Origin of the sequence: Xanthobacter albus, assembly GCF_043194895.2 — a bacterium.
In the GTDB taxonomy this organism is placed as follows: Bacteria; Pseudomonadota; Alphaproteobacteria; order Rhizobiales; family Xanthobacteraceae; genus Xanthobacter.
The window spans coordinates 3,516,453-3,574,123 of record NZ_CM195532.1 but is presented as its reverse complement, the minus strand read 5'-3'; the positions used below and the strand labels follow the sequence as shown (position 1 = coordinate 3,574,123).

Annotated in this window: 39 protein-coding genes and 3 tRNA genes (2 of these 42 cut by a window edge); 17 read left to right on the top strand and 25 right to left on the bottom strand. The window is 68.5% G+C overall.

The window, feature by feature from the left end:
• Both V5F75_RS16035 and V5F75_RS16030 read left to right on the top strand, forming a co-directional pair.
• Positions 1–316: the 3' portion of a VOC family protein gene (locus V5F75_RS16035; RefSeq protein WP_394033781.1), read on the top strand. It extends 89 nt beyond the left edge of the window; 316 of the gene's 405 nt are visible here — the last part of the coding sequence; the start codon falls outside the window, past its left edge; its stop codon occupies positions 314–316.
• The gene (locus V5F75_RS16030; RefSeq protein WP_394033780.1) at positions 313–879 is read left to right on the top strand and encodes a peroxiredoxin; all 567 of its coding nucleotides are present in this window, start codon (positions 313–315) and stop codon (positions 877–879) included. Before V5F75_RS16035 ends, V5F75_RS16030 begins: the two co-directional genes overlap by 4 nt.
• A gap of 11 nt (positions 880–890) precedes the next feature.
• On the opposite strand, the gene V5F75_RS16025 is transcribed toward V5F75_RS16030, so the two are convergent.
• Together V5F75_RS16025 and V5F75_RS16020 are read right to left on the bottom strand one after the other, a co-directional pair.
• On the bottom strand, positions 891–1,541 hold the full coding sequence (locus tag V5F75_RS16025) for a uracil-DNA glycosylase (protein WP_394033779.1): 651 nt from the start codon (positions 1,539–1,541) through the stop codon (positions 891–893).
• 42 nt (positions 1,542–1,583) lie between these two features.
• A complete protein-coding gene (locus tag V5F75_RS16020; protein WP_394033778.1) occupies positions 1,584–2,192 on the bottom strand; it encodes a LabA-like NYN domain-containing protein in 609 nt (202 codons plus the stop codon).
• 203 nt (positions 2,193–2,395) lie between these two features.
• On the opposite strand from V5F75_RS16020, the gene rpoZ reads away from it, so the two are divergent.
• Positions 2,396–2,785, top strand: a complete 390-nt coding sequence (rpoZ, locus tag V5F75_RS16015) for a DNA-directed RNA polymerase subunit omega (protein WP_394033777.1) — start codon at positions 2,396–2,398, stop codon at positions 2,783–2,785.
• A 65-nt stretch (positions 2,786–2,850) separates the two neighbouring features.
• Here the strand turns inward: rpoZ and rimO are convergent, their stop codons facing one another.
• Positions 2,851–4,194 (bottom strand): 30S ribosomal protein S12 methylthiotransferase RimO, encoded by a 1,344-nt coding sequence (gene rimO, locus V5F75_RS16010; RefSeq protein ID WP_394033776.1) that lies wholly within the window; start codon positions 4,192–4,194, stop codon positions 2,851–2,853.
• A 247-nt stretch (positions 4,195–4,441) separates the two neighbouring features.
• On the opposite strand from rimO, the gene V5F75_RS16005 reads away from it, so the two are divergent.
• The 3 genes from V5F75_RS16005 to cysG all read left to right on the top strand — a co-directional run bounded on the left by V5F75_RS16005 (position 4,442) and on the right by cysG (position 11,283).
• Positions 4,442–6,583: a sodium-translocating pyrophosphatase gene (locus V5F75_RS16005; RefSeq protein WP_394033775.1), complete on the top strand. Its 2,142-nt coding sequence runs from the start codon at positions 4,442–4,444 to the stop codon at positions 6,581–6,583.
• Positions 6,584–6,683: 100 nt separating this feature from the next.
• On the top strand, positions 6,684–9,686 hold the full coding sequence (polA, locus tag V5F75_RS16000; RefSeq protein ID WP_394033774.1) for a DNA polymerase I: 3,003 nt from the start codon (positions 6,684–6,686) through the stop codon (positions 9,684–9,686).
• A gap of 118 nt (positions 9,687–9,804) precedes the next feature.
• Positions 9,805–11,283: a siroheme synthase CysG gene (gene cysG, locus V5F75_RS15995; protein ID WP_394033773.1), complete on the top strand. Its 1,479-nt coding sequence runs from the start codon at positions 9,805–9,807 to the stop codon at positions 11,281–11,283.
• 82 nt (positions 11,284–11,365) lie between these two features.
• Here cysG and V5F75_RS15990 read toward each other — a convergent pair whose 3' ends face one another.
• From V5F75_RS15990 to V5F75_RS15940, 11 genes are all read right to left on the bottom strand, one after another.
• Positions 11,366–12,127, bottom strand: coding sequence for an SDR family NAD(P)-dependent oxidoreductase (locus V5F75_RS15990; protein WP_394033772.1), 762 nt, complete (start codon positions 12,125–12,127; stop codon positions 11,366–11,368).
• Between the two features lie 144 nt (positions 12,128–12,271).
• The gene (gene purF / locus V5F75_RS15985; protein ID WP_394034086.1) at positions 12,272–13,759 is read right to left on the bottom strand and encodes an amidophosphoribosyltransferase; all 1,488 of its coding nucleotides are present in this window, start codon (positions 13,757–13,759) and stop codon (positions 12,272–12,274) included.
• A gap of 46 nt (positions 13,760–13,805) precedes the next feature.
• Positions 13,806–14,537, bottom strand: a complete 732-nt coding sequence (locus V5F75_RS15980) for a CvpA family protein (RefSeq protein WP_394033771.1) — start codon at positions 14,535–14,537, stop codon at positions 13,806–13,808.
• 122 nt (positions 14,538–14,659) lie between these two features.
• Positions 14,660–16,123, bottom strand: a complete 1,464-nt coding sequence (gene radA / locus V5F75_RS15975; protein WP_394033770.1) for a DNA repair protein RadA — start codon at positions 16,121–16,123, stop codon at positions 14,660–14,662.
• Positions 16,124–16,213: 90 nt separating this feature from the next.
• Positions 16,214–16,477, bottom strand: coding sequence for a hypothetical protein (locus tag V5F75_RS15970; RefSeq protein ID WP_394033769.1), 264 nt, complete (start codon positions 16,475–16,477; stop codon positions 16,214–16,216).
• A 284-nt stretch (positions 16,478–16,761) separates the two neighbouring features.
• Positions 16,762–18,321: an inorganic phosphate transporter gene (locus tag V5F75_RS15965; RefSeq protein ID WP_394033768.1), complete on the bottom strand. Its 1,560-nt coding sequence runs from the start codon at positions 18,319–18,321 to the stop codon at positions 16,762–16,764.
• A 200-nt stretch (positions 18,322–18,521) separates the two neighbouring features.
• On the bottom strand, positions 18,522–19,637 hold the full coding sequence (gene alr / locus V5F75_RS15960; protein WP_394033767.1) for an alanine racemase: 1,116 nt from the start codon (positions 19,635–19,637) through the stop codon (positions 18,522–18,524).
• Entirely contained in the window at positions 19,634–21,115 is a 1,482-nt protein-coding gene (locus V5F75_RS15955) for a replicative DNA helicase (RefSeq protein WP_394033766.1), read from the bottom strand. The genes alr and V5F75_RS15955 overlap by 4 nt, the downstream gene beginning before the upstream one ends.
• A gap of 139 nt (positions 21,116–21,254) precedes the next feature.
• Positions 21,255–22,634 carry a dipeptidase gene (locus V5F75_RS15950; RefSeq protein ID WP_394033765.1) on the bottom strand — a complete coding sequence of 460 codons (1,380 nt, stop codon included), beginning with the start codon at positions 22,632–22,634 and terminating at the stop codon, positions 21,255–21,257.
• Between the two features lie 578 nt (positions 22,635–23,212).
• Entirely contained in the window at positions 23,213–23,731 is a 519-nt protein-coding gene (locus tag V5F75_RS15945; protein ID WP_509212099.1) for an ANTAR domain-containing protein, read from the bottom strand.
• A gap of 170 nt (positions 23,732–23,901) precedes the next feature.
• Positions 23,902–25,611 carry a helicase HerA-like domain-containing protein gene (locus V5F75_RS15940; RefSeq protein ID WP_394033763.1) on the bottom strand — a complete coding sequence of 570 codons (1,710 nt, stop codon included), beginning with the start codon at positions 25,609–25,611 and terminating at the stop codon, positions 23,902–23,904.
• 222 nt (positions 25,612–25,833) lie between these two features.
• On the opposite strand from V5F75_RS15940, the gene V5F75_RS15935 reads away from it, so the two are divergent.
• From V5F75_RS15935 to V5F75_RS15915, 5 genes are all read left to right on the top strand, one after another.
• Entirely contained in the window at positions 25,834–26,214 is a 381-nt protein-coding gene (locus V5F75_RS15935) for a hypothetical protein (RefSeq protein WP_394033762.1), read from the top strand.
• 113 nt (positions 26,215–26,327) lie between these two features.
• Positions 26,328–26,403: transfer RNA gene (locus tag V5F75_RS15930), tRNA-Thr, on the top strand.
• A 576-nt stretch (positions 26,404–26,979) separates the two neighbouring features.
• Positions 26,980–27,735 (top strand): class I SAM-dependent methyltransferase, encoded by a 756-nt coding sequence (locus tag V5F75_RS15925; RefSeq protein ID WP_394033761.1) that lies wholly within the window; start codon positions 26,980–26,982, stop codon positions 27,733–27,735.
• A 389-nt stretch (positions 27,736–28,124) separates the two neighbouring features.
• Positions 28,125–30,002, top strand: coding sequence for a DEAD/DEAH box helicase (locus V5F75_RS15920; protein WP_394034085.1), 1,878 nt, complete (start codon positions 28,125–28,127; stop codon positions 30,000–30,002).
• Positions 30,003–30,237: 235 nt separating this feature from the next.
• Positions 30,238–30,312: transfer RNA gene (locus tag V5F75_RS15915), tRNA-Gly, on the top strand.
• A gap of 771 nt (positions 30,313–31,083) precedes the next feature.
• Here V5F75_RS15915 and V5F75_RS15910 read toward each other — a convergent pair.
• The 4 genes from V5F75_RS15910 to V5F75_RS15895 form a co-directional block, all read right to left on the bottom strand.
• Positions 31,084–32,313, bottom strand: coding sequence for an MFS transporter (locus V5F75_RS15910; RefSeq protein WP_394033760.1), 1,230 nt, complete (start codon positions 32,311–32,313; stop codon positions 31,084–31,086).
• An 830-nt stretch (positions 32,314–33,143) separates the two neighbouring features.
• Complete coding sequence (locus tag V5F75_RS15905) at positions 33,144–33,518, bottom strand: hypothetical protein (RefSeq protein ID WP_394033758.1); 375 nt, start codon at positions 33,516–33,518, stop codon at positions 33,144–33,146.
• An 11-nt stretch (positions 33,519–33,529) separates the two neighbouring features.
• A complete protein-coding gene (locus V5F75_RS15900; protein WP_394033757.1) occupies positions 33,530–36,661 on the bottom strand; it encodes an efflux RND transporter permease subunit in 3,132 nt (1,043 codons plus the stop codon).
• A 9-nt stretch (positions 36,662–36,670) separates the two neighbouring features.
• Complete coding sequence (locus V5F75_RS15895) at positions 36,671–38,323, bottom strand: efflux RND transporter periplasmic adaptor subunit (RefSeq protein WP_394033756.1); 1,653 nt, start codon at positions 38,321–38,323, stop codon at positions 36,671–36,673.
• Between the two features lie 965 nt (positions 38,324–39,288).
• On the opposite strand from V5F75_RS15895, the gene V5F75_RS15890 reads away from it, so the two are divergent.
• From V5F75_RS15890 to V5F75_RS15875, 4 genes are all read left to right on the top strand, one after another.
• Positions 39,289–39,693 (top strand): DUF4150 domain-containing protein, encoded by a 405-nt coding sequence (locus tag V5F75_RS15890; RefSeq protein ID WP_394033755.1) that lies wholly within the window; start codon positions 39,289–39,291, stop codon positions 39,691–39,693.
• Between the two features lie 41 nt (positions 39,694–39,734).
• Complete coding sequence (locus tag V5F75_RS15885) at positions 39,735–42,287, top strand: type VI secretion system Vgr family protein (RefSeq protein ID WP_394033754.1); 2,553 nt, start codon at positions 39,735–39,737, stop codon at positions 42,285–42,287.
• Positions 42,288–42,726: 439 nt separating this feature from the next.
• Positions 42,727–44,586, top strand: a complete 1,860-nt coding sequence (locus V5F75_RS15880; protein WP_394033753.1) for a type I secretion system permease/ATPase — start codon at positions 42,727–42,729, stop codon at positions 44,584–44,586.
• A gap of 12 nt (positions 44,587–44,598) precedes the next feature.
• Positions 44,599–46,098, top strand: a complete 1,500-nt coding sequence (locus tag V5F75_RS15875) for an HlyD family type I secretion periplasmic adaptor subunit (protein WP_394034084.1) — start codon at positions 44,599–44,601, stop codon at positions 46,096–46,098.
• Between the two features lie 140 nt (positions 46,099–46,238).
• Here V5F75_RS15875 and V5F75_RS15870 read toward each other — a convergent pair whose 3' ends face one another.
• The 4 genes from V5F75_RS15870 to V5F75_RS15855 form a co-directional block, all read right to left on the bottom strand.
• On the bottom strand, positions 46,239–48,371 hold the full coding sequence (locus V5F75_RS15870) for a fibronectin type III domain-containing protein (protein WP_394033752.1): 2,133 nt from the start codon (positions 48,369–48,371) through the stop codon (positions 46,239–46,241).
• A 251-nt stretch (positions 48,372–48,622) separates the two neighbouring features.
• On the bottom strand, positions 48,623–49,495 hold the full coding sequence (locus V5F75_RS15865) for a hypothetical protein (protein ID WP_394033751.1): 873 nt from the start codon (positions 49,493–49,495) through the stop codon (positions 48,623–48,625).
• A 202-nt stretch (positions 49,496–49,697) separates the two neighbouring features.
• Entirely contained in the window at positions 49,698–50,708 is a 1,011-nt protein-coding gene (locus V5F75_RS15860; protein ID WP_394033750.1) for an NAD-dependent epimerase/dehydratase family protein, read from the bottom strand.
• Positions 50,709–51,162: 454 nt separating this feature from the next.
• On the bottom strand, positions 51,163–52,239 hold the full coding sequence (locus V5F75_RS15855; RefSeq protein ID WP_394092769.1) for a septal ring lytic transglycosylase RlpA family protein: 1,077 nt from the start codon (positions 52,237–52,239) through the stop codon (positions 51,163–51,165).
• A gap of 296 nt (positions 52,240–52,535) precedes the next feature.
• On the opposite strand from V5F75_RS15855, the gene V5F75_RS15850 reads away from it, so the two are divergent.
• Positions 52,536–52,625: transfer RNA gene (locus tag V5F75_RS15850), tRNA-Ser, on the top strand.
• Positions 52,626–53,173: 548 nt separating this feature from the next.
• On the opposite strand, the gene V5F75_RS15845 is transcribed toward V5F75_RS15850, so the two are convergent.
• The gene (locus V5F75_RS15845) at positions 53,174–53,695 is read right to left on the bottom strand and encodes a YaiI/YqxD family protein (protein WP_394033748.1); all 522 of its coding nucleotides are present in this window, start codon (positions 53,693–53,695) and stop codon (positions 53,174–53,176) included.
• 139 nt (positions 53,696–53,834) lie between these two features.
• Between V5F75_RS15845 and V5F75_RS15840 the strand changes: the two genes are divergently transcribed.
• The gene (locus tag V5F75_RS15840; RefSeq protein WP_394033747.1) at positions 53,835–54,620 is read left to right on the top strand and encodes a phosphatase PAP2 family protein; all 786 of its coding nucleotides are present in this window, start codon (positions 53,835–53,837) and stop codon (positions 54,618–54,620) included.
• 120 nt (positions 54,621–54,740) lie between these two features.
• Here V5F75_RS15840 and V5F75_RS15835 read toward each other — a convergent pair whose 3' ends face one another.
• Both V5F75_RS15835 and V5F75_RS15830 read right to left on the bottom strand, forming a co-directional pair.
• Positions 54,741–56,093, bottom strand: coding sequence for a sigma-54-dependent transcriptional regulator (locus V5F75_RS15835; protein ID WP_394033746.1), 1,353 nt, complete (start codon positions 56,091–56,093; stop codon positions 54,741–54,743).
• Positions 56,093–57,671, bottom strand: partial view of a sensor histidine kinase gene (locus V5F75_RS15830; RefSeq protein WP_394033745.1) — the 3' portion only. It continues 248 nt past the right edge of the window; the window shows 1,579 of its 1,827 coding nt (coding positions 249–1,827); its start codon lies beyond the right edge, outside the window — the gene reads right to left on this strand; its stop codon occupies positions 56,093–56,095. The genes V5F75_RS15835 and V5F75_RS15830 overlap by 1 nt, the downstream gene beginning before the upstream one ends.

The following is a 57,671-nucleotide window of genomic DNA, read 5'->3' as shown; positions in this document are numbered from 1 at the left end:
CGTGCTCGGCGCCGAGGTGCTGCCGCGCGGCGCGGGCTTCGTCTATCGCTTCGGGGACCGCCAGCTCAACCTGCATGGGCCCGGCCTCACCCCCACGCCGGTGGCGCGCGTGCCCGTCGCGCCCGGCAACAGCGACCTGTGCTTCCGCTGGGATGGCCCCATCGAGGATGCGATGGCTCACCTCGCGCGCCATGGCGTGGCGCCGGAGCTTGGGCCCGTGGAGCGGTTCGGCGCCCTGGGGGTCGGCCGCAGCGTCTATTTCCGCGACCCGGACGGGTCCCTGCTCGAATTCATCTCCTATGCGAGGGCGCCATGAGCGATTTCCAGAGCCTGCCGACGGACCTTCCCGCGCCGGAGGACGACGGCGCGGCCGCCCACCTGCCAGGGCTGGAGCTGCCCATCATCCGGCTGGCCGCCACCGACGGGCGGCGGGTGGATCTCTCCGCCCTCTCGGGCAAGGCGGTGGTCTATGTCTATCCACGCACGGGCCTGCCCGGCACCGCCCTGCCGGAGGGGTGGGACGCCATTCCCGGCGCGCGGGGCTGCACGCCGCAGTCGTGCGCCTTCCGAGACCATTTCGAGGATCTGCGCGCGGTCGGCGTCGAGCACGTGTTCGGCCTTTCCGTGCAGGACACGGCCTACCAGAGCGAGGCGGCGGCGCGCCTCGGCCTGCCGTTTCCGCTGCTCTCAGATCATCGGCGGGAACTCGCCGGGGCGCTGCGGCTGCCCACCTTCACCGTGGATGGCGAGGTGCTGCTGAAGCGCATCACCCTCATCATTGATGAGGGCGCCATCTCCCATGTCTTCTACCCGGTCTTCCCGCCCGACGAGAACGCCGCCCAGGTGCTGGCGCACCTGAAGGCCCGGCGGGCAGGATAGCCGGGCGCGCCTCAGCCGAGAAAGGCGCGGACCTGCTGGAACACGGCGCGGAACATGTCGGGCGTCAGCACCCGCGTGTTGGTGTTGTAGCGCGAGCAATGGTAGCTCGCGAACACCCTGACGCCGGCGATCTCGCCCGAGGCGCCATGGCCGAACTTGAGATGGGAGGCTTTCGCCCCCAGGGCCGCGAGGGTGGAATCGTGGGCGATCTTGCCCAGCGTCACCACCGCCTTCAGGTGCGGCATATGCGTGAAGGCCGGGGCGAGAAAGCGCCGGCAGGTGCGGATCTCTTCCGGCGTCGGCTTGTTCTGCGGCGGCACGCAGCGCACGGCGTTGACGATGCGCGCATCCTTCAGCTCCAGCCCGTCGTCCGGCCGGGCCTCGTAGCGGCCGGCGGCGAACCCGAAGTGGAGCAGGGTTTCGTAGAGCAGGTCGCCCGCATAGTCGCCGGTGAAGGGGCGCCCGGTGCGGTTGGCGCCGCGCAGGCCCGGCGCGAGCCCGACGATGAGCAGGCGCGCGGTGTCCGGACCGAAGGCGGGCACGGGCGCGTTGAACCAGGAGGGTTCGGCTTCGCGCCATTCCTCGCGGAAGGTGGCGAGGCGGGGGCAGAGCGGGCAGTCGGCCGCGGGCTCGAAGGCGCAGTCCTTCGTGGCGGCGGGCATTGCAGACAGGGCCTTTGCGGCGGCGCGCGCCATGGGGCGCGCTCAGCAGCCGTCGGTGTCGGAGCCGGCGGGGGCGCCGCGGCGTTCCAGGAAGCGCGGGGTTTCCTGCATGCGGCCCTGGCGCTCGGAGGGGTCGCGGCCGATCTTCGGCTGCAGCTCCACGAGATCGATGAACATGTCCGCCTGCCGGCGCAGGTCATCGGCGATGAGGGGCGGCTGGGTGGAGATGGTGGACACAACCGACACGCGGATGCCGCGCCGCTGCAGCGCCTCCACTAGCGAGCGGAAGTCGCCATCGCCCGAGAACAACACGATGTGATCGACGTGCTCGGCGATCTCCATGGCATCGACGGCGATCTCGATGTCCATGTTTCCACGCACACGGCGGCGGCCCTGGGCGTCGGTGAACTCGCGGGCCATCTTGGTCACGACCGAATAGCCGTTGTAGTCCAGCCAGTCGAGCAGCGGGCGGATCGAGGAATACTCCTGGTCCTCGATCAGGGTGGTATAATAGAACGCGCGCAGGAGGTATCCACGCCCCTGGAACTCTTTCAGGAGGCGCTTGTAGTCGATGTCGAAGCCGAGCGCCTTGGTCGCGGAGTAAAGATTTGCGCCGTCGATGAGAAGAGCGATCTTTTCAAGGCCCTGCATAAAATGTCCGCCGGTGGAATGGGATGGGCATAACGCTGGAACGACTGTATGCCGCGCCGTCCGCTGCCTTTCTCCGACGAAGGCCGATTCAACGCAAGCGAAAAAGGTGCCAGCCGCTTGCTACGGATGTTGAATTGTTGTATCGACCGCCTCTTCCCAGGCTATGATCCAGCCCCAAGTGCGCATGAGGGAGTGCCGAGCCCATGGCCCGCGTCACGGTTGAAGATTGCATCGACAAGGTGGACAACCGGTTTGAGCTGGTGCTGCTCGCCGCCCACCGCGCCCGCATGATCTCTTCGGGTTCCCAGATTACCATCGATCGCGACAACGACAAGAACCCGGTGGTGGCTCTGCGTGAGATCGCCGACGAGACCGTGAGCCCCGAGGATCTGAAGGAAGACCTGATCCACTCGCTCCAGAAGTACACGGAAGTGGACGAGCCCGAGCCCGAGACCGTGCCGATGATCGCCTCCAGCGAGAGCGGCTCCGGCGACGACAGCGAGGTCGTGCTCGACCGCATGACCGAGGAAGAGCTGCTCGCCGGCCTCCAGGGCCTCGTGCCGCCCGAGCATTCGGACGACGACGAGGGCTGATCGGCCTCGCATCCGTGAACGTGAAGAAAACGGCCGGGGCTCGCCCGGCCGTTTTCTTTTGTGCCTCAGAAGCCGATGGCGGTGCCCGAGAGGTCGTAGGGGCCGGCTGCGTCGATCTTCACGGTGGCGATCTCGCCCACGCGCAGCGGGCGGCGGGCGGAGACCTTCACCGTGCCGTCGATCTCCGGCGCGTCGCCCTTGGTGCGGCCGATGCCGCCGAAGGGGGTCACAGCATCGATGATGACCTGCTGGCGCGTGCCCACCTTGCGCTTCAGCCGGCGGGCGGAAACCTTCTGCTGGGTGCGCATGAAGCGGTCGTAGCGCTCGGCCTTCACCTCGTCCGGCACCGGGTTTTCCAGCGCGTTGGCGGGGGCGCCCGCCACCGGCTCGAACTTGAAGGCGCCCGCCCGGTCGATCTCGGCTTCCTCCAGGAAGTCGAGCAGCTCCTGGAACTCCTCCTCCGTCTCGCCGGGGAAGCCGACGATGAAGGTGGAGCGCAGGGTGAGGTCCGGCACCTTCTCCCGCCACGCCTCGATGCGGGCCAGGGTCTTCTCCTGGGAGGCGGGGCGCTTCATGCGCTTCAGCACCGAGGGGCTGGCGTGCTGGAAGGGGATGTCGAGATAGGGCAGCACCTTGCCGGCGGCCATCAGCTCCATCGCCGCGTCCACGTGCGGGTAGGGATAGACATAGTGCAGCCGCACCCAGGCGCCGAGGCTGCCCAGGGCCTCCGCGAGGTCGAGGAAGCGGGTCGCCACCTCCCTCTCGCCGTCGGCGCTCTTCCACAGGCTCGGGGCATAGCGCAGGTCCTGCCCATAGGCGGAGGTATCCTGCGAGATGACGAGCAATTCCTTCACGCCCGCCTTCACCAGCTTCTCCGCCTCGCGCAGCACCTCGCCCGCCGGGCGGGAGACGAGATCGCCGCGCAGTTTCGGGATGATGCAGAAGGTGCAGCGGTTGGAGCAGCCTTCCGAGATCTTGAGATAGGCATAGTGGCGGGGGGTGAGCTTGACCCCCTGGTCGGGCACGAGATCGAGGAAGGGGTCGTGCTGGGGCGGCACCGCCTCGTGCACGGCGGCGAGCACGCTTTCATATTGCTGGGGGCCGGTCACCGCCAGCACGCCGGGGTGGGCGGCGGTGATCTGCTCGGGCTCGGCGCCCATGCAGCCGGTGACCACCACCTTGCCGTTCTCCGCCAGCGCATCGCCGATGGCGGCGAGGCTCTCGGCCTTGGCGCTGTCCAGGAAGCCGCAGGTGTTCACGATGACGAGATCGGCCCCCGCATGGGTCTTGGTCAGCTCATAGCCCTCCGCGCGCAGGCGGGTGACGATGCGCTCGCTGTCCACCAGCGCCTTCGGGCAGCCGAGGGAAACGAAGGAAATGCGGGGCGACTTCTGCGCGGTCTCGGCCATGATGCGCGACGGCTTCTTCAACTGTTGGGGGCAGGGGGCACCGGTTAGGCGAGCGCGGGGCTTCCGTCAATCCCGCGCCGGGGAGGCGGGGCGTGCGGCGAACGCGCCGAAGGGGCGCATCGCCGCGTTGCGGCGTCGGCGGGGAGCTTCTCCCGAATTGCGCGGCAAGGCTCTTGTTCGCTGTCGTCATCCCTCCCACACTCGCAGGTATAATAACGAAGACTCGGAAACGCTGAGGAGTGGCTCCATGCTGGCCCTGCTGCCGATCATCGCCTGCGGCCTCCTGGCCGTCGTCTACGGGGCCTTGGCGGCCCGCCGGCTCATGGAGGCGGACCCCGGCTCCGTCCGCATGCAGGAGATCGCCGCCGCCATCGCCGAGGGCGCGGCGGCCTATCTGAGGCGCCAGTACCTCACCATCGGCGCGGTGGGCGTCGTCATCTTCATCGTGCTGGGCCTGGGGCTCGGCTGGCTGGTGGCGGCGGGCTTCGCCATCGGCGCCGTCCTTTCCGGCGCCGCCGGCTTCATCGGCATGAACGTGTCGGTGCGGGCGAATGTGCGCACCGCCCAGGCGGCCATGCGCTCCCTCGCCGCCGGGCTGGATCTCGCCTTCACCGCGGGCGCCATCACCGGCCTGCTGGTGGCGGGCCTCGCGCTGCTCGGGGTCAGCGTCTACTTCCTGGTGCTCACCGGCCCGCTCGGCTACGCGCCCTCGAGCCGCACGGTGGTGGACGCGCTGGTGGCGCTGGGCTTCGGCGCCTCGCTCATCTCCATCTTCGCCCGCCTCGGCGGCGGCATCTTCACCAAGGGCGCGGACGTGGGCGGCGACCTCGTGGGCAAGGTGGAGGCCGGCATTCCCGAGGATGATCCGCGCAACCCCGCCACCATCGCCGACAACGTGGGCGACAATGTCGGCGATTGCGCCGGCATGGCGGCGGACCTGTTCGAGACCTATGCGGTGACGGTGGTGGCCACCATGGTGCTCGCCGCCATCTTCTTCTCCGCGACGCCCAGGACCCTGCACGTGATGCAGCTTTATCCGCTGGCCATCGGCGCGGCCTGCATCCTCACTTCCATCGCCGGCACCTTCTTCGTGAAGCTGCGGCCCAATTCCACCATCATGGGCGCGCTCTACCGCGGCCTTCTGGCCACCGGCGGGCTCTCCGTGTTCGCGCTGGCGGCGGTCACCTGGCTGCTGCCGGGCTTCGGGCCGGTGGAGGGCGCGGCCTTCACGGGCACGGCGCTGCTGCTGTGCGGCGTGGTGGGGCTGCTGGTGACGGGCGCCATCGTCGTCATCACCGAATATTACACGGGCACGGGGCACCGGCCGGTGGTGTCCATCGCCCAGGCCTCGGTGACGGGGCACGGCACCAACATCATCCAGGGCCTCGCGGTGTCGCTCGAGGCGACGGCGCTGCCCACCCTCGTCATCATCTTCGGCATTCTCGCGGCCTATGCCCTCGCGGGCCTGTTCGGCATCGCCATCGCCGCCACCACCATGCTGGCGCTGGCAGGCATGATCGTGGCGCTCGATGCCTTCGGTCCGGTCACGGACAATGCCGGCGGCATCGCCGAGATGAGCGGCCTGCCCAAGGAAGTGCGCCAGTCCACCGATGCGCTCGATGCGGTGGGCAACACCACCAAGGCGGTCACCAAGGGTTATGCCATCGGCTCGGCGGGGCTCGGCGCCCTGGTGCTGTTCGCCGCCTACAGCCAGGACCTGAAGTATTTCATCGCCACGGCGGGGGAGGGCACCTATTTCGCGGGAGTCTCGCCCAATTTCTCCCTCGACAACCCCTATGTGGTGGTGGGCCTCCTGTTCGGCGGGCTCCTGCCCTTCCTGTTCGGTGCCATGGGCATGACGGCGGTGGGGCGCGCCGCCTCGGCCATCGTGGAGGAGGTGCGCCGCCAGTTCCGCGAGAAGCCGGGCATCATGGCCGGCCGCGAGAAGCCCGATTATTCCCGCGCCGTGGACCTGCTGACCCGCGCCGCCATCAAGGAGATGATCCTGCCCTCCCTGCTGCCGGTGCTCTCGCCGGTGGTGTGCTATTTCGTCGTGTATCTGGTGGCGGGCGGCGGGGTGGCCGGCAAGTCGGCGGCCTTCTCGGCGGTGGGGGCCATGCTGCTCGGCGTCATCGTGACCGGCCTGTTCGTGGCCATCTCCATGACCTCCGGCGGCGGCGCCTGGGACAATGCCAAGAAGTCCATCGAGGAGGGCTTCGTGGACCGCAACGGCGTGCGCCACGAGAAGGGATCGGAGGCCCACAAGGCGGCCGTGACCGGCGACACGGTGGGCGACCCCTACAAGGACACGGCCGGGCCGGCGGTGAACCCCATGATCAAGATCACCAACATCGTCGCGCTGCTGCTGCTGGCCGCCCTCGGCCACTGATTGGGGGCGGCGCGGCGGCGGGGTTGTTCCACCGGGCGGCGTGGGGCATCGTGCGCGGCGCTTCGCCCCGCGCCGCCCGGCGCCACGATGGATGCCTGCCATGTCCCCTTCGCCCCGCCCCATCCAGCCCGGAGACCGCGTGTTCCTGGTGGATGGCTCCTCCTTCGTGTTCCGGGCCTATTTCCAGTCCATCAACCAGGACCGGAAATACAATTTCCGCTCCGACCGGCTGCCCACGGGGGCGGTGCGCCTGTTCTGCACCAAGCTGTTCCAGTTCGTGCGCGACGGTGCGGTGGGCATCAAGCCCACCCATCTCGCCATCATCTTCGACAAGTCCGAGGACAGCTTCCGCAAGGCGCTCTACCCCGCCTACAAGGCCAACCGCTCCGATCCGCCGGATGAGCTCATTCCCCAGTTCCCGCTGATGCGGGAGGCGGTGCGCGCCTTCGGCCTCGTGCCGGTGGAGCAGGCGCGTTACGAGGCCGATGACCTCATCGCCACCTATGCGCAGCAGGCGGTGAAGGCGGGGGCGGAGGTGCTCATCGTCTCCGCCGACAAGGACCTGATGCAGCTCATCGGCCCCCATGTGGCCATGTACGATCCCGCCTCGGGCGAGAGCGGCGGGCGCGGCGCGCGGCCGGAGCGGCGCATCGGCGAGGCCGAGGTGGTGGAATATTTCGGCGTGCCACCGGAGAAGGTGGTGGACGTGCAGGCGCTGGCCGGCGATTCCACGGACAACGTGCCCGGTGTGCCCGGCATCGGCATCAAGACCGCCGCCCAGCTCATCAATGAATATGGCGACCTCGACACGCTGCTCGCCCGCGCCGGCGAGATCAAGCAGCCCAAGCGCCGCCAGTCGCTGGTCGAGAACGAGGAAGCCGCGCGCGTCTCGAAGAAGCTGGTGGAGCTGGTGCGCGACGTGGCGGTGGAGGTGCCGCTGGAAGACCTGGTGCTGGAGGAGCCCGACGCCCGCCAGCTCGTCGCCTTCCTGAAGGCCATGGAATTCACCACCATCACCCGCCGCGTGGCGGAGGCCTATGGGGTGGACCCGAGCGCCGTCGACGCGGACCCCAGGCTTGCGCCGCGGGGCCTGTTCACCCTCGGCGCGGGCGAGGAGGAGGGGGCGGAGGCTGGCAAGGCGCCCACGGCACCGGCGGGCGCGCCCGCTGGCAAGGCCGCAGACGCCGGGGCGGACGGCATCCTGAAGCCCTCCGATCTCGCCCGCGCCCGCGCCGAGGCCGCCCGCGCCACGCCGGTCGATCGCGGCGCCTACCGGACCGTCACCGCGCTTTCCGAGCTGGAGGCGTGGTGCGCCAAGGCGCGCGACCAAGGATTCGTGGCCTTCGATACGGAGACCACCTCGCTCGATCCCATGTCGGCGGATCTGGTGGGCGTGTCCCTGGCGCTCTCGCCGGGGGAGGCCTGCTATATCCCCCTCGCCCATGTGGGCGCGGGCGACGGCCTCTTCAGCGAGGGGCTGCTGGACGGGCAGATACCGCTTGAGAAGGCGATCGCAGCCTTGAAACCCATGCTGGAGGACGCCGGCACCCTCAAGATCGGGCACAACGCCAAGTACGACGTGCTGATGCTCTCGCGCTACGGCATCACGGTCGCGCCCATCGACTGCACCATGTGCATCTCCTACGCGCTGGACGCGGGCCTCAACGGCCACGGGATGGACGAGCTTTCGGAGCGCCATCTCGGGCATACGCCCATCGCCTTCACCGAGGTGGCGGGCAAGGGCAAGGCGCGCGTGACCTTCGACAAGGTGGCGCTGGAGCCCGCCACCCGGTACGCCGCCGAGGATGCGGACGTGACCCTGCGCCTGTGGCTGGCGCTGAAGCCGCGCCTCGTGGCCGAGGGCCGCACCACCGTCTACGAGACCCTGGAGCGCCCGCTCATTCCCGTGCTCACGCGCATGGAGGCGCGCGGCATCGCCATCGACAAGGCGCTCCTGGCGCGGCTTTCCTCGGAGTTCGCGCAGGGCGCGGCGCGGGTGGAGGACGAGATCTCCGAGCTGGCGGGCGAGAAGATCAACGTGGGCAGCCCCAAGCAGATCGGCGACATATTGTTCGGCAAGATGGGCCTGCCGGGCGGTTCCAAGACCCCGACCGGAGCCTGGTCCACCAAGGCCAACGTGCTGGAGGAGCTGGCGGAAACCGGCCATCCCCTGCCGCAGAAGATCCTGGAATGGCGCCAGCTCGCGAAGCTGCGCTCCACTTATACGGATGCGCTGCCCAATTTCGTGAACCGCGACACCCATCGCGTCCACACCTCCTATGCGCTGGCGGCCACCACCACCGGGCGGCTTTCGTCTTCCGATCCGAACCTGCAGAACATTCCGGTGCGCACGGAAGAGGGCCGGCGCATCCGCCGCGCATTCGTGGCGGAGGCGGGCAACAGGCTGGTCTCGGCCGATTACTCGCAGATCGAGCTGCGCCTGCTGGCCGAGATCGCGGACATCCCGGCGCTGCGGCAGGCGTTCCAGGAGGGGCTGGACATCCACGCCATGACGGCGTCCGAGATGTTCAACGTGCCGGTGAAGGACATGCCGCCGGAAGTGCGCCGCCGGGCTAAGGCCATCAACTTCGGTATCATCTACGGCATCTCCGCTTTCGGCCTCGCCAACCAGCTCGGCATTCCGCGTGAGGAGGCCGGCCAGTACATCAAGCGCTATTTCGAGCGCTTCCCCGGCATCCGCGACTACATGGAGGCCACCAAGGCCTTCTGCCGCGAGCACGGCTACGTGGAAACGTTGTTCGGCCGGCGCTGCCACTATCCGGAGATTTCGGCGAAGAACCCCTCCATCCGCGCCTTCAACGAGCGCGCGGCCATCAATGCGCGCCTCCAGGGCACGGCGGCGGATATCATCCGCCGCGCCATGATCCGCATGGAGCCGGCCCTCGATGCGGCGAAGCTCTCCGCCCGCATGCTGCTGCAGGTGCACGACGAGCTGGTGTTCGAGGTGGCCGAGGCGGAGGTGGAAAAGACCCTGCCCCTGGTGCGCCATGTGATGGAGACCGCCGCCGCCCCGGCGGTGCACCTCGCCGTGCCGCTGAATGTGGACGCGCGGGCGGCGGCGAACTGGGATGAGGCGCATTGACCGTATAAAATACGTGAAATAAAAATATCACGTATTTTCGCGTTGAAATGAATTAGGCGTGCGCATACTCTGTGAAATGTGCCGGTCGCCATCGGCGCCTTTCATGGAGTTTCGTGCCATGGCCGTTTCCGGCCTCATCCGCCGTCCCGACACGACCGCGCAGGGCCGCATGGCGCCCCTGGCACGGCTGCCTGTGTTCTTCGGCCTTTCGGGGAGGCGCGTGGTGGTGGCGGGGGAAGAGGGCGCCGGGCTCGCCTGGAAGGTGGAGGTGCTCGCCGCCGCCGACGCCCGGGTGGAGGTGTTCGCCGCCCCCTGCGCGGAGCTGGAGGCTCTGGCCGAAACGCCGCCCGCCGGCGCGGTGGTGCTGCACGCCCGTTCCTGGTGCGCGGATGATCTTTCCGGCGCGTCGCTTGGGGTGGGCGCCTTCGCGGATGATGCGCAGGCCGCGCGCTTCGCGCAGGCCGCGCGGGCGGCGGGCGTGCCCGTGAATGCGGTCGACAAGCCCGCTTTCAGCGATTTCACCTTTGGCGCCATCGTCAATCGCTCCCCTTTGGTGGTGGGCATTTCCACCGATGGCGCGGCGCCGGTGTTTGGCCAAGCCGTGCGCGCCAAGATCGAGGCGTTGCTGCCGGCGGGTTTCGCGGCCTGGGCGGCGGCGGCGCGCGCATGGCGGCGCACGCTCTCCGGCCTCGGTCTTTCCGCCCAGGCGCGGCGCGCCTTCTGGGAGCGCTTCAGCGCCAAGGCCCTGACTGAGCCGAACCGCGCACCCGTCGATGCCGACCGCGAGGCGCTGCTCGCCGCGGCCCGGCCGGTTTCCGGCGGCTCGGTGGTGCTGGTGGGAGCGGGGCCCGGCGATCCCGAGCTGCTCACGCTCCGGGCTGTCCGCGCCCTGCAATCGGCGGACGTGGTGCTCTATGACGATCTCGTTTCCGGCGCCGTTCTGGATTTCACCCGCCGCGAGGCGCGCAAGATGCTGGTGGGCAAGACCGGCTACGGCCCGTCCTGCAAGCAGGACGACATCAATGCGCTGATGGTCGCCCTCGCCCGCGAGGGGCGCCGCGTGGTGCGCCTCAAGGGCGGCGAGCCCATGATCTTCGGCCGGGCGGGGGAGGAGATCGCCGCCTGCCGCGCCGCCGGCATTCCGGTGGAGGTGGTGCCGGGCATCTCCTCCGCCCAGGGCGCGGCCAGCCGCATCGCCGCCTCCCTCACCCATCGCGACCATGCGCGGCGGCTCCAGTTCGTCACGGCTCATGCCCGCAACGGCCGGCTGCCCGAGGATCTCGATTTCAAGGCCCTCGCCGATCCGGTGGCGACCACCGTGGTCTACATGCCGCGCCATACCCTGAGGGAGCTGGTGGCGCGCCTTGTGCCGGCCGGCATCGATCCCGCGACGCCCGCGGTGGCGGTGTTCGCCGCGACGCGGCCGGAGGAAAAGGTCGTGCGTGCCTCCATCGGCACCTTGGCCGAGGCGGTGGACCGGGCGGTGGAGGACGGGGCTTCAGGCCCCTGCATCGTGCTTTACGGCCACGCCCTTGCCGCCGCCATGGCTGAAGCTGAGCCGGCTGTCGCGCCGGAGATGCACCGGGCGGCTGGGTGAAGCCGGCCGCCGTGCACGCCCGGAAAAAGCAAAAGGCCGCGCGGATACCCCGGCGGCCTTTCTCGTTTTCGCGCCCGGCGCGTCAGGCGGGCATCTGGAAGTCGAGCAGCTTCTTCTGCGGGAAGTCGTAGAGCCGGCCGGTTTCCTCGAAACTCGGCAGGCACAGGGGCAGGATGGCCGCCGCCGCCTCTTCTGGGGTCGGCAGGGTCATGGGGTCTTCGCCGGGGAAGGCCTTGGCCCGCATGAGCGTGCGGATGGGGCCGGGGTTGAACAGGTTCACCTTGAGGTTGCCGTTGATGGCTTCCGCTGCCCACGTGCGGGCCATCGCCTCCAGCCCCGCCTTGGTGATGGCGTAGGGCCCCCAATAGGCCTTCGCCTTGTGCGCCGCGCCGGAGGAGATCACCACCGCGCGGGCGGTGGTGGAGAGCCGCAGCAGGGGATCGAACGAGCGGATGCAGCGCCAGTTGGCGGTGAGGTTCACGGCGATGGTCGAGTCCCAGTCCTTCGGCAGCACATGGCCGAGGGGCGAGAGGGGGCCGAGCACGCCGGCATTCGCCACATATACGTCGAGCCGTCCATACCGCTCGTAGAGCGCGCCGCCCAGGCGGTCGATGCCTTCGCCGTCCTTCAGGTCCAGCGGCACCAGGGTGGCGGCACCGCCGACGGCGGTAATGGCGTCGTCCAGCTCCTCAAGCCCGCCCTCGCTGCGGCCCACCGCCACCACATGGGCGCCCGCGCCCGCGAGCGCGATGGCGGTGGCCGCGCCGATGCCGCGCGTGGCGCCCGTGACGAGGGCGATCTTGTCGGCGAGGGGCTTGTCGCCCGCCGGGCGGAGGTCGGTCATGGGTGCTCCGGGCGTTGTCGTTGAGGGGCGAGATGAGCCGTCATCGCGCCCAAAGTCCAGCCTTCCACCCGCGTCGCCCCCGGTCGCGACGCCGCAGGCGGAGGAGGGGCGCGCGCGGTGCGGATCGCGCCACCCGGTGCGGGCTCAGCTCGCTTCGGCGAGCAGGGAGAGCTGCTGCGCGCCCACGGCGCCGGCGCGGTCGGTGAGCGGGGTGGGGTAGTCGCCCGTGAAGCAGTGGTCCGTGAACTGCGGGCGCACCGGGTCGCGGCCCTCATAGCCCATGGCGCGGTAGACGCCATTGACCGTGAGGAAGGCCAGCGAATCCGCGCCGATATAGCGGCGCATGCCCTCAAGATCGTGGGTGGCGGCGAGCAGCTTGTCCCGGTCGGGGGTGTCGATGCCGTAATAGTCCGGGTGGGTGATGGGCGGGGAGGCGATGCGGAAGTGAACTTCCTTGGCGCCGGCATCGCGCATCATCTGCACGATCTTCACGGAGGTGGTGCCGCGCACGAGGCTGTCGTCCACCAGCACGATGCTCTTGCCTTCCACCACCGAGCGGTTGGCCGAGTGCTTCATGCGCACGCCCTGGTCGCGGATGGACTGAGTGGGCTGGATGAAGGTGCGCCCCACGTAATGGTTGCGGATGATGCCCAGCTCGTAGGGGATGCCCGAGTGCTGGGAGAAGCCGATGGCTGCCGGCACGCCGGAATCGGGCACCGGGACGATCACGTCGGCGTTGGCCGGGGCTTCTTCCGCCAGCACCCGGCCGAAGGTCTTGCGCACCTGGTAGACGGAGCGCCCGCCCACCACCGAATCCGGCCGGGCGAAGTAGATGTACTCGAAGATGCAGGGCCGGGCCGGCATCTCGGGGAAGGGCTTGTAGGACTGCAGTCCGTCCTCGTCGATGACGATGACCTCGCCGTTTTCCACGTCGCGCACGTAGCGCGCGCCGATGATGTCGAGGGCGCAGGTCTCGGAGGCGAGGATGGGCGAGCCGTCCAGCGTGCCCAGCACCAGCGGGCGGATGCCCAGGGGATCGCGCGCGCCGATGAGCTTCTTGTTGGTGAGCGCCACCAGCGAGTAGGCCCCTTCGAGGCGCTGGATCGCATCGATGAAGCGGTCGATGAAGCGCGGCTTGCCGGAGCGCGCCACGAGATGAAGGATCACCTCGGTATCGGTGGTGGACTGGGTGATGGCTCCCTCGCGCACGAGCTGCTTGCGCAGGGTGAGGCCATTGGTGAGGTTGCCGTTGTGGCCCACCGCGAAGCCGCCGGAGTCCAGCTCCGCGAACAGCGGCTGCACGTTGCGCAGCAAGGTTTCGCCGGTGGTGGAATAGCGCACGTGGCCGACCGCGGAATCACCGGGCAGGCGATCGATGACGGCGGCGTCGGAGAAGGCGTCGCCCACCAGGCCCAGGCGCCGCTCCGAATGAAAACGCCGGCCATCGAAGGAGACGATGCCGGCGGCTTCCTGTCCGCGATGCTGCAGGGCGTGCAGGCCGATGGCCGTCACCGCCGCGGCGTGGGGATGGTTGTAGATCCCGAAGACGCCGCATTCCTCGCGCAGCCGGTCGCCGTCGAGGTCGAGGTCGATCGTCGAGGAAGAGCGCGCGTATGCGCCTGCGCCGTTCATGCCGCCCGCGTCCATATTGTCCATCTTGCACCTCCGCTCGGCGGCCCTATTGGCCGGTGCCGCGCGTGCTCTCAAGCAACTGATCGAAGCCCTGCTGGTCCGTGCGCCGATAGCCCGCGGACCCCTGGCTTCCCTGACCCTGACTTCCTTGGGCTCCCTGGGCGGCGCCCGCCGCCGTGCCTTGAGCCCCGGAACCCGAGCCTGCGTTGCCGGAACGCTGGTTCCCCGCCGGGGCCGCGGGGGTTTCCCCTTCTTCAGGGGTGGGTTGCTTCTTTAGCTTGTTCAAGATGGTGTTTTCAGGGTCATCCGGCAACTGGGCCATCAGCCACTCGCCCGTGCTTTGCAGGGCGGGGCGGGTTTTTGCGTCCGCCACCCACGCCGGCTGGTTCTTGGAGGGCACCAGCCAGTTGAAGAACAGGAAGGCGACCACCATCACGAGCAGCCCGCGGGCGAGGCCGAACAGGAAGCCCAGGGTGCGGTCGAGGGCGCCGATTCGGCTGTCGAGCACCAGATCGGAGATGCGCGCCGTGATGATGGAGGCGATGAGCAGCGTGCCGAGGAAAAGTAATCCCACCGTCGCGGCGAGGGCCGCCGTGTCCTGGGAGATGTACTGTTTCACGTAAGGCAGCACGGGCTTGTAGAAGAAGAGCGTGACGCCCGCGGCGACAGCCCACGACAGGATGCTGAGCACTTCACGCAAAAGGCCGCGCACCATGGCGAGGACGCCTGAAATCAGCATCACGGAAATGACAATGATGTCCAGTAGGGTGACAGGCATTGGTGCATCGATCCGTGGTCGGTGGTGCGCGGGACAAGCGCACCCTGCCGCTCCACCTCATGCGGAGCGCGCCGCGCGGGTCATATAGCTCGCGTATCCCGCCTCGTCATCTCCCCGTTTCGTCAGTCGTCGTCCATGTCCGCCCCGCCGGCGCCGGAGGCCACGCGGGGACGCCCGCTCCCTCCGCCCTGAGCCGGGCGCATGGCTGCCTTTCGCGGTGCGCGGGCGGCGATGGCGGCCACGAGCTGCGCCAGGGAGGAGACCGCCTCCACCTCCACCGGCGCGGCCGATCCATCCTGGCCGCCGGCGGGGATGACGGCACGCGCGAAGCCGAGCTTCGCTGCCTCCTTCAGCCGCGCCGGTGCCTGGGACACCTGCCGCACCGCCCCGGTAAGGCTTGCCTCGCCAAAATAGACCGCTTCCGCCGGCAGCGGCGCCCCGGTGAGGGAGGAGACCAGCGCCGCCGCCACCGCGAGGTCTGCCGCCGGCTCGTTGATGCGGAAGCCGCCGGCGACATTGAGATAGACATCGTGCCCGCCGAGCCGCACCCCGCAGCGGGCATCCAGCACCGCCAGCACCATGGAGAGGCGGTTGGGGTCCCAGCCCAGCACCGCCCGGCGCGGCGTGCCGAGGGAGGAGGGGGCGACCAGCGCCTGGATCTCCACCAGCACCGGCCGCGTGCCCTCCATGCCCGCGAACACGGCGGTGCCGGGGGCGCCCAGGTCCCGGTTCGAGAGGAACAGCTCTGAGGGGTTGGCCACCTCGCGCAGGCCGCCGCCGGTCATCTCGAACACGCCGATCTCGTCGGTGGGGCCGAAGCGGTTCTTCTGCGCGCGCAGCACGCGGAACTGGTGCCCGCCGTCGCCCTCGAAGGAGAACACAGCGTCCACCATGTGCTCCACCACCCGCGGGCCGGCGATCTGCCCGTCCTTGGTGACATGGCCCACCAGGATCACGCAGGCACCCGTCTGCTTGGCGTAGCGCACCAGGAGCTGGGCCGAGGTGCGCACCTGGGTCACCGTGCCGGGGGCCGATTCCACGCTGTCCGACCACATGGTCTGGATGGAATCGATGACCACCACCTGCACCGGCGGGCCGCTGGAAAGGGTGGCGAGGATGTTCTCGGCGTTGGTTTCGGCGGCGAGGCCCACCTTCGCGCCGGCGAGGCCGAGGCGCTGGGCGCGCATGCGCACCTGGTCCACCGCCTCCTCGCCGGAGACATAGACCACGTTCAGCCCGCGCGCGGCGAGGGCGGCGGAGGCCTGGACCAGCAAGGTGGACTTGCCGATGCCGGGATCGCCGCCGATGAGCAGGATGGAGCCGGGCACGAAACCGCCGCCGGCCACGCGGTCGAGCTCGCCGATGCCGCAGACGAGGCGGGGGGCGGGATTGCCGGCGCCCTCCAGGCTTTCCAGCGCGAAGGCGCGGCCCTTGCGGGAGGAGCGCTGGGCGGCAGGCACGGAGGCCGCGACGGCGACCTCTTCGGAAATGGTGTTCCAGGCGCCACAGGCATCGCACTTGCCCTGCCATCGCGTGTAGACGGCGCCGCAGGACTGGCAGACGAAGGTGTGGTCGCGCTTGGCCATGGAGGGTTCCGCTCGGGCGCGGCGGCCGAATCCGTCACGCCCGGCGGGAGCTTACATCATCGCCCGCCGATTCCGGGGGTGGGCGGAGACTCAGCAGGCCTCGCGCAGGGCCGGGGCGCTGAAGGCGCCGAGGCCGGTGGAGATGAGCTGCTCGATCTCGCGGAAGGTGGCCTCCATCTCGGTGGAGATGGCGTCGTGCAGCACGCTCAGCTTCTCGGCGCGCTCGCGCTCGCGGCCTTCGAGCAGCGCCAGGGCGGCACCGATGACGGCCTGGGGCCCCTCGAAGCGGCCCGAGGCGACGAAACGGTCGATGAGACCGGTGTGTTCCGGAGAAAGATCGAGTTGATCCGACATGGGGCCTCTCCACGAAAGCGCAGACGCCAGGGTCATTCGCTGGGAGGTCGGGCAGGAGCCCGCGATGCCCGGCGCAGTCTTTCTGCGCGCCGCATCGAGAACCTGCGACCCTCAGCCAGCTTCGGGCGTGGCTTCATCATGGCCGCGACATGGTTAATTTTTGCTTAAGGAGTGGTGCGGGAAGCCTGTATCCGCAAGGGGCGGCGGCTTCATGCACCGTAAACGGATACGGCCGGAGCGGGGGTGCCGCTCCGGCCGCATCTCGTGTCGTTCCGCCTGCGCCGTCACATGATCTGGCGCAGCACCATGTAGAGGCCGCCGGAGAGCAGGATGGCCGCCGGCAGGGTGAGCACCCAGGCCATGAGCAGGTTGCGCACGGTGGACATCTGGAGGCCGGAGTTGTTGGCCGCCATGGTGCCGGCCACGCCGGAGGACAGCACATGGGTGGTGGACACCGGCAGGCCGTACATGTCCGCCGCGCCGATGGTGGCCATGGCCACCACTTCGGCGGCGCCGCCCTGGGCGTAGGTGAGGTGGGTCTTGCCGATCTTCTCGCCCACGGTGACCACGATGCGCTTCCAGCCCACCATGGTGCCGAGGCCCAGCGCGATGGCGACCGCGATCTTCACCCAGATGGGGATGAACTTCGTGGCCTGGTCGAGCTGGCGCTTGAAGGCGCTGAGGTTGTCGCGGGCGTTGGCGTCGAGCTTGGGCGCGCCGATCTTGTTCATCACCCGGATGGTCTCCGAGGCGAGGTACATGTCGTTGCGCATGTTGGAGACGGAGGCCGCCGGCACCTGGGCGAGGGTCTCGTGGGTCGCCACCATGTCGGAGATCTCGCGCGTCACCTGGGCGAGGGCCGGCACGGTCTGCGCGGTCGGCTCGTGGTCGCGCACGAAGGCGGTGAGCGCCGCGCGCGGATCGGCAGGGGCCTGCACGCCGCCGGAAGCCGCCACCAGCGAGGCTTCCGTCGCCTGGGCGATGGCGCGGAACTGGGTCACTTCCTCCACGTTCACGGCGCGGTTCAGCGCGTAGGCCGTGGGCACGATGCCGATGAGGATCAGCATGATGAGCCCCATGCCCTTCTGCCCGTCGTTGGAGCCGTGGGCGAAGGACACGCCGGTGCAGGTGAGCACCAGCAGGCCGCGAATCCACCACGGCGGCGGCTTGTGGCCCTCCGGCGCGCGATAGAGCGCGGGGTTCTTCACGGTGAGCTTCAGCGTCAGCAGCATCAGGCCGGCGGCGATGAAGCCGATGAGCGGCGAGAACAGGAGCGCATAGCCCACGTTCGCGGCCTGCCCCCAGTCCACGCCCGAGGTGCCGTCGCGGCCCTGCACGATCTGGTTGGCGATGCCGACGCCGATGATGGAGCCGATGAGGGTGTGGGACGACGACGCCGGCAGGCCGAGAGACCAGGTGCCGAGGTTCCACACGATGGCCGCGATCAGCAGCGCGAACACCATCGCCATGCCGGCGCCGGAGCCCACGTTCAGGATCAGCTCCACCGGCAGCAGCGAGACGATGCCGAACGCCACCGCGCCCGACGACACCAGCACGCCGAGGAAGTTCCAGGCGCCCGACCAGACCACCGCGAAATGGGCCGGCAGCGAATTGGTGTAGATGACGGTCGCGACCGCGTTGGCGGTATCGTGGAAGCCGTTCACGAACTCGAAGCCGAGCGCGATCAGCAGCGCGACCACGAGCAGGATGAAGGGCAGCACCGCCAGGGTGTCGGTGCCCGAATCCACAACGTCCCGCCAGATGGAGAAGCCGGTGAAGCCCAGCCCGCCGATCAGCAGGGCGAAGAACAGGAAGATTTCCAGGAGGCCATGGTCTCGATCCATGGACGCGCGGCGGGATGAAGTGTGGTGATGGCCCCCCGCCGGGGCGGCGTGGCGCGGCGTCGCGGCTTGCGACATGAACGTCTCCATTCAACCATCGGAGGACCGCCCGATCGGCGATCCTCCCTTGGTTGACAGGAGGCCGTGACACCCGAGTGACGCCCGTGGATACCGCCGGCGGGCAGCGCTGCCAGGTGGAGACCCTAGCCGCCGATGTAGCGGCGCAGGTAGCGCCCGCCGAGGGCGGTGAGCACCTCATAGCCGATGGTGCCGGCCTTCTGCGCCAGCTCGTCCACGCCGATTCCATCGCCCAGGAACACCGCCGTGTCGCCGCGGGTCACCGCCTCTCGCGGCAGGTCCGTGATGTCGAGGGTGGCGAGGTCCATGGAGATGCGCCCCACCAGCGGGCAGCGCCGGCCGCCGAGCACGGCATCGGCGCCCTTGCGGGCATCGGTGGAGCCGGCGGCGCGGAAGAAGCCGTCGGCATAGCCGATGTGGACGGTGGCGAGGCGGCTGTCGCGCTGCAGGCGCTCGGTGGCGCCGTAGCCCACCGTTTCGCCGGCGGGCGCGTGGCTCACCTGGATCACCCGCGCCTCAAGACGCACCACGGGCTTCAGCGCCGGCTCGCCCGCGATGGCGCCGCCGCCATAGAGCAGGATGCCCGGCCGCACGAGATCGAAGCGGAAGCCCTCGCCCATCAGCGTGCCCGCGGAATTGGCGAGCGAGGCCCGGACACCGGCGAAACGCCGTGCCACATCGGTGAACACCTGCTGCTGATGCGCGGTGAGGGCATGGCCCGGCGTGTCGGCGCAGGCGAGGTGGCTCATGACGAGGCTCGGCGCGAAGCCGAGCGCGGCGCGCCCTTCGGCGAGGCGCGCGGCCTGCTCCAGGGTGACACCGAGGCGATGCATGCCGGTATCCACGTGGATGGCGGCGGGCAGGTCCGCCCCCTCCACGCGGCAGTGGGCGTCCCATTCCGCGATCTCCGGCTCCGAGCCCAGCACCGGGCGGATGTCGTGCGTGGCGAACGTAACCGCAGTGCCGGGCAGCAGGCCGTTGAGCGCATAGATGGTGGCTTCGGGCAGGAGGGCGCGCAGATGCACGGCCTCCTTCAGGTGCGCGACGAAGAAGGTGCGCGCGCCGGCGCGCCACAGGGTCGGTGCCACCTGGTCGATACCGAGGCCGTAGGCATTGGCCTTCACCACCGCCGCACATTCCGCCGGAGCGGCGCGGGCGGCGAGCGTGCGCCAGTTGTCGGCGATGGCGCCGAGATCCACCGTGAGGATGGCGCCGGCCTCGGCCGTGGTGTCCGCGCTCAATGGCGCTCCGGCAGGTGATCTTCCCGCGCCAGATTCGAGAACCGGGTGAACTGCGGCTCGAAGTGCACCTTCACCGTTCCCGTCGGGCCGTGGCGCTGCTTCCCGATGATGATTTCGGCCGTGTTCTCGGCCGCCTTCATCTCGATCTCCCACTTGAACCACTCCTCTGTGCCCGGCTTGGGTTCCTTGTTCTTGAGGTAATATTCCTCGCGGAACACGAACATGACCACGTCGGCGTCCTGCTCGATGGAGCCGGATTCGCGAAGGTCCGAAAGCTGGGGCCTCTTGTCGTCGCGCGCTTCCACCTGACGCGAAAGCTGTGACAGCGCCATGATGGGCACTTGCAGCTCTTTCGCCAAGGCCTTGAGGCCGGTGGTGATCTCGGTGATCTCCTGCACGCGGCCCTGGGACGCGGACTTGCCGGAGCCGGACAGGAGCTGGAGATAGTCCACCACCATGAAATCGAGCCCGCGCTGGCGCTTCAGCCGCCGCGCCCGCGCCACCAGCTGGGCGATGGAGATGCCGCCGGTGTCGTCGATGTAGAGCGGGATCTGCTGCATGGTCTGGGCGGCGGCGGCGAGCTTGGAGAACTCGGCCTCCGAGATGTCGCCGCGGCGGATCTTGTAGGAGGCGATCTCCGCCTGCTCGGCGAGGATACGGGTGGCGAGCTGCTCGGAGGACATTTCCAGCGAGAAGAAGCCGACCACGCCGCCCGAGACCGCCTCGATGGAGCCATCCGGCTTCTGCTCGCCGCGATAGGCGGCGGCGATGTTGAACGCGATGTTGGTGGCGAGCGAGGTCTTGCCCATGGCCGGGCGCCCCGCGAGGATGACGAGGTCGGAAGGCTGCAGGCCGCCCATGTGCTGGTCGAGGTCGTCGAGGGCGGTGGCGATGCCGGAGAGGTGCCCGTCGCGCTGGAAGGCCTTGGAGGCCATGTCCACCGATTCGCGCAGCGCGTCTCCGAACTTCAGGAAGCCGCCGTCGTAGCGCCCGCTCTCGGCGATCTCGTACAGGCGCTTTTCCGCCTGCTCGATCTGCTCCTGGGGCGTGGTGTCCACCGTGGCGTCGAACGCCTCGTTGACGATCTCCTCGCCGATGCGGATGAGGTCGCGGCGCACCGAGAGGTCATAGATGGCGCGGCCGTAGTCCTCGGAATTGATGATAGTGGTGGCTTCCGCAGCCAGCCGCGCGAGATATTGCGGACCGGTGAGGCCGGCGACGTCGAGGTCCGCCGGCAGGAAGGTCTTGAGCGTCACCGGGGTGGCGATCTTGTTCGCCCGGATGAGGGCGCCGACCACCTCGAACAGCTTGCCGTGCAGCGGCTCGTAGAAATGGCGCGGCTCCAGGAAGTCGGAGACGCGGTAGAACGCCTCGTTGTTCACCAGGATGGCGCCGAGCAGCGCCTGCTCCGCCTCCAGGTTATGGGGCGCCTGACGGTAGGTGGGGACGATTTCCCCCGCGTTCGGAAGATCGAGCATGGTCACGAGTCCACGGCTTGGGGGTCTCGTTTAGCAGGCGAGGGTTCACGAGTCCCTTCCCGCCACCTTCGGGCGGGAAGAGAGATCATCCACAGCGGTGAACTCCGGGGAAAGCGGAGAAAAGCCCGCTGTTGCCCTCTCAGGCCATGGCCTCGAGGATTCGCACCCAGCTGCGCGTGCCCTTGTGGAACGAGGTGAGGTCGTACTTCTCGTTGGGCGCGTGCACGCGGTCGTCGTCGAGGCCGAAGCCGATGAGCAGCGTGTCCACCCCCAGGAGGGCCTTGAACTGGCCGACGATGGGAATGGAGCCGCCGGTGCCGATGGTGACCGGCTTCACGCCCCATTCCGCCTCCAGCGCGGCGGCGGCCTTGGCGAGGTCCGGGCTCTCCGGCGGCACGAGGAAGGCGCGCGAGCCTTCGCCCTTGCCGAGCTCGGCCTTGCAATCCGCCGGCACGCGCGCGGCGACGAAGGCCGCGAACGCGTCGCGGATCTTCGCCGGGTCCTGGTCGGCCACCAGGCGGATGGAGATCTTGGCGGTGGCCTTCGAGGGGATGATGGTCTTCGAGCCTTCGCCCGTATAGCCGCCGTAGATGCCGTTCACCTCGAAGGTGGGGCGGGACTGGATCTGCTCGATGAGCATCCGGTCGCTCTCGCCGATGGAGCGGCCGAGACCCACCGGGCCGAGGAAGCCTTCCGCCGTGAGGCCGAGCTGCGCCCAGCGCGCGCGGACCTCTGCCGGCGGCTCGCGCACATCATCGTAGAAGCCGGGGATGGTGACGCGCCCGTCCGCGTCATGCACGTCGGCGATGATCTTCGCGAGCACGTGCGCGGGGTTGGCGGCCGCGCCGCCATAGAGGCCCGAATGCAGGTCGCGGTTCGCGCCCGTGATGGTGAGCTCGGTGTGCAGGATGCCGCGCAGGGAGGTGGTGATGGACGGCGTGCGCGCATCCCACATGCCCGTGTCGCACACCAGCGCGATGTCGGCCTTCAGCGCGTCGCCATTGCCGGCAAGGAAGGCCGGCAGGCTGGGGGAGCCGCATTCCTCCTCGCCCTCCAGCATCACGGTCACGTCCACCGGCAGGCGGCCGGTGGTGGCCTTGATGGCACGCAGGGCCTCCAGGAAGGTCAGTACCTGTCCCTTGTCGTCCGCCGCCCCGCGGGCGACGATGGTGCGGCGCCCGTCCGGCGTCTCGCCGAAGCGGGGCTCGAAGGGGGGCGTCTGCCACAGGTCCAGCGGGTCCACGGGCTGCACGTCGTAGTGGCCGTAGAACAGCACCCGCCGGGCGGCGCCGGTATCGGTGCGGCCCACCACCACCGGGTGGCCCGCCGTCTCGTGCACCTGCGCGGCGAAGCCCAGTTCCGTGAGCTGCGCGGCGGCCCATTGCGCGGCGGCGCGGCAGGCGTCCTTGTGGACGGGATCGGTGGAGATGGACGGAATGCGCAGGAACTCGAACAGCCGCGCCAGGGCCGCATCGCGCCCGCCGTCCACCGCCTGCAACGCCTGATCCACTGCCACCATCTCACCCTCCGCCTTTGCGAGGCCGAGGCCCCGCCTTCCACATCCCGCCGCGCGCCCGCCCGGTGCCGCCGCATGCGGGCGGAGCCTCCAGGTTACCCCGCAGGGAGGCCGGGAGGGCATGCGGCATGCACACCTCAAGGCTGCTCCCGCCACGGGGCGGCGACCGACGCCGCGTGACTCGGGCCGGATGCTCGCGCGTGCGCGCGACCCGCGCAAGCTTTCTTCAAGCCTTGCTTTCCGGAAGGCAGTGAGCCGGAGCCGGGTGCCGTCCATGGGGCAGGCCGCACGGATGCGCCGGGCAAACGGTGGTGCTGGCCCGAACAGGCCACGTCCGGCACCCGCTGTCAGGGGGGAATCAGGGGGCGAACATGGCGGGAGACACAGGGGACCGCCCTGCCTTGCGGTGGAGCCGCAAGAAACACGCCGTGCCCCGTCAGATCCGATGTCTTGCCGCAGCACGACGGTGCGCGACAGCTTACCTACCGTTGCGCGAAAGCAGGGCCACTGCCGCCAGGGGAATGCCGCCTTCGAGGGCGAGACAGGCCGGGGAACGCCGTTTCGGCGTCCCCGCTGTCGTGTCAGCTCAGGGGAGAGAGCACAGCGGCATGGCCGCCTTCGGCCGGAACCGGTTCTGCGGTGGCCGGTAACGCCGCGGCGCCGATGCGGCCTACGCGACGCGCACGCTGCATTACGGAACCGATACGGCGGTAAAGCAGGCGCGGCGCCAGCGGCGCGCCCAGCGCGGCTTCATAGCCACCGCGCACCGCGGAGCGGACCAGCGCCTGGGCCGGCACATCGGCGATCAGGATCGCCGGGGCGCCCGCGCCATCGCGGAAAGGGTTGTCCGGAACCTGCTCGGGGTCGTTCACCTGCACGACGAGCACATCGGCCATGAGGGGGGAGGGCGCCTGGGCGACCTCTTCGAGGCTCGCGGCTTCCAGAACGCCGCCCACGCCAAATGCCGTGAGGGCTTCTCGAAGCGCCATGCGACGCTCGACCTGGGAATCAACGAGGAGAATGCGGGCGGTGGGCAACACCTTCATGAGGCGCTCCATTTGAAATCGCGTCCATCCGGCAATGACCAAGATGAGACGCATTATTCAGCGCTTTCTCCGATGGGACCCCGCAATCCCACCGGTGCACTTTCAAGATACCTGTTATGCGTGCATGAAGCAACCGCTCCCTACCTGGGTCAGGTGTCACTTTTTAGCCGCTCTTTTCTTGAGCTTGACCGCAGGCGGAAACGCCGCGGGGCGCGTTCGCTGCGTTAGCGGCTAATGCTTCCGAGTATCCCGCGCAGAATCGCGCGCCCGAGCTGCGTGCCCACCTGGGTCGCCACCGAGCGGGCCACCTGCCGCACAACCACTTCGGTTGTGGACATGCGGGTGGAGGAGCGGCTGGACGTTCCGCTCCTCGGCACGCTGGTGCCGCCGCCCTTCGCCGTGCCGGCGCGGCCGGCGGTCTTCGGGGTCGTCGTCTCGGGCTTCACCTCCGGCAGGCCGAGCACGGTGCCCAGCACCGAATCCAGGAAACCGCCGCCACCGGAGGGAGCGGGCGCGGCGGTTTCGCCCGAGGGTGCGCCAGCCGCGTCATCGGTCTTCTTCTGTAGGCGTTCGAACGCGGATTCGCGGTCCACCGCCGTGTCATAGACATGGCCCACCGGGCTTTTCGCCATGATCGCCGCCCGCTCGGCCGGCGTCAGCGGCCCGACTCGGGCCGCGGGCGGGCGCACAAGGGTGCGCTGCACGATGGAGGGCACGCCATTGCCTTCGAGCGTCGAGACCAGGGCCTCGCCCTTGCCCAGTTCCATGATGACCTGGGCGGTATCGAGCGCCGGGTTCGGGCGGAAGGTCTCGGCCGCCGCCTTCACCGCCTTCTGGTCCCGCGGGGTGAAGGCGCGCAGCGCGTGCTGCACCCGGTTGCCGAGCTGCGCCAGCACGCTTTCCGGCACATCGAGCGGGTTCTGGGTGACGAAATAGACGCCCACCCCCTTGGAGCGGATCAGGCGCACCACCTGCTCCACCTTCTCCAGGAGGATCTTGGGCGCCTCGTCAAAGAGCAGGTGGGCCTCGTCGAAGAAGAAGACGAGCTTGGGCTTGTCCGGATCGCCCACTTCGGGCAACTGCTCGAACAGCTCCGCCAGCAGCCACAGCAGGAAGCAGGCATAAAGGCGCGGCGCGCCCATCAGCTTGTCCGCCGCGAGGATGGAGATGGTGCCGTAGCCGGAGCGGTCCACACGCATGATGTCGCGGATGTCCAGCGCCGGTTCGCCGAAGAACTTGTCGGCGCCCTGGTTCTCCAGCATCAGAAGCTGGCGCTGGATGGCGCCGACGCTCTGGGTGGAGACATTGCCATACTGGGTGGTGAGCTCCGCCGCGTTCTCCGCCACGTGGGCGAGCATGGCGCGGAGGTCCTTCAGGTCCAGCAGCAGCAGGCCCTGCTCGTCGGCGATGCGGAAGACGATGTTGAGCACGCCCTCCTGGGTGTCGTTCAGGCTCATGAGGCGGGAGAGCAGCAGCGGCCCCATCTCCGACACCGTGGCCCGCACCGGATGCCCCTGATCCCCGAACATGTCCCAGAAGATCACGGGGAAGCTGTCCGGCGTGTAGGTGATGCCGACTTCGGCGGCGCGCGAGAGCAGGAAGTCCTTCGGTTCGCCCGGCACGGCGATGCCGGAGAGGTCCCCCTTGATGTCGGCCGCGAACACCGGCACTCCGGCGCGCGAGAAGCCCTCCGCCATCACCTGCAGCGTCACGGTCTTGCCGGTGCCGGTGGCGCCGGTGACCAGGCCGTGGCGGTTCGCGAGGCGCAGGGTGAGGTATTCGCCGGCCTCCACGACGCCGGCCGTGTCCGCCTTGCCCGCGCCCTTCGCGCTCCTGGCGGGCTTGGCTGCTGCTCCCTGCGCGGGGGGAAGCACCTTTCCAAGAAAGATCTTGCCGTCCACGTCAGGGCTCGATGCTGGGGCCTGGAGCGTCATGGGTACATCTCCCTGGAAACATCCCCGGCCGCTTCCTCGGGAAGGGCTGAGTCGGATGCCATGTTGTCGCGCGCTTTCCCGCACGGGGGCAAGCTTGCCGGCGGTGGCGCGGGAGGTCGCCCCTTGCGCCCCGCCACCGCCGCGGGCAAGGTGCGCCCCGCGTGAGGTCCGGCGGGCGCTTCAGGTGCGGCGGGGGCCTCGAACTCGGTTCGAGGAGCGAGCATGGACGAACTCGTCGCCCGGCTGACGGCCCGGCTGAACCTCACCCCAGCCACCGCGCGGGGGGTGGTGGGCCTCGTGCTCCATTTCCTCGACCATGAGGCGCCGGCGGAGGTCATGCAGCCGCTGCTGGACGCGCATCCCTGGATTCCGGAGCTGGTCTCGGAGATCCCCTGCGAGCCCGCGCTTCCGGCCTCCGAGCGCCACTTCGGCGGCATGGGGCGGCTGATGCAGGTGGCGGACCGGATGATGGCCCTCGGCCTCACCATGCCCCAGGTGCAGGCGGCCGTGCGCGAGACCGTGGCCTATGCCCGCGAAACCGTCGGCTGCGAGCCGGTCGATCGGCTGGTGCGCGCCGTGCCGGGGCTGCGGCAGGTGGTGTGAGGCGGGTGTGCGCCGGATTGCCGTTCCGCAGGATGTGGACGGAACGCCGACGATGCTCATTTCATGTCGCGCAGCCTTGAAAACACGGCGCGCAATCCGTATGAGGAGGGCGTGCCGCAGTAGCTCAGCTGGTAGAGCAACGCATTCGTAATGCGTGGGTCGGGGGTTCGAATCCCTTCTGCGGCACCATATCGGCTTCCAGGGCCGTCTCTGAGGCACTCAGAAGCGCAAAAAATCAAATGCCTAAGAGAGCGGTAAGAGCGGTGGGGTTCCCTGAGATCAATTTGAATCTCGCCTGCGGTGAGGTATTAGGGTCATGCCCATGCAGGAGGTGCTCGCAGATGCCGCTGACTGGCCTGGCTCTGCGCAACGCGACGCCGAGGGATAAGTCAGTCTATCCGTCGTTGGAGTCGACGTTCACATTGAGGGCATTCGGAGCGCCGGTCGTGTGCGGTGCTGGGGCGATCAAGTTAGCGGCACGCCAAGATAATTCTGATTTGACCGTTGACCGACCGCGGCCTTGGCCGCCGGCCCGCCAAAAGCAGGAGCAGGCCGAGAGGCTGTTTGTCGGCGCAGGCGACCCAAATCACCGCGCGCGAGCTGGAAGAAGCTCCCCGCCGCGATCGGCCTGTGTCCGTGCTGGCGCGGAGGGCTTCCAATCCCATACATCTGAGCGGTTTTTGTAAAATCCGATCCGTCGATCAGCGCAAGAACGCTGTTCGGATATTCCGAGTCCAGTCAAATTGAAGAGTCGTCGATAAATAAATGATGCAGAACGAAGAAATTTTACAGCAGATCAAAGATCGCATCTGGTTTTATGAATTCGATCTTCCCGATGGCACGCGAACTGCTACCAATATTCCGGAATCGATTCTGCCTATCCACACCTCTCGGCGGGATAAAATGCTGCGGGTTATCCGCGACCATGTTCCCGATGCGCATAAATTGACCGCATTCGATTTTGCGTCCCATGAAGGTTATTATTCTTTAGAACTTGCTCGGCATTTCAAGGCCGTGCGCGGCTATGAAATCCGTAAGTCCAGCCGCGATGCTGCGTGGCTCATCACGCAAGCACTCGGCATCAAGAATGTGGAATATGTCGAAGCGGATATGCAGCGCATGCTGTTCGACCCGGAACAGGTGGCTGATTTCGTTCTCCTTTATGGCTTGATTTACCATATGGAGAATCCAATTCACACCCTGCGGCTGGCCAGCCAGATGTCCAGGAAGCACATTCTGATCGAAACCCAGGTGTTTCCTTATGACATAGCTGGCCGGATCGAGGATGGGCATTATGATAGCCTTCGTCCCATCGAAGGTGTGTTTGGGTTGACGCCGGATTATGCAGCTCAGCGCGAAGGAGGGTCGACGGATTTGGCCCTGGTTCCATCATTGAACGCCCTGCTGTTTCTGATGCGTGGCTTCGGCTTTTCTGATCTGTACGTCCTGCCGAGCGACGCTGGCGATTATGAACAGTTCTCCCGGGGCGCGCGGGTCGTCGTCTACGGACGCAAGCCTTGACGATTACTGCAAGGGAATGCGCGTCAGTGCTTGTAATGTGAACTGCGTCATCGTTCGCGAGGATGGATCTGTCGAACGGAGCTTCTGAGGGCGGCAGATCCTCTCCCGGAGGCCCCGGGAGAGGCGGGCGCCTTGGCTGCCGAAGCGACATTCATCAGGCATTGAAGCCGAGTTGCCGATGAGCATCCGGCGTGATCGCGGCCGCCGGGCCGGTCACACGCGCGGGAGAGTGGTTGCCAGTGACGGAAGCTCTCCAGCCGGCGTTATGGCCCGCGCATTGCTGGCATCTCGGCTCTCATCCTATTAGGAAGGCGTTCCAGACACTTTCCGATGGCTCCCCTTCGACGCCTGACGATAATGCGAGATAGGTGGAACCAGCCGTGCCCTTCATGACGACCAACCCGGCGCTCGCCCGCGCCCTGGCCGAGCGGGATTACAACAACCCGACGCCGGTGCAACTCGCCGTGCTGGCGCCCGAGGCGGCTGAACGCGACCTTCTGGTGTCCGCCCAGACCGGCTCCGGCAAGACCGTCGCCTATGGCCTTGCCATGGCCGGGACTCTGCTGGGCACCGCCGAGCGATTTGCGCCCGCGACGGTGCCGCAGGCGCTGGTGGTGGCGCCCACCCGCGAGCTGGCGCTACAGGTCCAGCGGGAGTTCGCGTGGCTCTATGCGGGCACCGGTGCGCGCATCGTGTCCTGCGTCGGCGGCATGGACCCGCGCCAGGAGCAGCGCCAGCTGAACCAGGGCGCCCATATCGTCGTCGGCACCCCCGGACGCCTGCGCGACCATCTGGAGCGCGGCCGGCTGGACATTTCCGCGCTGCGGGTCGTGGTGCTGGACGAGGCCGACGAAATGCTCGATCTCGGCTTCCGCGAGGATCTCGAGTTCATTCTCCTCGCCACCCCGCCCGAGCGGCGCAGCCTGCTGTTCTCCGCGACCATGCCGCGGGGTATCATCACGCTGGCCAAGCGCTATCAGCGCGACGCGCTGCGCATCGAGGTGGCAAGCGCCGACGGCGGCCATGCCGATATTGAATACCGCGCCATGCGCGTTACGCCGACCGAGGTCGGGCATGCGGTTGTCAACGTGCTGCGCTATTATGATACGCCCACGGCCATCGTGTTCTGCAACACGCGTGAGGCCGTGCGGCGCCTGCACGCCATGCTCCAGGAGCGGCAATTCTCCGCGGTGGCGCTCTCCGGCGAGCTGAGCCAGAACGAGCGCAACCATGCCTTGCAGGCGCTGCGGGACGGTCGGGCACGGGTGTGTGTCGCCACTGATGTCGCTGCGCGCGGCATCGATCTGCCGAATCTCGGCCTCGTCATTCATGCGGACCTGCCGAACGATGCCGAAAGCCTGCAGCATCGCAGCGGCCGCACCGGCCGCGCGGGCCGCAAGGGCGTGAGCGTGCTGCTGGTGCCTCCCTTCCGCCGTCGCCGGACGGAAGACCTGCTGCGGGGCCTCGGCATCACGCCGGCATGGTCCGGCCCGCCGACCGCCGAGGAGATCCGCAAGCTCGACCATGAACGGATGCTGAGCGATGCCCTCATCACCGAGGAGCCGAACGAGGAGGATGCCGGCGCCGGGCTCGCGCTGCTCGCCGCGCACGCGCCCGAGCATCTGGCCGCGGCGCTCGTGCGCCTTTATCGGGCTGGCCTGCCGGCTCCCGAGGAGGTCACTGATCCCGGCGTGTCGCGTTCCGTGCGCGACCGGGCGGCCGATCGGGATTTCGGAGGCGCCTCGGGCGGCGGCAGCGTCTGGTTCCGTCTCAATGTCGGCCGCCGCAACAATGCCGATCCGAAATGGCTGCTGCCGCTGATCTGCCGGCGCGGGAACGTGACGCGCAAGGATATCGGCTTTATCCGCGTGCTGGATGAGGAGACGGCCTTCGAGGTCAGCCTCGCCGCCGCGGACCGATTCGGAAAAGCGGCGCGGAAGGCGGACGAGGACGACGTGATTATCGAGCCGTTGCCGGGTGGTCCTCCGGCAGGGCACGCGGAGCGTCCCGCGCGCGGCAAGCCCATGCGCGGCAAGCCGGCTCAGGACCGGGCGCCGCACGAGAAGCCCTTCCGGGGCAGGAAATTCCGCGAAGAACCCGCGCAGGGGAAGTCTGCGGAAGGCAAGGCCGAGCGCGGCAAGGCATCGTTCGAGAAGCCGCGGGAGGCCAAGCCTGCGGGGCAGGGCAAAGGCGAACGTCAGCCGAAGAGCCGGCGCCCGAACGCGTTCGAGGGAAAGCCAAAGGGCAAGCGGACGCGGCACACCTGAGCGCGTCACGAGGCGGCGCTCTCGTGGGGCAAGCCGTGATGTCGGGCAGGGACGGCGCGGCATCGGCGATGCCGCTGCATCCGGCTGTGCGGAGAAGCGACGGTCTTTCAGGTGGTGAAGGGACGTCGTCATCCACAGGCTGCGGTGGCCGGCAGGCATCAAGGGCATTGCATTCGGAGCCGGCTGCTGCCATATGAGCGAACCGCTGGCGCCGAGCATGGCGCCGCGGATGGATGCGGGTGTAGCTCAGGGGTAGAGCACAACCTTGCCAAGGTTGGGGTCGAGGGTTCGAATCCCTTCGCCCGCTCCAGTTTATTCATAAAAATCAGATGGTAGGTGGACGCTCTTCGGGGCGTTTCCTGTTTCCGTTCTCCTTGTGGCGGGCGGCTGGAAGCACTTGAGCGGAAGTCACAGGGGGAGCCGAGCGTAGGATTCCCCGCGCCTGCTTCCACGGCCTCGCCTCGCGAACGACTGTCCCTCGTTCGTGATGCCTTCCCACACCCATTGGTAAGCGGCCGTGCTCATCCGCCAGAAGAGTCCATCCGGGCAGGATCGAGGTGGAGTCCAGGTCCCCGACCGGGCAGGTGTCTTTCGGCGTCGGTGCCGGGCCGCCCTAACGCCCGTGACGTGACCCATCGATCGTTCGTCAAGGCTCCGCAAGTCGTCCGATTCCACCACACGTTTCCCATACGGCCAAGCATCCGCCGCGGGGGCGTCTACCATCTGTTCGCCGTCTCGGCGGCGAGCTGGCTGGCCGCTGGTGGTCAGGGGTGGAAGTCACCTCACGCCAGCCTCAGCGGGGTCTCTGACTTATCGCCTCCGAACCGTTCCGCCTTGCCGGAGCCGGTGGGGCGGCAGCGCGAGCCAAGGCCGGGGAGCGCTATGAGGCGTTTGCCGCCGCGCTGGGGCGACGGCTCGCGAAGGGGCCGAGGCTGGTGCGGGAGGTTTCTGAAAGAATTCCCATTCGAGTTTTTGAGCTCGTTTTCGCGAGATTTATTCTGAAAATCCATCATAAAATGATGCGGTATTTCAGAGACGGTCCATAAATATTTTGGTCATTCTGCCGAGTCAGCTTTGAAATCTATGATCTCGCCCCCGAGCTGGTCGATGCGATGACGAGCGCCGACGCCAGGAGCGCGAAGACCGCGCCGGCGATGAAGGTGGCCTGGGAGCCTCCGGCATCCCACAGCAGCCCGGCTGCGAGGCTCGCCGCGAGCGTGGCAAGGCCGGTGGCGAGGTTGAACAGGCCGAAGGCGGACCCGCGGAGCGCAGCCGGCGCATGTTCCGCTACGAGCTTGGCGAGCAGCCCCTGGGTGAGCGCCATGTGGCCGCCCCACAGGGCGATGCCGAGGAAGGCACCGGGCAGGCCCGGCACGAAGGCGAGAATGACATCCGCCGCGATCAGCAGCGTGAGGCCGCCGATCAGCAGCCGCTCCGGCGGCGCCCGGTCCGACCACGCTCCGGCGGGATAGGCCCCCAGCGAATAGACCACGTTCATAACCACCAGCACGAGGGGAGCGAGGGCGAGCGCCAACCCCTCGTCATGGGCCTTGAGGACGAGGAAGGCCTCGCTGAAGCGCGCGAGGGTGAAGACAACGCCAATGGCGACGACGCCCCAGAACGGGCGGCCGAGGTGCCTGAGATCCTTGAGGCGCACCGGCGGCGGGCGACTGCCCTCCGCGACGCCTGCGGCTCTGTCCTCGACGCCCGCCGCCACGCAGAGCACGGCGAGGATGCCGGGCACGAGGGCGATCCAGAACACCGTCCGCATGTCATCGGCGAACAGCGCCATGAGCGCGATGGCGAGCAGCGGCCCGACGAAGGCGCCTACCGTGTCGAGGGCCTGGCGCAGGCCGTAGGCGCGCCCCCGAATCTCAAGCGGCGTCACGTCGGCGACCAGCGCATCGCGGGGTGCTCCGCGCATGCCCTTGCCGACGCGGTCGGCAAAGCGCGCGGCAAGCACCATCCCTGGCGCGCCCGCGAGGGCGAAGAACGGCTTGGAGGCGGCGCCGAGACCATATCCAAGCAGGATCAATGGCTTGCGGCGTCCGAAGCGGTCCGACAGATAGCCGGAGAAGACCTTTGCCACCTGCGCGGTGGATTCGCCGATGCCCTCGATCAGGCCCACCATGGCGACGCTGGCTCCGAGCGTGCCGGTGAGGAAAAGCGGCAGCAGCGCGTGGATCATCTCGGACGAGATGTCCATAAACATGCTGACGAGGCCCAGGGCCCAGACAGTGCGCGGGATCGCGGGCCGATCTGCCGGCTCGCCGGCGTGGCGTTCCCGTCCGGGCGCCTGCATATCGTTCATCGCGGCTTCCCTCCTGCCGCGCCCTTTCGGGGCACGGTTTTCCCGCCTGGGCGAGGCGATGCAGGGCCGAACCCTGGGCCCTCAGCGTCCGAGATACTTGATGAGCGCGGCGATGCCGAGCACGATCAGTATCAGGATGGGCAGGCCCAAGAGCCACATCCCCCACATCCCGCCACCCATCATCTGATCGTCGTGCATGAGGGTCCCACTTCGGCGGGCTCAGGCCACTTTCGCCGCCGCCACCATGCCGATGGCCATGTGGTAGAGGCGGTGACTGTGCAGGGGCACGGGATGGCTCATCGCGGCGGGGTTTATGGAGGTCGTCTCGCCCCGCTGGCCGGGGTCTACCGCGAGTTGCCGGACCCCGCTGAGCATGATGGGGAGACCTTGCCGGCGGAAAGCCGCCCCGGGAAAGCGAGATCGAGCTGGCCCTGTGGACGGTTCGCGGTCTCGGCGATGCGCGCGACGGATGCGCCGGCCGTGGCCAGGACGAGGTCGGCGCGGTGAGGCTTCCACCTGCGCCAGCATGGGGAAGGCGCCGCCGCCGGCAGGGATATCCACGAGCAGGTCGATGCGCCGACGGAAAGGCTTCCGCCGGGGTGGCGCAGGGCGAGCCATCGACCGTGATGCCGCGGGGCTCCAGGCCCGGCGCCGAGATGGGGAAGGCGGCGGCGGTGCCGCCGTTGATGATGTGCAGCCGCACCCGGTCGCCCTTCTGCACTTGCGTGACGTCCGGATCTGCAAGGGTGCGGCGGTTGGCGAGGACGGCGTCGCAACCGACATCGCTGGCGTGGGCCATCGTGCCGCCGCCTCTCCCGCCGCCGATCTCCTCAGTATTTGGCCTGTGCGGAGGAGCCGTCGGGCGCCGTGATCTGGACGGCGCCTTTCACCCCCTTGGGGATTGCCACGGCGGCCGTGCCGGAAAGCCGGTTGCCGCCGGCAGGGGAAAGGGGGAAGCGCTGGGCCTTGCCGTCCACTAAGAGAATGGCGTTGGCCTTGAAGCCATCAGCTGTGACGGGCTTGTCGGCCCCGTCGCTGAGATAGAGCACGACGGCGGACGTGCCGTCCGCCACCAGTTCCGCGTGGTAGTGCCCGGCATCCACCCGCACCCCGCCATTGGCCCCCGTGCCGGGTTCGTGCGCGAACAGCGGCGTGGCGAGCAGGGGAAGAGAGAGGACGGCGGGAACGAGACGGCGGAAAATCATGGCAGGCTCCGTCAGAAGGCATCCGCGCGGGCGGCGGCTGGGGTGGAAGCGGCCTCGTCCGCCGCCGCCACCAGCCGTTCCAGGGGGCGGCGGCCGTAGCGCAGGACGAGGACGGGGGTGAGCACGGCATCGAGCAGCGTGGCGCTGACGAGGCCGCCGAAGATGGTGATGGCGACAGGGTGCAGGATCTCCTTGCCCGGCACTTCTGCACCGCTCATGAGCGGCAGCAGGGCGATGCCGGCGGAGGTCGCCGTCATGAGCACGGGGGTCAGGCGCTCCAGGCTGCCGCGCGTCACGAGGGCCGGGCCGAAGGGAAGGCCCTCGGCGATGGCGAGATTGATGATGTGGCTGATCTTCAGGATGCCGTTGCGTGCGGCGATGCCGGTGAGCGTCACGAAGCCGATCATGCTCGCCACGGAGAGCGGCTGCCCCGCCAGCCACAGGGCCACCACCGCGCCGATGAGCGCCAGCGGCACGCTGCCGATGATGACCAGCGCGAACAGCGCCGAGCGGTAGCGGCTGTAGAGGATGGCGAAGACCAGGAGCAGCGACACCGCGGCGAGGGCGCCGATGGTGCGCATGGACTCTTCCTGCGCCGCGAAGGTGCCCTCGAGGCTCGTGGAGGTGCCGGGCGGCAGCGCCGTCTCCCCGATAACCCGGCGCATGTCGGCGATGATGGCCGCCGTGTCCCGCGCGCCGGAGGTGTTGGCCAGCACCACGATGCGCCGGCGTCCGCCTTCACGCAGGATCTGGTTCGGCCCGTCCGTCTCCTTCACCTCCGCCACTTCGGAGAGGGGGACCCAGCCGGACGGTGTCTCGACGAGGAGGCTGGCCAGCCCTTCGGCGCTGCGCGTTGCATCGGGCAGGCGCACGATCAGGTCGAAGCGCCGGTTGCCGTCCACGAGGGTCGAGACCACGCGCCCGTTGGAGAGCCGCGCCAGCGCGTCCGTCACCTGCGCGGGTTGCAGGCCGTAGAGCGCGGCGCGGCCATAGTCCACCCGCACCGTTACCTCGGGCACGCGCACCTGCCGCTCCACCTGCAGGTCCGCGAGGCCGGGGATGGCGGCGAGGCGCTGGCGCAGGATCTCAGCCGTGGCGCGCAGGGTGTCGAGGTCGTCGCCGAACAGTTTCAGGGCGATCTCGGCCCGCACGCCGGAGAGCATGTGGTCGAGCCGGTGGGAGATGGGCTGGCCCAGGTTGAACGAAGCCGGCAGTACGGAGAGGCGGTCGCGAATGTCGGCGGTCACCTCGGCCCGGCTGCGGGCGGAGGGCTGAATGTCCACCTCGATCTCGGATGCGTGCACGCCCTCCGCGTGCTCGTCCAGCTCCGCCCGGCCGGTGCGCCGGCCCACCGCTTTCACCTCGGGCACCGCCAGGATCAGCTTCTCGGCGACGAGCCCCACGCGGTGGCTTTCGGCCAGCGAGAGGCCGGGCCGGAATGACATGGAGATGGTGAGCGAGCCTTCGTTGAACGGGGGCAGGAAGGCGCGTGGCAGGCCTGCGGCCGCGGCCAGCGCGGCAACGAACAGGAGGGCGGTCGCCCCCATCACCAGGCGCTGGTGGCGGAAGGCGGCCGAAAGCAGGGCGGCGTACCCGCCCTTCAGCATGCGCACCAGCGCGCCGTCCCGCGCCGCATGGCGGCTGAGCGCCGGCAGCAGATAGAAGGCGAGCACCGGGGTGAGCGTGACGGATGTGGCAAGGCTCGCGAGGATGGAGACGATATAGGCCTGCCCCAGGGGTGCGAACAGTCGCCCCTCGATGCCCGGCAGCGCGAACAGGGGCACGAACACCAGCACGATGATGAGGGTGGCATAGACAATGCCGGAGCGCACCTCCCGGCTCGCCGCCACCACCACGTCGAGCACCGGCCTCGGCGCCGCAGCGGTGGCGTTCTCGCGCAGGCGGCGGAAGATGTTCTCCACGTCCACCACCGCATCGTCCACCAATTCGCCGATGGCGATGGCGAGGCCGCCCAGCGTCATGGTGTTGATGGAGAGGCCGAAGGCGTGGAACACGATGGCGGTGGTGAGGATCGACACCGGAATGGCGGTGAGCGAGATGAAGGTGGTGCGCCAGTTCAGGAGGAACAGGAACAGCACCACGGCCACCACCGCCATGGCCTCCATCAGCACCTTCTCCACATTGCCGATGGAGGCGGAGATGAAGTCCGCCTGCCGGAAAACGGGCGCGGAGATGCGGATGCCGTCCGGCAGCGCGCGGTTGAGATCGGCCACCGCCTCCTCCACCGCGCGGGTGAGGGCGAGGGTGTCCGCCTCGGGCTGCTTCTCCACGGAGAGGATGACGGCCGGCTGCCCCATGTAGCCGGCATCGCCGCGCTTCAGCCGCGCGGCGTAGTCCACCTGAGCGATCTGGTGGAGGAAGACATTGCCGCCGGCGGGGCGCGGCAGGACGAGGCTCTTCAGGTCGTCGAGGCTGAGGGTGCTGGCGATGTTTCGGATCAGGAACTCCCGCCCGCCCTGGTCAGCGAAGCCACCGCCGGAATTGGTGCCGAACTGCTGGAGCGCCTTTTCCAGCGCATCGATCGTGATGCCATAGGTCCGCATGGCGGCGAGGTCCGGCGAGACGCGGAACTGCCGCACCTCCCCGCCCATGGGGATGACCTGCGCGATGCCGGGGATGGCGAGCAGCCGCGGGCGGATGATGAAGTCCGCAGCCTCGCGCACCGCCATGGGCGTGGCGGTGGCGCTCGTCACGCCGAACATGAGGATTTGCCCCATGATCGAGCTGATCGGCCCCATTTGCGGCGAGACGCTTGCCGGCAGCCGGTCCCGCACCAAAGCGAGGCGCTCGGCGATCTGCTGGCGGTCGCGGAAGATGTCGGTGCCGAAGTCGAATTCCACATAGAGGACGGAGAGGCCGACCCCCGACACCGAGCGCAGGCGGATGAGGCCCGGCAGGCCGTTCATCGCCGTCTCCAGCGGGAAGGTGACGCCCTGTTCCACCTCGGCCGGGGCGAGGCCTTCGGCCTCGGTCATGATGGTGACGGTGGGGCGGTTCAGGTCCGGCAGCACGTCCACCGGCAGGCGGGTCACCGCATAGGCGCCGTAGACCACCAGCACGAGGGCGAGCGTCAGCACCAGCAGGCGGTTGCGCAGGGATTGCGTGACGAGGAAGGTGAACATCGCCCGTCCTCAGCGGATCTGGTCGATGAGCTCGGCGCCATCGGTGACGACGCGGCGCCCGGGCGCGAGCCCCGCCAGCACCATCACGCGGGCCGCGTCGAGGGGTTCCGTCTTCACGTCGAGCGGCACGAAGCGCTCGGCGCTGACGTGCTCATAGACCACGGGCTGGCCGTTCGCCCCGCGCACCACCGCTGAGCGGGGGATCGCGATGCCCATGCGCGGAGCGCCGGCCTCGGCGAATACCGTCAGGAACTGGCCGGGGCGCAGGTCCTTGGCACCCGAGGCGACGGAGAACAGGAGGGGGAGCGCCTGGGCGCGGTCGGATGTCCCCGCGCCCAGAAAGCTGAGCCCGACGGTGCGCCCATCAGGCAGGCGGCCCGTGGCGGCGCCGGACCGGCCCGCATCGGGCGAGAAGCCGAGCGCCTCCACCCACAGTCGGCTGGGATCGATAATCCGGAACACGACCGTGTTCGGATCCGCCATCTGCCCCGCCACGGCGTCGGCGGTGGCGATGACGCCCGAGACCGGCGCCCGCAAAGCCTCCGGCTCGCGCTGCACCCGCTCCAGCTTGGCGCGGCGGGTCCGCAGGCCGTTCAGCTCGATCTCCGCTTCCTCCACCTCGCGGCGGGTGACGGCATCCGGGATGGCCGAGAGCCGCTCGTAGCGGCGCTTCACGATGGCGATCTGCTGGTCCAGCTCATAGCCCTGCTGCTCCAGATCCTTGAGATCGGAGGCGCCGATGGGCTGGTGCACATAGGCGAGGATGTCGCCGGCCTCGACCCTCGCGCCGAGCGGCTTGAAGCCGCCCTCGGGCGGCGCCAGCCGGCCGCCGACCGCGGTCTGGACGAGGCCGCTCGCATTGGCATCCGGGACCACGCGGCCGGGCAGCTCCACCGCGCCGGCGAAAGCGCCCGGGGCCGTGACAAGAGTCCGCACGCCGAGGATGCGCTGGGTCGGCTTCGGCACGATCACCGAGCCGTCCGGGAGGCGCTGGGCCGCATCGCCCGGGAGCGGCTTCGGCGCGTCCGCGGCGCGGGCGCCCTGGGGCACTCCGGCAAGCGCGAGGCCAAGCGTTCCGAGGATGAGGAGGGCCCCCGCCCGCCGCCTCGACATGGCAATCGCTCCGACCAGGAAGCCGATGAGAAGGCCGGCCACCACACCCGCGAGCGCACCGGACGGCAGCCCGCCGAGCAGCGCCAGCGCCGCCGGAGCGGGTTGCCTTGCATCGGGTGACGTCGCGGCCTGGGGAATGGTCAGGGTGCCGGCAAGCACGTCCACGGTGTCGCCGGCCGTGATGGTGAAGGCGAGGTCGTGCCCACCCGGTGTCGCAACGAACGGCGCGGGCAGGACATAGGTGCCCGGCCCGGCGGGCTTCGCGGCCTGCGAGCCCTCTGGCGTGTCCACCTCGATGGTGGCGCCTTCCACCGGCGCGTTGTCGGCGAAGCGGTCGAGATGGATGGTGAGCGCGCCGTCGCGCAGCACGGCCACCAGCTCGAAATCGGCGGAGGCCGCCTCGGCGCGGGGGGCGAGGGTCGTCACCTGGGGCGGCGGAGGCGCGCCATGGTCGTGGCCTTCGTGCGCCATGGCGCCGGTGATGACCGCCACGGTGCCGAGAAGGGCGCACAGTCCGAGGCTCAACCTTTGCAAGAAATGGCACGCCATGCCCGACCCGTCCGCTCGCGACTCCGGTACGGGAGGCAGATAGCGCGGGGCTCGTCACGCTGCGTATCGCTTCTGTATCAGTTTGTTTCAGCCTGAACCCTCGGCAGGCACACCCAGCAATGAGGCGGCCTTCGAGGGCGTTGGCGAGGGCCCTGTGTGTGCGATGGTGAGGCCGAGCCCCACGCCCCCGGTGGCGCCGCCGCGAGGGGCGTCGAGCCGCACGAACGGCTCCACCACGGCGGTGCGCTGGTCCTCCGGGATGCCGGGGGCCGTGGTCCCGCATCGTCAAAAGCGCGTCCGTCTCCTCGTCCGTGATGGCCAGATGCGCGGAGCCGCAGCATCACGCCACGGGCGGCGTGGCCGAGCAGCGCCGCAATCGTCAGTTCGGAAAAGCGGAGGTCGCCGGCGGCGCTGGCAAAAGGTGTGGCGCGACGTGTGCGGAGTGACGTCCGCCACCCAGGCCATCGCACAGAGGCGGCAGGGCACGCGCACGAAGCCAGCGAAATGCCCTTCACCCCAGCCGGTCGGAAAGAAGAAGCCTGATCCGGTCAGCGTCTGCCGTAGCGGCATGTCGACGGCAGCGCGACCGATCACCCGCGCCTGCGCCCCGCTCCTGGTATCCGGGAAACGGACCGAATGCTCTCTGCATCGAGCCTTGCAACCTCCCCCTGGCGGAGCCATGAGGCGGCACGGACGACCCGACCGGAACCGGGCCATCGCGGCGGAGCGCGCTGCCTCGCGTGTCGAGGCGCGGCGCGAGGTGTCGGGCCGGATGACCCCCGCTGCCGTTCGCACTGAACGCCGGCCGTGAGGGGCGCCGGCTGGCGGCCTCCTGCTGTCGCATGGACGTAAACAGGGGGCGCTAGGAAGACGACCTTGGGCCATGATCGCCCGCGAGGACGGCGCCATGCGGGCGCCGGGCGCCCGCGATTGCCCGGTGCGCGGGCCGCCGATGAGGGGGGATCATGTTCGTAACGTCGCAGGGGCCTTCGCCGGCCATGGACATGGCGTTTCCGGACGTGTGCAAGACCCCCGTGGGGCCCGCTGTCGTGCCGCTGCCCTACCCGAACATCGCGCTTTCCAGCACCGCCGTGCCGACCCAGACCAAGGTGATGCTGCTGGGGATGCCGGCGCACAACCTGACAACGCAGGTGCCTCTTTCCAACGGTGACAACGCCGGCGTGCTGCTAGGGGTCGCCTCGAACCTGATGATGGGGCCGAAGGCGGCGGCCATGGGCTCGGCCAACCTGTTCATCGGCGGGGCGCCGGCCATCAAGCTCACCTCGCCCAGCAAGCAGAATGGCATGAATCCGAACGTGCCGGGCCTCACCATCACGCCCTCGCAGACGAAGATGATGGCGATGCGCTGAGGCCGCCGCCGCGCCACCAGGGGATTTCAGGGAAAGTCGCCATGTCGAACGCGCTTCTGCTCCAGATCACGGTGCCCAAGCTTCAGCTCAGCGATGTCGAGTGCGAGTGGTTCCGGTTCGATGAGGAGGTGTCGCGCCCCTTCCGGCTCGAGGCGGTCTTCATCGAAAGTGCGTCCTATGTCGACAAGGCCGCCGATGTGGTGGGCAGCGCGGCGTCGTTCATGGTCCAGGCGAACGGGCAGGGCCGGAAGGTCGGCGGCATCGTCTGGGAGTTTCGGATCATCGATGTCCTGGAAGATGGCCAGTGCGTCTATGGCGTCGTGCTGCTGCCGCGGCTGGCGCTGCTGGGGCGCACCCGGCGCAACGAGATCTTCGCCACCGACACGCCGCTGACGGTGTATGACCTCGTCACCGGCCTGCTCGGCGGGACGCTTTCCAAGAATGCGGCGGGCGGAGATCGCGGCGTCACGGTCGATGTGGATGCAGCCTTTCTGGCGGGGGAGTATAAAAGCGCGAAATATCAAAGGAAAATGATAACGAAGTTCAACGAAAGTGATCTTCAGTTTTTCTCTCGTGTGTGTGAACACTACGGCATATTTTATTATTTCGATTTCTCCGATGATGGCACGCAGGTTCGAGACAAGGTGATCCTCGGCTGGAAGAATGAGAATTTCGCGCCGGCCGATGGCACGACACTCTACCGGAAAGCGACCACGACCACGGACATCGTGCCCGCCGTGACCGGCCTCAGCGGCGTGTTCACGCCGCCGCTGCGCAGCTACAGCCTGGACGATTACAATTACGAGGCGGCGACCAGCGAGCTGATGGTCAGCAGCAATGCGTCGGGCTCCGGCGGAGCGACCGGAATCGGTGTCGTCGTCGACTACGGAGACAATTACGCCAGCGTGGATGAGGGGCAGAATCTCGTCTACATCCGCGCGGCGGAAGAGGCGTGGCAATCCCGCGTGTTCGACGGCACCAGCACCCTCGCGTCGCTGCGCACGGGCATGCTGATCGATCTGGCCGAGCATCCGGTCGATAAATATTGTGGCAAGTATGTCGTTCTTTCTGCGCGCCATGAGGCCGGAAAGTGCGGGCCGGATGGCTATGTCTATAATGTCGAGAAGCAGAATTATAGGAACACCTTCGGCGCCATCCGGTCCGACACGCCGTTCCGACCGAAACGGGTGACACCCCGGCCGGTGATGACCGGCGTGTTCAATGCGGTGGTCGAGGCCGAGGACACCGGCGCCAAGCGGCCGGTGCTGGACAGTTCCGGGCGCTACCGCATCGGCCTGCAATACAATGGCGGCGACACCAGGAAGCAGCCCGGCAAGGGCAGCGCGCCCACCCGGCAGGTTCAGCCCTATGCGGGGGCGGCCGCCAACAAGGTCGTCAGCGGGCTGCATCTTCCGCTGACGCAGCAGGCGGAAGTGCTGGTGAGCTATGAAAACGGAGATCCGGACCGGCCGGTCATCCTCGGCGCCGCCTTCAACAGCCGCAATGCGGACCCCGTCACGGCCAGCAGCCAGACCCTCAATTGCCTGCGCACCGCGGGCGGGCTTCTCCTGGCGATGGAGGACGGGCAGACCGATACCGATCCGCGCTACATCCGCTTCGACGTGCCGACCAAGGTGGACGACCAGGTGCCCTCGGGCGACTATCTGCGCCTCGGCGCCTTCGTGGATGGTGATGCGAAGGTGCAGTCCGGCGTGGAATACTCGACCTCCACGGTGAGTCAGCAGGACAACGGCAATCCCTACAAGGGGCCGAACGAAAAAGCCTCCTCCTCCAAGACGTCCGAAACCAAGTCCAAGGTGAGCGCGACGAAGAAGAAGGTCTCAGGGAAGGGGTTTCTACTCTACACCGAATCCGATCTCGACGTGAACATCAAGGGCGCGGCGGTGATGAAGGTCGCGAGCGGGCAGGCGACCCAGGTGACCGACGGCGATATCACGCAGGAGGTGGACAAGGGGCAGTTCACGGTGAGCGCGCTGAACGGCGTCACCATCACAGCCGGCAAGGCGGGCGGCGCCGAGAGCATGGCTGACATCACCATCACCGCCACCAACACGGTCACCACCAAGTCCGGCGGCGATACCTATGACTGGATCTACGGCAAGTCCACCAAATACACCATGGGCGAGTCCTTCACCATGTTCCTCGGCCTGGAGCAGACCATCAAGGCGGCCCAGTCGACCACCGTTCAGCTCTCCGGCGTGCTCGGCATCACCATCGGCATCAACGCCTCGGTTCTCGCCGGCATGAGCACTTCCATGACCGTCGGTGCGAAGTGGGACATGATCATCGGCAGCTCGGCGAAGCTGGTCATGGGCTCCGGTGACATGAAAATCACCGCCAGCGATATGAAAATCACGAAATCAGACCTGAAAATGGTGGCGGGTACCGATTTTAAGATGGTTGAGGGTATGGACGGCAAGCTGGTCAATATCGCCTTTGAAAGTGTAAAGGTGAAGAAGACGATGGATAACATCACGCTCGACGAGGCGGAGATGGTGTTCAAGCAGGTCGATTTGATCGCCGAACGGGCGAGCATGAAGTCGAATTTCGTCAAGCTCCAGATGTTTCTTTGATGCCGCACGGCCGGCGCGGTGGCCCGTTCGCTCCGCCGGGAGCGCGGGCGTAAAGCCCGTGAGGCCGCATGATACCGATCGGGCGGGCGCAGAGTGAACACGCGGTTGAGCATGTCCGGAACCTCTCCTCCGGGGGCCTTCCTCCGATCACGGGACCGGGGTAGGACATGAGAGGGGGTACCAATTCCAATGGTGGGATTTTCGCGGGCGTGGCGTTTGCGGCGGGCGGAGGTATCGGCGCTGGGGCGCGCCGGGATCGCGCCATGGTGTTCGCCGCGCCGCATCTCGTGATTTGAAACCGGCCCGCAAGTGGGAAAATACCGTTTCCTACAGTCGAGGTCGCGTTTCTTCAGGGCGTTCGCGCCCTGCCACGGGCGGGAACATGCAGCCTCTCCCCTTTTCGATCCAGGGGCGCCAGGATCGACATCGAGGATGAGACATGGGCACTCCAGCCGGAGCAGGGAGGCCGCCGCAGGGTTCGTCGCAGCCCATGGGGCAGACGGCGCTCGACGTGGGTATGGGCGCCATCCGCCCGGCCCTGGTGACGGTGGTGGTCTTCAGTTTCTTCATCAACATCCTCGCCCTCAACGGGCCGCTCTACATGATGCAGGTCTATGACCGCGTCCTGGCGAGCCGGAACCTGGAGACGCTGGCGGTCCTCACCCTTATCGCCGCGTTTCTTTATGCGGTGTGGGCGGCGCTGGAGGGGCTGCGGGCGCGCCTGCTGGCGCGGGCGGGCGTGGCCTTCGACGAGGTGGTGAACGGGCCGGTGTTCGACACCGTGCTGCGCGTGGCCTCGCGGCAGCCCGGCTCGGGCCATCCCCAGCCGCTGCGCGATCTGGACACCGTGCGCGATTTCTTCGCCGGCACGGGCGTGATTTCCCTGTGCGACGTGCCGTGGGTGCCCATCTACATCGTGTGCGCCACCGCGCTCCACCCGCTCTACGGGGTGCTGGCGGTGGTGAGCTGTCTGTTCTCCGGCGTCCTCGCGGTGCTCAACAACCGGGCCACCCGCCGGTCCCTCGAGCAGGCGACGCGGGCCGGCATCACCGCCAATGCGGCGGCGACCGCCATCCTGCGCAATGCCGAGGTGCTCAAGGCCATGGGCATGGCCGGCCCGCTGCGCAAGCGCTGGCGCAAGGTGCACGACGATGCGCTGGGCTGGCAGGGCGAGGCGGGCGACCGCGGCGCGGTGCTGGTCGCGCTCACCAAGTTCAATCGCGCCCTGGTGCAGAGCGTGGTGCTGGGCCTCGGCGCTTATCTCGCCATCGAGCGCGAGATCTCTCCGGGCATGATGATCGCGGCCTCCATCCTGCTCGGCCGCTGCATCCAGCCCATCGAGCAGGCGGTGACGAACTGGAAGTCCGTGGTGCAGATGCGCTCGGCCTTCGACCGGGTGCAGACGCTCCTGCGCGCCGTGCCGCCGCCGCAGGCGCGCCTGCAGCTGCCGGACGCCAAGGGCGAGGTGAGCGCCGATGGGCTGTTCGTCCGCGCGCCGGGACGGGACGTGCCGGTGCTGCGCAATCTCACCTTCAAGCTGCCGGCCGGCGCCTCCCTGGGGGTGATCGGGCCCACCGCCGCCGGCAAGTCCTCCCTCGCGCGGGTGCTGGTGGGCGTGTGGCCGGCCATGGCCGGCTCCATCCGGCTTGATGGTTCCGAGCTTGCCCACTGGGACGAGGAGCAACTCGGCCGGCAGGTGGGCTACCTGCCGCAGGACGTTGAGCTGTTTGCCGGCTCGGTGGCCGAGAACATCGCCCGCTTCGGCGCGGCGGACGACACGGGTGTCGTGGCCGCGGCCCGCCTCGCCGGGGTGCACGAGATGATCCAGCACCTGCCGCAGGGGTATAATACGCAGATCGGCGAAGGCGGCGTCGCGCTCTCCGGCGGCCAGCGCCAGCGCATCGGGCTCGCCCGCGCGGTCTATGGCCTGCCGGCCCTGGTGGTGCTGGACGAGCCCAACGCCAGCCTCGACCCGCCGGGCGAGATGGCGCTGGCGGAAGCCATGCGCCAGCTGAAGGCGGCGCACCGCACCGTCATCATCGTCAGCCATCGCCCGGCCGGCATCGGCCAGTGCGATTTCATCCTCGCGCTCAAGGAAGGCGCGCTGCAGGCTTTCGGCCCGCGCGAGCAGACCATGGCGAAGCTCGCGGGCGGGCAGCAGCAGGCGGCGGTGCGCCAGCGCGTGCCCCTGGCGCCGAATGGCGGGACCGCGGGCACCGTGCGCGGCGCGGCCACCACGGGCTGGCCGGCGGCCAATGTCACGGTGGCGCTTCCCGCCGCCCAGCAGAAGGAGGCGTGAGCCGTGCAGATCATGGATCACGCCAAGGAGGGCGCACGCAGGGCGCGCGCCGCGCTGGCAGACGTCCGGCAGCGCATCGAGGGCAGCGCCCTGGTGTCGGACCTGAAGCGGCGCCTGAACGAGAGCACCGCCCTCGCACGCGTCCAGGCCTGGGTGCGCGAGCATGTGACCCTTTCCGCGGCGCCGGAGGAGACGGTGCCGCCGGGAGCCGGGCCGAAGCCCTCGGCCGATTACCGCGCCTTTTCGCGCGCCGGCTACGCGCTCATCGCCTTCACCTTTCTCGGTCTCGGCGGCTGGGCCTCGCTGAGCAACATCGGCAGTGCAGTCATCGCGCCGGGCGTGGTGGCGGTGGAGAGCATGCGCCAGGTGGTGCAGCACCTGGAAGGCGGCATCATCGGCCAGATCCTGGTGAGGGAAGGAGATGACGTGACGGAGGGGCAGGTGCTGTTCCGCCTCGCCGATACCATGCCGAAGGCCAATTATGACGCGGCGCTGGCCCAGCTCTGCGCCGCCCTCGCCATGGAGGCGCGCCTGCTGGCCGAGCGCGACGGGGCGAAGGAGGTGACCTTCCCGCCCGAGCTGTCCGAGCGCTCCGACCGCCCGGCGGTGCTGCGCTCCATGATCGACCAGCTCACCCAGTTCAAGGACGGCCGCGCCAATTTCGACAGCCAGATCGAGATTCTGGACGGGCGGATCGCGCAGTTCAACACGGAGATCGAGGGCCTCACCCAGGAGCGCCGCTCGGCCCAGCAGCAGCTTTCCTTCGTGGAGGATGAGCTCGGCTCGGTGCGCGAGCTGGAACGCAAGGGGCTGGTGAACAAGTCGCGCATCTCCCAGCTGGAGCGTGAGAAGGCCCGGCTCGATGGCGTGGTGGGGCGCAACATCGCCGATTCCGCGAAGGCACGCGGCTCCATCAGCGAGATCAAGATGCAGATCGCGCAGGTGCGCCAGCAGCGGGTGGAGGACGCCGGCGAGCAGCTTCTCGACGTGCGGCAGAAGATCAGCGACCTGCGCGAGCGCGTGCGGGTGGCGCAGAGCGTGCTCGACCGCATCGACATCCGCGCCCCGCGCGGGGGCACGGTGCAGAACATCAACCCGCGCATCTACACCGTGGGCGCCGTGGTGCGCCCCGGCGACACCATGCTGGAGATCGTGCCCAACCACGAGCCCCTGGTGGTGGATGCCCAGGTGCCGGTTCAGGATATCGACCGGCTGGAGAAGGACAGCGAGGTGGAGGTGAAGTTTCCCTCTTTCCACGCCCGCAGCACGCCCCTGGTTCTGGGGCACCTGCAGTCCGTCTCGCGGGATCGCCTGACCAACGAGGCCACCCACGAGCCCTACTTCCTCGCGCGCGTGGCGGTGGCGGACACGGATATTCCGCAGGACCTGAAGGCACGCCTGCGGCCGGGCATGAATGCGGAAGTGGTGTTCGGCACCGGCGAGCGTTCGGTGCTGAGCTACCTGGTCCGCCCCTTCACCGATGCCATGAGCCACGCCCTCACCGAGCGCTGAGGGCGCGGCGCGGTCCCCGTTCCGGCAAGACCTGTCGCGATGCCCGGCCGCCGTGCCGGGCATTCTCGTCTGTGGCGCTCGACCCAAAAGAAAAGCGGCCGGCGCGAGGCCGGCCGCTTTCCCATGCGCGGAGCAAGGCTTCAGACGGTGCCGAAGATCTTGCTGAACTCGTAGTCATCCTGCGTGAGGCCGCTGCCGACGGGCGAGACGTGACCCACGACATCGCCGTTGTCGCGGCCCAGCGACCACATGGAGATGCCGGAGACGTCGTCGTTGGACTGCACGTAGTCCACGAGCTGCTGGGCGTCCTCCAGGGTGAAGATCTCCGACGTCACGTCGTTGATGCCGATCATGGGCGTGACCACGACAGGGGTGTCGAGCCCGATGTCGTGAAGCTGGGCGAGGGTGGCCTCGATCGCCGAGATGGCGTCGTCGCCCATGTCGCCGCTGTCGTAATAGTCGCCGTAGTCCATGGCCATGATGTTGACCGAGGAGATGTGCACGCCGGCGTCCATGGCGGACTTCAGCAGGTCGACCCCGTCCTGGGTGAGGCCGGTGGTCAGCACCGGCAGGGTGAAGGACACTTCAAGGTCGGGGTTCGCCTGCTGCAGGCCGGCTAGGGCCTCGTTGCGCATCCCGTTGGCGGAATCGTTGGCGATCGCGGCGCCCTCGATGTCGAAGTCGAGGTGGGTCACCCCGTACTTGTCCATCACGGACTGGTAGGCCGCCTGAAGCGCGCCGGCGCTGGAGAAGGTGCTGGCCGCCTCCTGGCCGTTGGCGCCGCCGAAGGAGATGGTGACGTCCACCCCCATGGCATGCAGCTCGCTCACGATGGAGGAGATGGTCGTGCCGTTGGACAGCGCGTCGTTCTGGATGTTCCCGATGCCGCCCCAGCCGATGGTGTCGGTGCCGGAGGAGAGCATGAAGGCGAGGGTCACCGATTGGAGGCCCGCCTCCGACACCATGTCCACCAGATGCTGGCTGGTGGTGAGAGACATGTCCACATAGGGGGAGAAGCTCTTGTCGGTGCCGGTGGAGGCGCCGGGCTCATGGGTGGTCACGCTCAGCGCCGCGGAGTGCTGCGACGCGCCCGCCTCGTCGAGCGCCACCACCGTGAACGCGTAGCTGGTCGAGGCCTGAAGGCCGTCCACCTTGAAGTAGGTGCCGGCGGTGGTGCCGATCAGCTCGCCGTTCTTGTAGACCTCGTAGCCCGAGACGGTGCCCACGCCGTCCACGTCGGCGGCATCCCAGCGCAGGGTGAAGGACGTGTCGCGCACGGCGGAGGCGGCGAGGTCGTCGGGCGCGTCGGGCACCACCGGCGTGGTGTCCATGTAGCCCACGAAGGTCCAGACGTTGCCGCTGCCTTCGACCCCGTTGTGGGTGGCGGGATCGGTGCCCTGGGTCCACCAGTTGGCAGTGTAGACCGAGTTGCCCACGCTCACGTGGTCGCCGGCCTGGTAGACCGAGCCCACGCTCCACGGATTGGCATAGTCGACGAGCCCGCCGTCGTTGCCGCCGCCGGTGTTGCCGTTGCCTCCGGTGTTGCCACCGCCCGTGTTCCCGGTGTCGCCGCCGCCGGTGTTCCCCGTGTCGCCGCCAGTGCCGCCCGAATTTCCGCCGGTGCCGCCGGAGGAGCCGGAAAGGGCGCTGGTCCACTCGGACACGGCCGAGCTGTCCTTGGCGACGATGTTGCCGAGGCTCAGATCCGCGAGGCTCACGCCCGAGAGCGTGTAGGTCTGGTTGTTCGAGGGAATGGAGATCACCACCGAGCCGTCATGCTCGGAGACGGTGAAATTGTCCGCGGAGAACCAGCCGAAGTCGAGCTTGTCGGTGTGCGGGTTGAAGTGGAGCACGGTATCGGTGCCCCACGCCCAGTTGATGGTCGTGGTGGTGCCTGTCCCCGTTCCGGTTCCGCCGCCCGTTCCCGTGCCACCGGTGCCGCCTGACGATGTGCCGCCGGAAGAGGAGCCGCCTGAGGAGCCCCCGCTGGAGGAGCCACCGGAGGAGGATCCGCCGCCGAGGGTCTGCGTCCATTCGGACACGGCGGACGCATCCTTCGCGACGATGTTGTCGAGCGAAAGGTCCGCGAGGGTCACGCCGGTGAGCGTGTAGGTCTGGTTGTTGGACGGGATCGAAATGACGACCGAGCCGCCGACTTCCGAAATGTTGAAATTGTCCGCGCCCATCCAGCCGAAGTCGAGGGTATCCGTCGCGGGGTTGAAGTCGAGAGTTGCCTGCGTCCCCCAGGCCCAGGTGATCGTATTTTTCGTCATTCTGGCTCCTTTTGCTGCCGTCGCGAAAGAAGCTTAGCCGCCTGTCATGGTCAAGGTAGGCATAGTCATGTGTTTGTGAGATGCCGGCGGTATCTCGATATCGTGAATGCCGAAATATCGAGAACTGTTCGCAGAATAACATCCGCCTTCGGAGATGTTGGTGTGATATTTCAACTGCGTGTTGTATCACGCCGTCGTTATCCGGGCGTGATCGTTCATGCGTTCAGTTCTTCCTGAGAACGCGGCCGGCCTCAGTTCGCCGCGGCGGAGGCGGCCTCGCGCATGGACAGCAGCGCACCGACGAAGAAGCCCAGTGCCCCGAGAAACAGCTGGATGTTGGCGAGCACCGGAATCCACCACGCCTCCGGCCCGTCGGGCACATAGGCAAGGACCGCGGCGATCATGAAGGCGATGCAGCCGAGCAGGTTGGTGAAGACGATCTGCCACGCGAGGCTCCGCGGCTTCCAGCTCCAGTAGCCGCGGCTCGTCTCGATGAACGCGAGATAACCCGATACGAGGAACAGCATCGAGCCGACCATGTCCGGGCCCCAGATCGCAAGGTCCTGCAGGGACCAGCTCACCGGGTCCAGGATCGAGTCGAACGTGTTGAAATTGAACGCGACCGTTCCCACGAACTGGGTGAAGGTGCTGAGCCAGCCGGCATTGCGCGGGTGCCAGCCGATCAGCGCGATCCGCCGCGGCCCGGAGGCGGGATCGAGGCTGAAGCTGCCGGCATTGGCGGCCTGGAAATGCTGCATGTAGCCGGCTGTCGTGAAGGGGATGGAGCCGGCAAAAAAGATGATGTTGACCAAGAGCGCCGACGGTGTCCAGGCGGTGCCGGCCGGGACCAGCGCCAGCGCGCTCCCCAGCATGAACAGGAACGAGCCGATGGCGAAGATGAGGCCGATCCACCAATTGTAGGCCTGCGTCTGCCAGAATGGCGCCGGCACCTTTTCCACCGCCCGCGCCCTGCGGTCGAGCCCTTTGCGGTGCTGCCGCGCCCGCCAGATGATGTGCCGCCCGGCGAGGACATAGCTGCGGAAGGTCACGAACGGCCATGGCCCGGCGAGATGCACGTGGCGCGCGAGCAGGCGTTCCAGTTCTCCGGTGATGGGGTCGCTCATGCCGGCGCGCCACCCTGGCGCGGGCGGGCGGCATCGCTCGGGCGGGGGCTGGACGATGGAGGCATGATCCGCTTTCCTCCCGAGGTGCGCGCCGTTTCCGCACCCGCCGGCCGGACGATGCCGGCGAGGGGCCGAAGCTCGGGCTTGGTCGCACACTTCCGCCGCGCGGGGAAGGGCCGCGGGCGGCTCGCCCGCCGCGCCGTCACACCCGGTAGTAGTCCCTGTACCAGGCGACGAACGATCTCACGCCCTGCTCCACGGTGGTGCGCGGAACATGGCCGGTGAGCGCTTCCAGCAGGGCAGGGGAGGCGAAGGTCTGCGGCACGTCGCCCTTCTGCATGGGCAGCATCCGGCGGACGGCGGGAGTGCCCACCGCGGCCTCTATGGTTTCCACGAAGGCCAGGAGACCCACCGGCTGGCCGCCGCCGATGTTCACCACCCGATAGGGCCCCTGCCGCGAAAGGGTGTCGCCGACGCCGTCCCGCGTCACGCGATTGGCCTCATCGGGAGCCACCGGCATGAGGCGGATCACTGCCTCCACGAGATCGTCCACATAGGTGAAGTCCCGCCGCATCCGGCCCTCGCCGTAGATGTCGATGGGCTCGCCCTTCAGAATGGCCGCGACGAACTTGAACAGCGCCATGTCGGGCCGGCCCCAGGGGCCGTAGACCGTGAAGAAGCGGAAGGCCGTGGTGGGGATCTTCCACAGGTGGGCGTAGCTGTGCGCCATCAGCTCCCCGGCCTTCTTGGTGGCGGCATAGAGCGTCAGCGGCTCATCGACCTTGTCGCTCTCCTCGAAGGGCACCTTGTGGCTCGCGCCGTACACCGAGCTGCTGGATGCGCTCAGGAGATGGCGCACCTCCCAGCGCTTCGCCACTTCCAGCACGTTCCAGGTGCCGACCAGGTTCGAGTCCACATAGGCCTTCGGATTTTCGAGGCTGTAGCGCACCCCCGCCTGGGCCGCGAGGTGCACGATGATCTCCGGCCGCGCCGCATCGGCAGCCGCGTTCAGCGCATCCGCATCCTCAAGCCGCCCGACGACCGGCCTGAACGCCGGGAAGTCGCCGAGGATGGCGTGCCGCGCTTCCTTGAGGCGGATGTCGTAATAGGGGGTCATGGCATCGAAGCCGACGACCTCGTGACCGGCCTCCAAAAGGCGCTTCGCCAGATGGAAGCCGATGAAGCCGGCGGTGCCGGTAATCAGAACGCGCATGAGAGCGGCTCTCCCAACGATGCTTGCGCGCCGGCGACGCTGCGCTCACGCGCCCCGGCATGGTCGGCGCCCGCCTTCAGCGCCATTTTTCTCGCGACGACATGCCCGCCGGGCGGGCGCCTCCCTTGGAGGTTCCGGCGGCGTGCCGGCAGGAGGGCGGGGTATCTGCGAGTGGTGGCGTCATGACATCCAGAAGGGCCATTGTGAGCGAGGGGTGCGGCATTCCAGGGCCCATAGCCCGCCCGGCGCGCGCCGCGCCCCGCTGTGACGCGGCGCTCACTAGCACAGTTCACGCGTGAATGTCGTGGCAGCGCGCGTTGGATTTTCGACCCATTCTGAAAGTCTCGGCCCTCGCTGCGTCACTTCCGCCGCGGGCGGTAAGCGGCGCCTGCCGGGCGAGACGAGCCACGCCGGGCTTCTTGCCTGTCTCGAACAGCGCGAGTCGGCCGAGGGATCAGTTCCCCGAGGAAACGCCCGCGAAGCCGAGGCCGCTCACCGGCGCGGCGCCGGTATTCCAGCCATTCGCGGCGACGTTCACGGGGCGAGGCTGCGGCACGCTTGCTGCAACCTCCGCCACGGAATGCGTGTTCGTGGCGACGCGCGTCGGCGCGGGCTTGGCTGCCGTCTTGGCGGTGGGTTTTCCGCTTCCGGAGCTCGCAGCCGGCTTCGACGGCGCCGCCTGGGCGGTGCGTGCCGGAGCAGCCTCTTCCTCCACCGCCGCAACCTCGGCCTCAGCCGTTCCCAGGTCATAGGGCCGGCTCAGGGGCAGGGGGGCTTCAGCCGTGGCCGTGGAAGGCATCGCTTCCGGCACCCGCGGGATAAAGGGCTTCGCGGAAGCGACCATGACACCGGAATCAGCCGGTGCCTGCGCCGGCGAGCCGTCGTGCCGCAGGGTCATCGCCAGCTTGGTGTCGTCGGAGCCATCGAGCGGGGCGCGGCCCACATACTCGACCCGCACGCGCGCAACGCCGAACTTCGCGAAACCGAGCAGCTCGGCCGTGCGATAGGAGACGTCGACAAGGCGCCCCTTGGTGTACGGTCCGCGATTGTTCACACGTGCGATGATGGAGCGGTTGTTCGCCAGATTGGTCACACGCACATAGCTCGGCATCGGCAGCGTGCGATGGGCGACGGAGATCGACGCCATGTCGAACACCTCGCCGTTCGCGGTCATGCGTCCGTGAAAGTCGCGACCGTACCAGGAGGCGGTGCCTTCGGCGACGTAATTGGGATCTTCGGCCGGAACATAGGTCTTGCCGGCCACCTGATAGGGCTTGCCGATCTTGTAGCGCCCGCCGCCCTTGGGAACGGGCTCGCCATCCGCGACCACGCGGGGGCTCACTTCAACGCCGTAAGTCGGATCGAGCTTGCCGTCGACGGATTCCACGGAGCTGCAGCCCGCGAGCGAGAGGCCGGCAAGAAGGCATCCGGCCAAAAGAGCGAGCCCACGCCACGAAGAGGCTTCACCAGTGGCCGCCGGGTTTTGCCCCCGCGCCACCGCCAGATCGTTCGACGCGCGCCTTTTGCTCATCCGCGGCTTGCCCCCGGTTCTCGCTATCCCAGTCAGAACCCATGCCATGGCGCATATGAACGCCGGACACAAGCCCCACGCGGCGCAGTCGAACACCCCGCACGCTGGGCAAGGAAGGCGATGAAAGGCGGCGGAATTGGGGCGGACGCGACGAAATGGTAAACAGAGCGTGTCCGTTCCATGGCTCGAACGTGGGGTTGGTCGTCCTTGAAGCCTTGCTGAAACGTCGGGGTACTCGACGAGAGCAATGGGCATTTGGTAAGAGCGCGTCGCCGGCTCGTGGTTCGCCGCGCGCAGGAAGGGTGGCCGAGTGGTTTAAGGCAGCGGTCTTGAAAACCGCCGTGGGTGCAAGCCCACCGTGGGTTCGAATCCCACCCCTTCCGCCAGAAAATATAATGATTTCATATGTTTGAATGCGCCATATGGCGGCATGGGTGCCGGGGGAAGGGCGCTCATTTCGCGAACGAAAGCGGTGCCTTTTCCTCCTGCTGGTGAGGGAAAGTCCCGGAAAAATCCCGAAGTATGTTCCGCCTCCGTTCTGGAAATGGCGATATCTGCGCCAGGGCCTTAGGGTAGAAGCAAGCCATCCGAACGCGGCTGCAATTGGGGCCGGGTGGGCGGCATGGTCCGGGTCCTCAATCGACGGTCTCCGCGCGAGGTGGGAAGCCTTAAGAGGCAGAGGCGACGGGCAGACGGCGGGCGGGCTCTATCGCGCCGCGATCCCACCGGGAGGCATGCTGTCGGGCCACCCAAGGCACGCTCCTCCCCGACGAAACTCATCGTATGCTCTCGGGCGACATCCCCTTCGCGAATGGCGGCGGTGCCGTGATCGGCTTCAGGGCCTCGCCGGTCCTTTCTTGATGCGCAGTTGGGGCGGTTCATACCTGAACCAGGCTTGCCAAAGCCGCCGAACTGCCTGGAGTTCGAGCACCCCTCAGTCCTGTTCCGGGCGGATTGCGCTTTCGAGGCCGGTGGCGAAGCCGGCCCGCTTCAGCCGCACCACCGCGAGGTCGAGCGCCGCGAGGAAGGTCGAGCGGTCGCGGGCGGAGAAGGGCCTCGGCCCGCCCGTGACCGCGCCGGCGGAGCGCAGATCGTCCATCAGGTTGCGGGTGGCGAGCGCCATGCCGATGGAATCGGTGGTGAAGGGCTTGCCGGTGGGAGCGATCACGTCCGCTCCCGCCTTCACGCAGCGGGCCGCGAGCGGCACGTCGGCGGTCACCACCACGTCCCCGCGCGCAACGCGGGCGGCGATGAAATCGTCGGCGGCGTCCGGCCCCGCCGGTACCAGCACGCGTTCCACCAGCGGGTGGGCGGGCACGGCGATGGGCGCGTTGGCCACCACAAGGATGCGCACGGCGTGGCGCCAGCCCACCTTGTAGGCCTCCTCCTTCACCGGGCAGGCGTCGGCGTCGATATAGAGGGCGATGGGGGCGGCTCGGAGCGGGGCGGCGATCATGGGCCGTGAGATGGCAGGCCCGGGCTGGAAGGGCAAGGCCCGGCCGGCCCCCGGGGCGCGGGATCAATCGTGACGGAGAGATGACGGAAGTGCCACGGCGGTGATTGACGCCGGCCGCAGCCCGCGCCAAGCCTGTCGCATGATCTCGCTGCTCAGCCGCGGCCGCCGCCGCCTCGAAGCCTTTCCCGTCATCGGCCGCCTGCTCGCCTCGGTGAGCCACATGGAGCGGGTGACGCTGGCGACGCTCGCCTTCGCCGCCTGCGCGCTCTATGCCTTCGTGAAGATCGCCGATGAGGTGATGGATCACGAGACCGGCAGCCTCGACCGGGGCATCCTGCTGGCCCTGCGCAACCCGGAGAACCTCTCCGATCCGCTCGGCCCGCCCTGGGTGGAGGAGATGATGCGCGATTTCACCGCGCTCGGCAGCACCGGCGTGCTCACCCTTCTCACCATCGTCGTGCTCGCGTTCCTCATGATGACGCAGAAGCGCCACGCGGCGCTCCTGGTGGCGGTCTCGGTGGCGGGCGGCACGGCGCTGTCGCAGGTGATGAAATGGGGCTTCGACCGGCCCCGGCCGGATCTCGTGCCCCACGGCATGGCCGTCTACACCCAGAGCTTCCCGAGCGGCCACGCCATGCTCTCGGCGGTGGTCTACCTCACCTTGGGCGCGCTGCTCGCCCGCACCCAGGCGCGCACGCGGGTGAAGGTGTTCCTGCTCATGGTGGCGGCGGTGCTCACGGTGATCGTCGGCATCAGCCGCATCTATCTGGGCGTGCACTGGCCCACCGACGTGCTGGGCGGCTGGATGCTGGGCGCCGGCTGGGCCGCCCTATGCTGGCTCGTCATGCTGTGGCTCCAGCGCAAGGGCGAGGTGGAATCCGACACCGCCGTGCCGCCGGGCGAGGCTGGTGCTCCCGAGGCGTGACACCGAAGGCCGGAGCCTGAGCCGCACGAACCTTCGCTGAAACGCCGCGCGAGGCTTGGCCTGGACTGAACCGGTGCGGGTCGAAGGCTGGGCGGATGACCGACATGCTCAAGCCCGCGCTCATTTCTCCGGGCGGTAGCTGCCCTGGTCGATGCCGTGGCGGCGGAGCTTGTCGTAGAAGGTCTTGCGCGGAATGCCGAGGGCACGCACGGCGGCCTGGACATCGCCCCGCGTGGCGGCCAGTGTGCCGCGAATCTCGGCCGCCTCGAACGCCTCCACCCTCTCCGGCAGGGAGGGGGCGGCCTCGGCCGGCACTTCCGGCAGCAGGCCAGACGCAGGCTCCGGCTCTCCGCCGGCGAGGCCCAGGGCCACGCGCTCGGCATAATGGGCGAGCTCGCGCACGTTGCCCGGCCAGTCGTGGGTGTCGAGGTGGCGGCGCGCGGCGGCGGTCAGAGGCGGCGGCTCTCGGCCGAAGCGCTCGGCGGCGCGGCTCAGGAAATGACCGAACAGGAGGGGCACATCCTCGCGCCGTTCGCGTAGCGGGGGAATGCGCACCGTCGCCACGTGCAGGCGGTAATAGAGGTCTTCCCGGAACTCCCCCTTCCGCACCAGATCGAGGAGGTCGATCTTCGAGGCGGCCACCACCCTCAGGTTCACCCGCTTCACCTCGTTGGTGCCGAGGGGGGTCACCTCCCGCGCCTCCAGCACCCGCAGCAGCTTCACCTGCAGCGCGGGGGACATGGCCTCGATCTCGTCCAGGAACAGCGTGCCGCCGCTCGCGTGCTCGATGCGCCCCACGCGCTTCTTCACCGCCCCAGTGAAGGCGCCGGCCTCGTGGCCGAACAACTCGCTCTCGATCATGCTTTCCGGCAGCGCGCCGCAGTTCACCGCCACCAGCGGGCGCGTGGCACGGCGGCTCCAGCGGTGGAGCGTGTGGGCCACCACCTCCTTGCCGGCGCCGGTCTCGCCCTCCACCAGCACGTCCACGTCTGCATCCGCGAGCTGGCGCAGCATCTGGCGCAGGCGCTCCATGGCGGGGGCGATGCCGATCAGCGGTTCATCGTCGCCGGCGGCCTCGGCGCGGCGCTTCAGCTCCCGGTTCTCCAGCACCAGCCGGCGCTTCTCCAGCGCGTGGCGCACGGCCGAGAGCAGGCGGTCCATGGGGTAGGGCTTGGCGAGGAAATCATAGGCGCCCTCGCGCATGGCCTCCACCGCCATGGCGATGTCGCCGTGGCCGGTGACGAGGATCACCGGCAGGTCGTGATCGATGCGCTTCAGGTGGCGGAACAGGGCGAGGCCGTCCATGCGCGGCATCCGCACGTCGCTCACCACCACGCCGGGGAAGCCTTCGTCCAGCGCGTCGAGGGCGGCTTCGGCGGAGGCGAACGGCTGCACCGTCAGCCCGGCCAGCATCAGCGCCTGCACGTTGGCGGCCCGCAGCACCTCGTCGTCGTCGATGAAGGCGACATCCATCAGGAAGCCTCCGGCAGGGTGATGATGAAGCGCGCGCCGCCGGCATTCTCGGCCGCGAGGGAGCCGCCGAACTCGCGCAGGATGTCGTGGCAGATCACCAGCCCGAGCCCCAGGCCGTGAGGCTTGGTGGTGGTGAAGGGCATGAACAGGGCGGCCATCACCTCCGGCGCCACGCCAGGCCCGTTGTCGGCGATGGCGAGGGTGACGGCGCCGTCGGCATGGGCGGCGCTGATGCGCAGGCGCCGGTCCGGCCGGTCCGCCATGGCCTCGATGGCGTTCTGGATGAGGTTCACCAGCACCTGTTCCAGCCGGCCGCGATCGGCGCGGGCGACAAGGTCCTCCGGGATGTCGAGGGTGAGGGCGATGTCATGCTCGCGCAGCCGGTAGCCCATGAGGCCGAGCACGCCCTTCACCGCTTCCGCCACCGGCACCGGGCCGATCTCACGCGCAGGCTTGCGGGCGAAGGCGCGCAGCTCCTGGGTGATGGCGCCGATGCGCTCGGTGAGGGCGGCGATGGTGGAGAGGTTGGTGCCGGCGGCCTCCGCCTGGCCCTGGTCGAGGAAGGTGCGGGCATTGTCCGCGAACACCCGGATGGCGGCCACGGGCTGGTTCACCTCATGGGCGATGGAAGCGGCGATCTGCCCGAGCATGGCGAGCTTGGTGGCCTGGGCCAGCTCCTCCTGGAGGGCCTCGAGCGCGATGCGCGCGCGCCGGCGCTCCACCATTTCCGCCTTGAGCTGCTCATTGGCGCTCTTGAGCTCGGCGGTGCGGCTCTCCACCTGCTCCTCCAGCTCGCGCCGGGCCTCGCGCTGGCGGGCCTTCTCCTTCTGCCGCCGGGTGCGCCGCGCCAGGAACAGGCCGCCGATGCCGATGCCCACCACCCCCACCAGCAAGGCGATGGAGCGGCTGGCGGTGGCGGCGAGGTTCACCGCCTGGGCGGTGGGGGCGAGCACGTTGAGCGTCCAGCTCGTGGTGGGGACCGCAGACCGGGCCTCCATGAAGACGCGCGGCGCGTGGGTGCCGGGCAGGGTGACCTCCACCAGCCGGCCGTGATCCCCGAGGGGCGTGAAGGCGAGCGGCTCCAGGGGCGCATCGCCGAACTGAAGGCTCGCCCGGATGGCGGCCTTGTCCGCAGTCGCGATGGGGGCTATCGCCCGGAAGCGCCACTCCGGCTCGCTGGTGACGATGACGATGCCCTGGGCATCGGTGACGAAGGTGGGGGTGGGCACGGGCAGGCGCCGCCAGTCGTTCTCGATGGCGTCGAACTCGTCCTTCACCACGATCACGCCTAGCGGCTGCCCATCGGGCGCGTCCACCCGGCGCGAGAGATAGAGGCCAGGGTGCAGGCTCACGGTGCCGAAGGCGAAGTGCTCCGCGCCGCCGTCCGCCATGGCGCGCGTGAAGTAGGGACGGAAGGAATAGTCGGAGCCGACGAAGCTGCCCGGCTCGCCGGCATTGCTGGCGGAGATGCACAGGCCCGCGTCGTTCATGAGATAGATCACCCCGGCGCGGGTGGCCCGCGCTAGGGTCCGGAACTTGGCGTCGAGCGCGGCGAGGGCGGCGTCTCCGCCATGCTCC

What these genes read in the sequence shown, in the direction of transcription:
- V5F75_RS15865 (WP_394033751.1), bottom strand. Translation starts at nt 49,495, where the DNA reads ATGAGCGACCCCATCACCGGAGAACTGGAACGCCTGCTCGCGCGCCAC.
- V5F75_RS15835 (WP_394033746.1), bottom strand. Translation starts at nt 56,093, where the DNA reads ATGGATGTCGCCTTCATCGACGACGACGAGGTGCTGCGGGCCGCCAAC.
- V5F75_RS15855 (WP_394092769.1), bottom strand. Translation starts at nt 52,239, where the DNA reads ATGAGCAAAAGGCGCGCGTCGAACGATCTGGCGGTGGCGCGGGGGCAA.
- V5F75_RS15990 (WP_394033772.1), bottom strand. Translation starts at nt 12,127, where the DNA reads ATGACCGACCTCCGCCCGGCGGGCGACAAGCCCCTCGCCGACAAGATC.
- purF (WP_394034086.1), bottom strand. Translation starts at nt 13,759, where the DNA reads ATGAACGGCGCAGGCGCATACGCGCGCTCTTCCTCGACGATCGACCTC.
- V5F75_RS15945 (WP_509212099.1), bottom strand. Translation starts at nt 23,731, where the DNA reads ATGCGTCTCATCTTGGTCATTGCCGGATGGACGCGATTTCAAATGGAG.
- V5F75_RS15875 (WP_394034084.1), top strand. Translation starts at nt 44,599, where the DNA reads ATGGATCACGCCAAGGAGGGCGCACGCAGGGCGCGCGCCGCGCTGGCA.
- V5F75_RS15885 (WP_394033754.1), top strand. Translation starts at nt 39,735, where the DNA reads ATGTCGAACGCGCTTCTGCTCCAGATCACGGTGCCCAAGCTTCAGCTC.
- V5F75_RS15870 (WP_394033752.1), bottom strand. Translation starts at nt 48,371, where the DNA reads ATGACGAAAAATACGATCACCTGGGCCTGGGGGACGCAGGCAACTCTC.
- V5F75_RS16005 (WP_394033775.1), top strand. Translation starts at nt 4,442, where the DNA reads ATGCTGGCCCTGCTGCCGATCATCGCCTGCGGCCTCCTGGCCGTCGTC.
- rpoZ (WP_394033777.1), top strand. Translation starts at nt 2,396, where the DNA reads ATGGCCCGCGTCACGGTTGAAGATTGCATCGACAAGGTGGACAACCGG.
- V5F75_RS15950 (WP_394033765.1), bottom strand. Translation starts at nt 22,634, where the DNA reads ATGGTGGCAGTGGATCAGGCGTTGCAGGCGGTGGACGGCGGGCGCGAT.
- V5F75_RS15905 (WP_394033758.1), bottom strand. Translation starts at nt 33,518, where the DNA reads ATGATTTTCCGCCGTCTCGTTCCCGCCGTCCTCTCTCTTCCCCTGCTC.
- V5F75_RS15895 (WP_394033756.1), bottom strand. Translation starts at nt 38,323, where the DNA reads ATGGCGTGCCATTTCTTGCAAAGGTTGAGCCTCGGACTGTGCGCCCTT.
- V5F75_RS15890 (WP_394033755.1), top strand. Translation starts at nt 39,289, where the DNA reads ATGTTCGTAACGTCGCAGGGGCCTTCGCCGGCCATGGACATGGCGTTT.
- V5F75_RS16020 (WP_394033778.1), bottom strand. Translation starts at nt 2,192, where the DNA reads ATGCAGGGCCTTGAAAAGATCGCTCTTCTCATCGACGGCGCAAATCTT.
- V5F75_RS15910 (WP_394033760.1), bottom strand. Translation starts at nt 32,313, where the DNA reads ATGAACGATATGCAGGCGCCCGGACGGGAACGCCACGCCGGCGAGCCG.
- cysG (WP_394033773.1), top strand. Translation starts at nt 9,805, where the DNA reads ATGGCCGTTTCCGGCCTCATCCGCCGTCCCGACACGACCGCGCAGGGC.
- V5F75_RS16030 (WP_394033780.1), top strand. Translation starts at nt 313, where the DNA reads ATGAGCGATTTCCAGAGCCTGCCGACGGACCTTCCCGCGCCGGAGGAC.
- V5F75_RS15880 (WP_394033753.1), top strand. Translation starts at nt 42,727, where the DNA reads ATGGGCACTCCAGCCGGAGCAGGGAGGCCGCCGCAGGGTTCGTCGCAG.
- V5F75_RS15860 (WP_394033750.1), bottom strand. Translation starts at nt 50,708, where the DNA reads ATGCGCGTTCTGATTACCGGCACCGCCGGCTTCATCGGCTTCCATCTG.
- V5F75_RS15900 (WP_394033757.1), bottom strand. Translation starts at nt 36,661, where the DNA reads ATGTTCACCTTCCTCGTCACGCAATCCCTGCGCAACCGCCTGCTGGTG.
- radA (WP_394033770.1), bottom strand. Translation starts at nt 16,123, where the DNA reads ATGGCCAAGCGCGACCACACCTTCGTCTGCCAGTCCTGCGGCGCCGTC.
- V5F75_RS16025 (WP_394033779.1), bottom strand. Translation starts at nt 1,541, where the DNA reads ATGCCCGCCGCCACGAAGGACTGCGCCTTCGAGCCCGCGGCCGACTGC.
- V5F75_RS15920 (WP_394034085.1), top strand. Translation starts at nt 28,125, where the DNA reads ATGACGACCAACCCGGCGCTCGCCCGCGCCCTGGCCGAGCGGGATTAC.
- rimO (WP_394033776.1), bottom strand. Translation starts at nt 4,194, where the DNA reads ATGGCCGAGACCGCGCAGAAGTCGCCCCGCATTTCCTTCGTTTCCCTC.
- V5F75_RS15925 (WP_394033761.1), top strand. Translation starts at nt 26,980, where the DNA reads ATGATGCAGAACGAAGAAATTTTACAGCAGATCAAAGATCGCATCTGG.
- V5F75_RS15840 (WP_394033747.1), top strand. Translation starts at nt 53,835, where the DNA reads ATGATCTCGCTGCTCAGCCGCGGCCGCCGCCGCCTCGAAGCCTTTCCC.
- V5F75_RS15965 (WP_394033768.1), bottom strand. Translation starts at nt 18,321, where the DNA reads ATGGATCGAGACCATGGCCTCCTGGAAATCTTCCTGTTCTTCGCCCTG.
- V5F75_RS15955 (WP_394033766.1), bottom strand. Translation starts at nt 21,115, where the DNA reads ATGCTCGATCTTCCGAACGCGGGGGAAATCGTCCCCACCTACCGTCAG.
- V5F75_RS15845 (WP_394033748.1), bottom strand. Translation starts at nt 53,695, where the DNA reads ATGATCGCCGCCCCGCTCCGAGCCGCCCCCATCGCCCTCTATATCGAC.
- V5F75_RS15980 (WP_394033771.1), bottom strand. Translation starts at nt 14,537, where the DNA reads ATGCCTGTCACCCTACTGGACATCATTGTCATTTCCGTGATGCTGATT.
- polA (WP_394033774.1), top strand. Translation starts at nt 6,684, where the DNA reads ATGTCCCCTTCGCCCCGCCCCATCCAGCCCGGAGACCGCGTGTTCCTG.
- V5F75_RS15970 (WP_394033769.1), bottom strand. Translation starts at nt 16,477, where the DNA reads ATGTCGGATCAACTCGATCTTTCTCCGGAACACACCGGTCTCATCGAC.
- V5F75_RS15935 (WP_394033762.1), top strand. Translation starts at nt 25,834, where the DNA reads ATGGACGAACTCGTCGCCCGGCTGACGGCCCGGCTGAACCTCACCCCA.
- V5F75_RS15940 (WP_394033763.1), bottom strand. Translation starts at nt 25,611, where the DNA reads ATGACGCTCCAGGCCCCAGCATCGAGCCCTGACGTGGACGGCAAGATC.